Annotated in this window: 52 protein-coding genes (1 of these 52 running past the window's edge); 20 read left to right on the forward strand and 32 right to left on the reverse strand. The window is 65.8% G+C overall.

The window, feature by feature from the left end; genetic code table 11:
• The 5 genes in view from CRJ03_RS15405 to CRJ03_RS15425 are tightly spaced (at most 48 nt apart) and all read right to left on the reverse strand, a layout consistent with a single transcriptional unit that may run on beyond the window.
• Positions 1-620: the 5' portion of a C45 family autoproteolytic acyltransferase/hydrolase gene (locus CRJ03_RS15405; RefSeq protein WP_104019760.1), read on the reverse strand. Its footprint begins 355 nt before the window's first position; 620 of the gene's 975 nt are visible here — the first part of the coding sequence; it begins with the start codon at positions 618-620; the stop codon falls past the left edge of the window.
• 8 nt (positions 621-628) lie between these two features.
• Entirely contained in the window at positions 629-2,077 is a 1,449-nt protein-coding gene (locus tag CRJ03_RS15410) for a biotin carboxylase (RefSeq protein ID WP_104019761.1), read from the reverse strand.
• Positions 2,078-2,100: 23 nt separating this feature from the next.
• Complete coding sequence (locus CRJ03_RS15415) at positions 2,101-4,842, reverse strand: aminotransferase class I/II-fold pyridoxal phosphate-dependent enzyme (RefSeq protein ID WP_104019762.1); 2,742 nt, start codon at positions 4,840-4,842, stop codon at positions 2,101-2,103.
• Positions 4,843-4,890: 48 nt separating this feature from the next.
• A complete protein-coding gene (locus CRJ03_RS15420) occupies positions 4,891-5,859 on the reverse strand; it encodes a carbon-nitrogen hydrolase family protein (RefSeq protein ID WP_104019763.1) in 969 nt (322 codons plus the stop codon).
• A gap of 46 nt (positions 5,860-5,905) precedes the next feature.
• Positions 5,906-6,475 carry a cupin domain-containing protein gene (locus CRJ03_RS15425; RefSeq protein ID WP_104019925.1) on the reverse strand — a complete coding sequence of 190 codons (570 nt, stop codon included), beginning with the start codon at positions 6,473-6,475 and terminating at the stop codon, positions 5,906-5,908.
• 227 nt (positions 6,476-6,702) lie between these two features.
• Here CRJ03_RS15425 and gabT point away from each other — a divergent pair, with 227 nt between their 5' ends.
• Positions 6,703-8,157, forward strand: coding sequence for a 4-aminobutyrate--2-oxoglutarate transaminase (gabT, locus tag CRJ03_RS15430; protein WP_104019764.1), 1,455 nt, complete (start codon positions 6,703-6,705; stop codon positions 8,155-8,157).
• A gap of 71 nt (positions 8,158-8,228) precedes the next feature.
• Here gabT and CRJ03_RS15435 read toward each other — a convergent pair whose 3' ends face one another.
• Positions 8,229-8,408 (reverse strand): hypothetical protein, encoded by a 180-nt coding sequence (locus CRJ03_RS15435; protein WP_104019765.1) that lies wholly within the window; start codon positions 8,406-8,408, stop codon positions 8,229-8,231.
• Between the two features lie 152 nt (positions 8,409-8,560).
• Positions 8,561-9,823, reverse strand: coding sequence for a phosphoribosylamine--glycine ligase (gene purD / locus CRJ03_RS15440; protein WP_104019766.1), 1,263 nt, complete (start codon positions 9,821-9,823; stop codon positions 8,561-8,563).
• An 83-nt stretch (positions 9,824-9,906) separates the two neighbouring features.
• Between purD and xseA the strand changes: the two genes are divergently transcribed.
• On the forward strand, positions 9,907-11,394 hold the full coding sequence (xseA, locus tag CRJ03_RS15445; protein WP_104019767.1) for an exodeoxyribonuclease VII large subunit: 1,488 nt from the start codon (positions 9,907-9,909) through the stop codon (positions 11,392-11,394).
• A 117-nt stretch (positions 11,395-11,511) separates the two neighbouring features.
• Here the strand turns inward: xseA and CRJ03_RS15450 are convergent, their stop codons facing one another.
• From CRJ03_RS15450 to CRJ03_RS15460, 3 genes are read right to left on the reverse strand one after another with little or no spacing between them, the layout of a single operon-like run.
• Positions 11,512-12,828, reverse strand: a complete 1,317-nt coding sequence (locus tag CRJ03_RS15450; RefSeq protein ID WP_104019768.1) for an MATE family efflux transporter — start codon at positions 12,826-12,828, stop codon at positions 11,512-11,514.
• Entirely contained in the window at positions 12,821-13,330 is a 510-nt protein-coding gene (locus CRJ03_RS15455; RefSeq protein ID WP_104019769.1) for a PaaI family thioesterase, read from the reverse strand. The genes CRJ03_RS15450 and CRJ03_RS15455 overlap by 8 nt, the downstream gene beginning before the upstream one ends.
• Positions 13,330-13,746 (reverse strand): PaaI family thioesterase, encoded by a 417-nt coding sequence (locus tag CRJ03_RS15460; RefSeq protein WP_104019770.1) that lies wholly within the window; start codon positions 13,744-13,746, stop codon positions 13,330-13,332. Before CRJ03_RS15460 ends, CRJ03_RS15455 begins: the two co-directional genes overlap by 1 nt.
• Before the next feature lie 124 nt (positions 13,747-13,870).
• Here CRJ03_RS15460 and CRJ03_RS15465 point away from each other — a divergent pair, with 124 nt between their 5' ends.
• From CRJ03_RS15465 to CRJ03_RS15505, 9 genes are all read left to right on the forward strand, one after another.
• Positions 13,871-15,022, forward strand: coding sequence for a putative manganese transporter (locus CRJ03_RS15465; protein WP_240611696.1), 1,152 nt, complete (start codon positions 13,871-13,873; stop codon positions 15,020-15,022).
• Positions 15,023-15,085: 63 nt separating this feature from the next.
• Positions 15,086-15,454, forward strand: coding sequence for a MerR family transcriptional regulator (locus tag CRJ03_RS15470; RefSeq protein WP_104019771.1), 369 nt, complete (start codon positions 15,086-15,088; stop codon positions 15,452-15,454).
• Positions 15,455-15,615: 161 nt separating this feature from the next.
• On the forward strand, positions 15,616-16,017 hold the full coding sequence (locus CRJ03_RS15475; protein ID WP_104019772.1) for a MerR family transcriptional regulator: 402 nt from the start codon (positions 15,616-15,618) through the stop codon (positions 16,015-16,017).
• 38 nt (positions 16,018-16,055) lie between these two features.
• On the forward strand, positions 16,056-17,834 hold the full coding sequence (locus tag CRJ03_RS15480; RefSeq protein ID WP_104019773.1) for an acyl-CoA dehydrogenase C-terminal domain-containing protein: 1,779 nt from the start codon (positions 16,056-16,058) through the stop codon (positions 17,832-17,834).
• Positions 17,835-17,859: 25 nt separating this feature from the next.
• Positions 17,860-18,072 carry a hypothetical protein gene (locus CRJ03_RS15485; RefSeq protein ID WP_104019774.1) on the forward strand — a complete coding sequence of 71 codons (213 nt, stop codon included), beginning with the start codon at positions 17,860-17,862 and terminating at the stop codon, positions 18,070-18,072.
• A 23-nt stretch (positions 18,073-18,095) separates the two neighbouring features.
• A complete protein-coding gene (locus tag CRJ03_RS15490) occupies positions 18,096-19,229 on the forward strand; it encodes an acyl-CoA dehydrogenase family protein (RefSeq protein ID WP_104019775.1) in 1,134 nt (377 codons plus the stop codon).
• 268 nt (positions 19,230-19,497) lie between these two features.
• Positions 19,498-20,133: a glutathione S-transferase family protein gene (locus CRJ03_RS15495; protein ID WP_104019776.1), complete on the forward strand. Its 636-nt coding sequence runs from the start codon at positions 19,498-19,500 to the stop codon at positions 20,131-20,133.
• Positions 20,134-20,147: 14 nt separating this feature from the next.
• Positions 20,148-21,359, forward strand: coding sequence for an acetyl-CoA C-acetyltransferase (locus CRJ03_RS15500; protein WP_104019777.1), 1,212 nt, complete (start codon positions 20,148-20,150; stop codon positions 21,357-21,359).
• Positions 21,360-21,374: 15 nt separating this feature from the next.
• Positions 21,375-23,570 carry a 3-hydroxyacyl-CoA dehydrogenase NAD-binding domain-containing protein gene (locus CRJ03_RS15505; protein WP_104019778.1) on the forward strand — a complete coding sequence of 732 codons (2,196 nt, stop codon included), beginning with the start codon at positions 21,375-21,377 and terminating at the stop codon, positions 23,568-23,570.
• 42 nt (positions 23,571-23,612) lie between these two features.
• Here the strand turns inward: CRJ03_RS15505 and CRJ03_RS15510 are convergent, their stop codons facing one another.
• A complete protein-coding gene (locus tag CRJ03_RS15510) occupies positions 23,613-24,269 on the reverse strand; it encodes a Hint domain-containing protein (RefSeq protein ID WP_129590300.1) in 657 nt (218 codons plus the stop codon).
• Between the two features lie 160 nt (positions 24,270-24,429).
• Positions 24,430-25,080: a carbonic anhydrase gene (locus CRJ03_RS15515; RefSeq protein WP_104019780.1), complete on the reverse strand. Its 651-nt coding sequence runs from the start codon at positions 25,078-25,080 to the stop codon at positions 24,430-24,432.
• Positions 25,081-25,270: 190 nt separating this feature from the next.
• Here CRJ03_RS15515 and CRJ03_RS15520 point away from each other — a divergent pair, with 190 nt between their 5' ends.
• The 3 genes from CRJ03_RS15520 (at position 25,271) to CRJ03_RS15530 (ending at position 27,831) form a co-directional block, all read left to right on the forward strand.
• A complete protein-coding gene (locus CRJ03_RS15520) occupies positions 25,271-25,615 on the forward strand; it encodes a hypothetical protein (protein WP_240611697.1) in 345 nt (114 codons plus the stop codon).
• A gap of 87 nt (positions 25,616-25,702) precedes the next feature.
• A complete protein-coding gene (locus CRJ03_RS15525) occupies positions 25,703-27,082 on the forward strand; it encodes a leucyl aminopeptidase family protein (protein WP_104019782.1) in 1,380 nt (459 codons plus the stop codon).
• A complete protein-coding gene (locus CRJ03_RS15530) occupies positions 27,079-27,831 on the forward strand; it encodes a C40 family peptidase (protein WP_104019783.1) in 753 nt (250 codons plus the stop codon). Before CRJ03_RS15525 ends, CRJ03_RS15530 begins: the two co-directional genes overlap by 4 nt.
• Here the strand turns inward: CRJ03_RS15530 and CRJ03_RS15535 are convergent.
• From CRJ03_RS15535 to CRJ03_RS15545, 3 genes are all read right to left on the reverse strand, one after another.
• The gene (locus CRJ03_RS15535) at positions 27,815-28,729 is read right to left on the reverse strand and encodes a DMT family transporter (protein ID WP_104019784.1); all 915 of its coding nucleotides are present in this window, start codon (positions 28,727-28,729) and stop codon (positions 27,815-27,817) included. The genes CRJ03_RS15530 and CRJ03_RS15535 overlap by 17 nt on opposite strands.
• A 192-nt stretch (positions 28,730-28,921) precedes the next feature.
• Positions 28,922-30,553, reverse strand: coding sequence for an MFS transporter (locus tag CRJ03_RS15540; RefSeq protein ID WP_104019785.1), 1,632 nt, complete (start codon positions 30,551-30,553; stop codon positions 28,922-28,924).
• On the reverse strand, positions 30,550-31,224 hold the full coding sequence (locus CRJ03_RS15545; protein WP_104019786.1) for a thiamine diphosphokinase: 675 nt from the start codon (positions 31,222-31,224) through the stop codon (positions 30,550-30,552). The genes CRJ03_RS15540 and CRJ03_RS15545 overlap by 4 nt, the downstream gene beginning before the upstream one ends.
• Positions 31,225-31,372: 148 nt before the next feature.
• Here CRJ03_RS15545 and CRJ03_RS15550 point away from each other — a divergent pair, with 148 nt between their 5' ends.
• On the forward strand, positions 31,373-33,385 hold the full coding sequence (locus tag CRJ03_RS15550) for a hypothetical protein (protein ID WP_240611698.1): 2,013 nt from the start codon (positions 31,373-31,375) through the stop codon (positions 33,383-33,385).
• 176 nt (positions 33,386-33,561) lie between these two features.
• On the opposite strand, the gene CRJ03_RS15555 is transcribed toward CRJ03_RS15550, so the two are convergent.
• The 6 genes from CRJ03_RS15555 to CRJ03_RS15580 all read right to left on the reverse strand — a co-directional run bounded on the left by CRJ03_RS15555 (position 33,562) and on the right by CRJ03_RS15580 (position 38,868).
• A complete protein-coding gene (locus CRJ03_RS15555; RefSeq protein ID WP_104019928.1) occupies positions 33,562-33,846 on the reverse strand; it encodes a sll1863 family stress response protein in 285 nt (94 codons plus the stop codon).
• 119 nt (positions 33,847-33,965) lie between these two features.
• Complete coding sequence (locus CRJ03_RS15560) at positions 33,966-35,522, reverse strand: alanine/glycine:cation symporter family protein (RefSeq protein WP_104019787.1); 1,557 nt, start codon at positions 35,520-35,522, stop codon at positions 33,966-33,968.
• Positions 35,523-35,548: 26 nt separating this feature from the next.
• Positions 35,549-35,983, reverse strand: a complete 435-nt coding sequence (locus tag CRJ03_RS15565) for a universal stress protein (protein WP_104019788.1) — start codon at positions 35,981-35,983, stop codon at positions 35,549-35,551.
• A gap of 199 nt (positions 35,984-36,182) precedes the next feature.
• Complete coding sequence (locus CRJ03_RS15570) at positions 36,183-37,553, reverse strand: glutamate--cysteine ligase (protein WP_104019789.1); 1,371 nt, start codon at positions 37,551-37,553, stop codon at positions 36,183-36,185.
• Between the two features lie 65 nt (positions 37,554-37,618).
• On the reverse strand, positions 37,619-38,143 hold the full coding sequence (locus CRJ03_RS15575; RefSeq protein ID WP_104019790.1) for a hypothetical protein: 525 nt from the start codon (positions 38,141-38,143) through the stop codon (positions 37,619-37,621).
• Positions 38,140-38,868, reverse strand: a complete 729-nt coding sequence (locus tag CRJ03_RS15580; RefSeq protein WP_104019791.1) for a 16S rRNA (uracil(1498)-N(3))-methyltransferase — start codon at positions 38,866-38,868, stop codon at positions 38,140-38,142. Before CRJ03_RS15580 ends, CRJ03_RS15575 begins: the two co-directional genes overlap by 4 nt.
• Positions 38,869-38,879: 11 nt before the next feature.
• Between CRJ03_RS15580 and ubiA the strand changes: the two genes are divergently transcribed.
• Genes ubiA through CRJ03_RS15595 form a run of 3 tightly spaced genes read left to right on the forward strand, consistent with a single transcriptional unit; the run spans position 38,880 to position 42,150 of the window.
• Positions 38,880-39,845: a 4-hydroxybenzoate octaprenyltransferase gene (ubiA, locus tag CRJ03_RS15585; RefSeq protein WP_104019792.1), complete on the forward strand. Its 966-nt coding sequence runs from the start codon at positions 38,880-38,882 to the stop codon at positions 39,843-39,845.
• 57 nt (positions 39,846-39,902) lie between these two features.
• Positions 39,903-41,828, forward strand: a complete 1,926-nt coding sequence (locus CRJ03_RS15590) for an OmpA family protein (protein WP_104019793.1) — start codon at positions 39,903-39,905, stop codon at positions 41,826-41,828.
• Positions 41,815-42,150, forward strand: a complete 336-nt coding sequence (locus CRJ03_RS15595) for a hypothetical protein (RefSeq protein WP_104019794.1) — start codon at positions 41,815-41,817, stop codon at positions 42,148-42,150. The genes CRJ03_RS15590 and CRJ03_RS15595 overlap by 14 nt, the downstream gene beginning before the upstream one ends.
• Positions 42,151-42,210: 60 nt before the next feature.
• On the opposite strand, the gene CRJ03_RS15600 is transcribed toward CRJ03_RS15595, so the two are convergent.
• The 6 genes from CRJ03_RS15600 to CRJ03_RS15625 form a co-directional block, all read right to left on the reverse strand.
• Positions 42,211-42,636: a F0F1 ATP synthase subunit epsilon gene (locus CRJ03_RS15600; protein ID WP_104019795.1), complete on the reverse strand. Its 426-nt coding sequence runs from the start codon at positions 42,634-42,636 to the stop codon at positions 42,211-42,213.
• 51 nt (positions 42,637-42,687) lie between these two features.
• Complete coding sequence (gene atpD, locus CRJ03_RS15605) at positions 42,688-44,112, reverse strand: F0F1 ATP synthase subunit beta (RefSeq protein WP_104019796.1); 1,425 nt, start codon at positions 44,110-44,112, stop codon at positions 42,688-42,690.
• Between the two features lie 20 nt (positions 44,113-44,132).
• The gene (locus CRJ03_RS15610) at positions 44,133-45,008 is read right to left on the reverse strand and encodes a F0F1 ATP synthase subunit gamma (RefSeq protein ID WP_104019797.1); all 876 of its coding nucleotides are present in this window, start codon (positions 45,006-45,008) and stop codon (positions 44,133-44,135) included.
• 15 nt (positions 45,009-45,023) lie between these two features.
• The gene (gene atpA / locus CRJ03_RS15615; RefSeq protein WP_104019798.1) at positions 45,024-46,562 is read right to left on the reverse strand and encodes a F0F1 ATP synthase subunit alpha; all 1,539 of its coding nucleotides are present in this window, start codon (positions 46,560-46,562) and stop codon (positions 45,024-45,026) included.
• Positions 46,563-47,129, reverse strand: coding sequence for a F0F1 ATP synthase subunit delta (locus CRJ03_RS15620; protein ID WP_104019799.1), 567 nt, complete (start codon positions 47,127-47,129; stop codon positions 46,563-46,565). It abuts the gene before it with no gap.
• A 274-nt stretch (positions 47,130-47,403) separates the two neighbouring features.
• Entirely contained in the window at positions 47,404-48,432 is a 1,029-nt protein-coding gene (locus tag CRJ03_RS15625) for a ribose-phosphate pyrophosphokinase (protein ID WP_104019800.1), read from the reverse strand.
• Positions 48,433-48,536: 104 nt separating this feature from the next.
• On the opposite strand from CRJ03_RS15625, the gene CRJ03_RS15630 reads away from it, so the two are divergent.
• Positions 48,537-49,136, forward strand: coding sequence for a 2-hydroxychromene-2-carboxylate isomerase (locus tag CRJ03_RS15630; RefSeq protein WP_104019801.1), 600 nt, complete (start codon positions 48,537-48,539; stop codon positions 49,134-49,136).
• 3 nt (positions 49,137-49,139) lie between these two features.
• On the forward strand, positions 49,140-49,976 hold the full coding sequence (locus CRJ03_RS15635) for an alpha/beta fold hydrolase (RefSeq protein ID WP_104019802.1): 837 nt from the start codon (positions 49,140-49,142) through the stop codon (positions 49,974-49,976).
• Here CRJ03_RS15635 and CRJ03_RS15640 read toward each other — a convergent pair.
• The 5 genes from CRJ03_RS15640 to CRJ03_RS15660 form a co-directional block, all read right to left on the reverse strand.
• Positions 49,933-50,907 (reverse strand): glutathione S-transferase family protein, encoded by a 975-nt coding sequence (locus CRJ03_RS15640; protein WP_104019803.1) that lies wholly within the window; start codon positions 50,905-50,907, stop codon positions 49,933-49,935. The two genes, CRJ03_RS15635 and CRJ03_RS15640, sit on opposite strands and share 44 nt — an antisense overlap.
• A gap of 159 nt (positions 50,908-51,066) precedes the next feature.
• Complete coding sequence (gene ptsP / locus CRJ03_RS15645; protein ID WP_104019804.1) at positions 51,067-53,310, reverse strand: phosphoenolpyruvate--protein phosphotransferase; 2,244 nt, start codon at positions 53,308-53,310, stop codon at positions 51,067-51,069.
• A 67-nt stretch (positions 53,311-53,377) separates the two neighbouring features.
• A complete protein-coding gene (locus CRJ03_RS15650) occupies positions 53,378-54,616 on the reverse strand; it encodes an aspartate kinase (RefSeq protein WP_104019805.1) in 1,239 nt (412 codons plus the stop codon).
• A gap of 117 nt (positions 54,617-54,733) precedes the next feature.
• Positions 54,734-55,381, reverse strand: coding sequence for an SDR family NAD(P)-dependent oxidoreductase (locus tag CRJ03_RS15655; protein ID WP_104019806.1), 648 nt, complete (start codon positions 55,379-55,381; stop codon positions 54,734-54,736).
• An 8-nt stretch (positions 55,382-55,389) separates the two neighbouring features.
• Positions 55,390-55,806, reverse strand: a complete 417-nt coding sequence (locus tag CRJ03_RS15660; RefSeq protein WP_104019807.1) for a DUF1178 family protein — start codon at positions 55,804-55,806, stop codon at positions 55,390-55,392.
• Positions 55,807-55,863 lie beyond the last annotated feature (57 nt).

The following is a 55,863-nucleotide window of genomic DNA, read 5'->3' on the forward strand; positions in this document are numbered from 1 at the left end:
GTGGCGAACTCGCGCTCGCGGTCGAGCACCGTGACGTTGTAGCTCATGTGGCACGGCACGCGCGCAAGCGTGGCGCATGCCTCCGCCGCCGTCTCGCAGGTCTGGAGTACGTAGCGCAGGATCAGCGGCACGCCGAACCCCTCGCCCACCTCGCGCCGCCCGCCGAAGGTGAGCGACACCGCCAGCCCCGCGTCGTTGACCCCGTCGAGCAGCCCCCACAGGCCGTCTGCCATGCCCATTACCCGTCGCCCGTTCCAGCCGCTATGCAGCACCACCGCGTCGAAGGCCCGCGAACTGTAATCGTAATTGCGCACGATCAGCGGCTCGTCGCCCTGCCAGATCGCTTGGCTGCACCCCGACAGGTATTTCGGCGGGCAGTAGAAGCTGAGAAACCGCGCCGCGCTGTCGCCGCCGCCCGCGACCTCGGCCAGCGTGTCGAAAAGCGCCAGCATCTCGGGCATGTGCGTGGCGATGGCGCGGCGGCATTCCATGTAGGTGGGGCGCGCAACATACCCCTCGCTCGCCCACCACTTGTGATAGGCGGGCCAGAATTCGCGAAACAGCCCGGCCAGTTTCGGACCGGGCTGCTCCTCGCGCAAGGCACGGAAGACGAGGGCCATGCGCTACCCTACATGATCTTGAAGGCCGGGTCCTCCAGCGCTTGCGCCGAGGGCAGCGGGCGGGCCGAGAACGCGCTCTTGATCCCGTGTATCCACTTGTTGGAACTCTCGGTAAGGCGGAACCCGTTGGTCATCGACCGCCCGCGCGTCACAAGGATGCCGAGGTCGGCCCCCTCGTAGCGGTAATCGCCCGGCTTGAGGATGCGCAGGAAGAACGCCTCGTTCTCGCCCACCGCGCGGCGGTGATAGTCGAACCGGTCGAACACCACCCTTCCGTCCACGAGCATCTTGTAGATGCCCGATTGCGGCGCGTCGGTGACGATATCGACGCTGTCATCGGTGTGCTTGATGACCATCTGCGACCAGCTGTCGATCATGTCGGGATCGGCCCAGCGCGCGTTGAGTTCCTCGACGTCGAGGTCGAAGGGCTTCTTGGAAAACTCCAGCAGGTGGAACAGGAACAACGGCGCATCGGCATGGGCAAAGGCGGCGTGGTTGGTCATCGAGCTTGCGCCGGTGATGCGCGGGTTCAATTCGCCCAGCCACAGCTCGCCGGTCTTCTTGTCGATCAGGAAATCGAGTTCGAAATATCCGCGGTACCCCTCCTTGCGAAGCTGCTCGCCGAACTGGAATGTCAGTTCGCGCGCCTTCTGCCGGGCCTTGGGCGGGAACGCGGTCGAGAATATCTCGTTGCCGCACCAGCCGCCGCGATAGGGCGTCAGTTCCTTGAAGCCCACCAGCTCGGTCATCAGCGGGCCGACGATGGTGCCCTCCTTGGTGGCGCAGGCCTCGATCGCCGAGCCACGGCAGTCGATCCGCTTCATGATCTTGATCTCGCCCTCGCCGACGATCTCGTGCTCGTGCTTGCGGAAATCGGCCTCGGACTTGATGAAGAACGTGGTGTGCCCCGAATCCCCGAACGCCGATTGCAGCACCAGGTCGTGCCCCAGCCCCGCCTTGTCGCAGACCTCGCGCAGGTGCTTGTAGCTCTTGACCACGCTCAGCGTGTTGGGCACCGACGGCACGCCGGCCTTGTCGCCGATGCGCACCGTCTCGATCTTGTTGTCGCAGCGCGTGCGCAGCTTGGCCTTGGGAAACCAGAGCTCGCCGCCCAGTTCCTTGACCAGCCTCTCGGTGGTCTCGTCGAACATCAGGAACACGAATTTCGGCTTGCCGCCGCGCCGCTTGACGAGGTCCACCACATCCTTGTGCTGAAGCAAATAGTTGTTGATGTCCTCTATCGACTGAAATTCGTCATGCGGCATCTCGTCGGGCACGAATACGTTGGGGTGGCGTCCGTCGAAACAGTCCATGTAACAGATATACATGAAATTCTTTACCCATTCGTCGAGCCCGAGCAGGTTGAAATTGGTGGCCGAGACGAAATAGATCGGGTCCTTGTTGGTATGGAAATACCGGCGGATTTCTGAAATGTTCTTGAGGACCTTCTTTGGCATGTCGTGTCATCTCCCTTGGTGGATCATGTCTTGCGAACGCCCTTGAGGGCCTTCGGGGTAAAGATGCGCAGGCCCAGGTCGGGCCGGAAGCCGTGGATTTCGCTGACATCGAGCGCGCGCATGAATTTCATGATCTCGGCGCTGATGACCTGCCCGGGCACGAGGATCGGAAAGCCGGGCGGGTAGGGGATGATGAACGAGGCTGAAACCAGTTCCTCGCCCGCCTCCAGCCGCGCCATCAGCGCGTCGTCGGGATCGACATAATCGCAATTGTCCTCGTCATAGGCGAGAAAGAAGGCGCTGCGCACATTGCCCTCGGGTGTCGCCCCGTCGCGGCGGAACGCCTCGTGAAAGCGGCTGAAATCCGGCAGCGGCGGCACGTTCTCCACGAGGTTCGCCACCCGCTTGTCAAAGCTGATGCGCTCCATCTTCGAGGCGTCGTCTAGCAGGTCGTCAAGCTCCTTGGCGATTTCCACCAGCACCTCGATGAGGTAGGCCACCGAGGACCGGGTCGTGCCGATATTGGTCATGAACAGCACGGTGTTGCGCGAGGTCTTGTTGATCTGGATGCCGTACTTGTCCATCAGGATCTTGGTCTTGAACGTGTCGCCGTCCCATCCCGTGTTTCCCACCAGAAGCGTCACCCGCGTCGGGTCGAGCACGAATTCGTCGCTCGCCCAACATTCCCAGATATCGGTCCACCCCTGCTGGCTGTCGTAATAGCTCGTCACGCCGCTCTCACGGTATTTCTCGGGGATCATGTCGCCCGCCGCCAGCACCCGGAAATATTTCGACAAGAGCGGGTGATCAGCCACCGCCCGGCGGATCGCCATCGCGCTTTCCACCTGCCGCTGCACGAAGTCGAACCCTTCAAGCTCGACTTGCCTGCGGCCGACGTCGAGCGAGGCGATGATCTGGTAATTGGGGCTGGTCGAGGTATGGGTCATGTAGGCCTCGTGAAAGGCCTCCTCGACCTCGCCCTTGAAGCCCTGATCGTTGACATGGATCATCGAACCCTGCCGCAGCGCGGTCAGCGTCTTGTGCGTGGATTGCGTGGCATAGACCCGCACCCGCGCATCCGGCGGCGCAACGAGCCGCGTCTCCAGCCAGGTCTCGTCGGGCGCGTCCTTCAGCGTCTTTTGCTGCGCGGCATAGGCCTGCGCATGGTCCTCCGTGCGCAACGACTGCCTTAGAATCCCGGCCGCGTGCATTGCCGTGCGCTGCCGATAGGTCGGCTCGAACCGGGCAAAGGCGAACCACGCCTCGTCCCACAGGAACACGAGGTCGCGCTTGATGGCGAGGCATTCCTCCATCACCTGCTGTACGTTGTAGACGATCCCGTCGAAGGTGCAGTTGGTGAGCAAGACCATCCGCACCTTGTCGAGCTTGCCCGCCGCGCGCAATTCCAGCAGCTTGCGCTTGATCTCGGACATCGGCACCGCGCCATACATCGAGTATTGGTGCAGCGGATAGCTCTCCATGTAGACGACATGCGCCCCCGCGAGCACCATGCCGTAATGGTGCGATTTGTGGCAATCGCGGTCCACCAGCACGATGTCGCCGGGCCGCACCAGCGCCTGAACCACGATCTTGTTGCAGGTCGAGGTGCCGTTGGTGGCAAAGAAGGTCTGTTTCGAGCCAAACGCGCGCGCGGCGGCCTCCTGCGCCTCCTTGATCGGGCCGCGTGGCTCCAGCAGGCTGTCGAGCCCGCCCGAGGTGGCCGACGTCTCGGCCAGGAAAATGTTGGGCCCGTAGAACGCTCCCATGTCCTGGATCCAGTGCGACCGCGAGATCGACTTGCCGCGGCTGATCGGCATGGCGTGAAACACGCCGGTGGGCTGCTTGGAATATTCCTTGAGCGCGGTAAAGAACGGCGTCTTGTAGCGCCGGTTGACGCCGCGCAGGATGTTTAGGTGCAGTTCCAGGAAATCTTCCTGATTGTAGAACACCCGTCGGCACAGGCCGAGGTCAAGGCCCGCGATATCCTCGGCGGACCGGTCGGTGACGAGATAGGCGTCAAGCTCGGGCCGCAGCTTGGCGATGAGGCGGCACGTCTCGGGGCCGTAATCCGACGGGCGTAGCGCGTCCACGTCCTCGTCGCCCACGCGGTTGAGATAGCGCTTGAGGATGTCGAGCGCGTTCACCGATTTGAGCGCAAGCCCCGGCCGCACGATCACTGCCTGGATATTCGGATTCAAGAGGATCGCGATCAGCGCGTCCTCGATCGACGGCACGATCACCGTCTCGTAGATGAAGGAATCCTCGTCGCGGCGCATCCGTTGCAGATTCTGCCGCAGGAACCGGCCCTGATGCTCGTTCACCTGATCGACGATCAACACCTCGAAATAGGGCCGCCCCAGCGCCCGCGCCTCGGGGGCGAGCGTGGTCTCGTCCTCGAACTCGTCATCGCCGTCCTCGGCGATCAGCGGGATGTGGCGGCGGCGGTAGGCACCGGAGGTGAGCGCGCGTGCCACCCGCCGAATCGCCTGGCTCAAATCCTCGAGGCTGCGCTGTTCGAGCAGCTTGCGCAGATGCTCGAAGGATGCCGCGCCGGGAAAGGCGAAATAGCTCTCGATGGGGCCCAGCGCATCAAGCAGGTTGCGCACCAGCGCCAGCGCCTCCTTGCCCCGCGCGCCCTCTGCCCCCTGCCGCCAGAGCGCCTCGCTCGCCTCGCGCAGCGCGCTCCAGCGGTCGGCGCGCAACTGCGCCGCGCTATAGTAATCCGCCACCGATGGAAGCGCGGATACCCTGGTCTGCGTGTTCATCGCGCTGCCCTCCCGTGCTGCGCCGCGGCTTTGTGCCGTCGTCATTGATCAGTCGGTGCCGGTCATCCCCTTGAACGCATAGAAATTCTCGGCATTCTCTGCGGAGGGCTCGGCATGCCCCAGCGCCTGCCGCGGGTCGCGCGACGTCAGCCCCGCGGTATCCCCTCGCGTTGGGATTTTCAGCGGCCCCAGCGTGTGCAGATAGGCATCCGCGCCGCTCGCGCGGTCATAGACCGGGAAATCCACCTCGCGGTCGCGAAAGCTCTTGAGCACCTGGCCCAGCCCGCGCAGCCCGGTCTCGCGCTGGCGGCGCACGAGATCGAGATCGATCTCAACCGGGAACAGGTCCTCCTGCCCCTGGCTCTGGTGCAGCACCATCGCCGACGGATCGACCACGATCGACCGCCCGACACCGCCAGCCGCGAGCCCGTTGATGGCAAAGACATAGCACTGGAACTGCGCCGCCGTGGCCCGCGCGATGGCCAGCTCCGCGTCGCGGTCGGTGGTGCCGGTCAGCACCGGGTTGAGCAGCACCTCCACCCCCTGGCTGGTAAGCTGCCGGGTGGTCTCGGGAAACCAGATGTCATAGCAGATCGACACGCCGAAGCGGCCCACCTCGGGCACGTCGAACACGCAGAACTCGGTGCCTGCCGCGATCCCCGCCTCGTAGGGCCGGAACGGAAACATCTTGGAATAGCGCGCCACGATCTCGCCCTCGGGGTCGATCACCACCGCCGTGTTGAAGATGCGCCCGTCCTCGCGCTTTTCGAACATCGAGCCCGGCAACAGCCACACGCCGTGGCGCCGCGCTGCCTCCTGGAATGTCGCCAGCGTGTCGTTGGGAAAGGGCTGTGCAAAGCGGTCGAGCGGGCCGAACGGTGCCAGCTCGCTGAAAACGACCATCTGCGTCCAGGGAAACCTTGCCATCAGGACGTCGAGCCGGTGGAGCATCGCGTCCACGTTCGAGTGCAAGGCTGCGACATGCATCTGCACGCCAGCGATCGCGAAAGGTGTCATATCCGGTAGCCTGCTTTGTTTCGTTTCTTTTGTCGAGGGATTTCAGCTAGAAAGTCGGCGGCGTGCAGGCGCTGACGATCACGCAATCGCCCGCGCCGATATTGCGGAACCGGTGGGGCAGATTGCTGTCGAAGAGATAGCCGTCGCCGGGGTTGAGCACCCGCACCTGGTCGGCCACCGTGACCTCGACGATGCCCGCGATCACCACGCCCGCCTCCTCGCCCGCGTGGCGCAGCATTTCCGGCCCGGTATCGGCACCCGGCGGATAGACCTCGTGCAGCATCTGGATCGTGTGGCTGCTGGCATTGCCGAGTTGGCGCAGCGACACTCGCGCCGCGCCGTCGCCGAATCCTGCATCCTGCGGTGACAGTTCGGTGAACTCGTCGGGCGCGTAGAAATATTTCGGCGCCGACTGCTCCTCGACATCGGCAAAGAAGTCCGACAGCGGCATCGGCAGCGCATCCAGAAGGCTCTTGAGCGACGCGACCGAGGGGCTGGTCTTGTTCTGCTCGATCATCGAGATGGTGCCGTTGGTCAGCCCCGCGCGGCTGGCAAGCTCGCGCTGCGACAGCCCCCGCGCCTCGCGCACGGCCCTGAGCCGGGTTCCGATGTCCAATGTCATGGCCTGCCTGCCCGTGTGTTGCGTCCGATGTGTTCAATTTACTGAACGTAGTTTCGATGAAATACACAATATGTCAATCGCATTACAGCCACAAAGGGTAACGGGTGTGCCTCGTCTCTAGGCAATATTGACAATATTTTAAAATAGTGAATAGAATATCAATCGCATTCGCCCGCATGATAACCCCATCATGCCCCAGCCCCAAGGAAACGGATCAGATCATGGTGACCACGACCGCCAAGCCGAAGCCCAAGCGCAAACCGGCCAATCGCAAGCCCGCCGCTGCACCCGCTGCCGCGAAGCAGGCATCCGCCGCTGCACCGGCATCCGCCGCACCCAAGGTGCCCGAAGCATCCGCTACCGCGCCCGCCACGCCCAGCAACGCCGCGCTGCTCGCCCGCCGCGAGGCCGCCGTCGCCCGCGGCGTCGCCTCTGCCGCGCCGATCTTTGCCGATCGTGCCGAGAATGCCGAGCTGTGGGATGTCGAGGGCCGTCGTTACATCGACTTCGCCGGCGGCATCGCCGTGCTCAACACCGGCCACCGTCACCCCGCCGTCATCGCCGCCGCCAAGGCGCAAGAGGACCGCTTTACCCATACCTCCTTCCAGGTTGTTCCCTACGAGCCCTATGTCGCGCTTGCCGAACGGCTCAATGCGCTTGCCCCCGGCGACGCGCCCAAGAAGACGCTGCTCGTCACCACCGGCGCAGAGGCGGTGGAGAACGCGGTCAAGATCGCCCGCACCGCCACCGGCCGCCCCGGCGTCATCGCCTTCAACGGCAGCTATCACGGCCGCACCCTGCTCACCCTCGGCCTGACCGGTAAGGTCACCCCCTACAAGAAGGACGCAGGCCCCTTCCCGGCGGACATCTTCCGCGCGCCGATGCCCGACGTGCGCGCCGGTGTCACCGTGGACGATGCGCTCCGCGCGCTCGAAACGCTGTTCCTCACCGACGCCCAGCCCGACCGCGTGGCCGCCATCATCATCGAGCCGGTGCTGGGCGAGGGTGGCTACATCCCCGTGCCCTTCGAGATGCTGCGCGCCCTGCGTGCGATCTGCGACCGACACGGCATCCTGCTCATCGCCGACGAGATCCAGGCCGGGTTTGGCCGCACCGGGGCATGGTTCGCCATCGAGCATTCCGGCGTTGTGCCGGACCTCATCACCGTCGCCAAGTCGATGGCGGGGGGGTATCCGCTCGCCGGGGTGATCGGCCGCGCCGAGGTGATGGATTCGGTCGCGCCCGGCGGGCTCGGCGGCACCTATGGCGGCAACCCGGTTGCCTGCGCCGCGGCACTCGCCGCCATCGACGCGCTCGAGGGCGAGGGCCTGCTTGCCCGCGCCACCGCGATGGGCGAGACCTTCCGCACCCGCCTGTCGGAAATCGGCGCACGCACGGCACCTTACCGGATGTGGGACATCCGCGGCCTCGGCGCGATGCTGGCGGTGGAGTTCGTGACCGATTTCGACACGGCACAGCCCGACGCGGCGCTGGCGAAATCGGTGATCTCCCACGCGCTCGGGCGGGGGCTGATCCTGCTCGGCTGTGGCATGCACGGCAACGCGGTTCGCATCATGGTGCCGCTCACCGCATCGGACGCGCTGATCGAGGAAGGGCTCGACCTCTTCGAAGCCGCGCTCGCCGACGCCATCGCCGCCGAGGGCCACGTGGCCTGAGGCCTCTTTCTGGCCGAAATACTTCGGGGGTCCGGGGGCAGCGCCCCCGGTCTCGCCACCCCGCGCGGACCTCAGTTCAGCCGGCAGAGCGCGCCGCCGCGCAGGATAGAGGTGACATAGGCCCCCTCGGCATCGTCGCGGATGGCATAGCCATAGCCGCGCAGCCGGTGGCGCCATTCGCGCTCGGACACGGCCTTGGCGCGTTCGTCCATGACAAAGGCGTGGATGTCGTTGGTGCTCTCAAGTCTCATCGTTTCCGTCCCTGATACGGTTTCTCGATGATCCAGCGATACCCCTCCGACATGGCAACAATCGCGCGCGATTGTGGCGCGGGCGCGGAATTCTCGGGGCCAGTCAAACCCGCCGCCCCATCACGCGGGGGCACGGGGGGCGCGCCTTGGGGCTAAAGTGCCCGCCAGCCGATATCGCGGCGGCAGAAACCCTCGGGCCAGTCGATCCTGTCCACCAGCGCGTAGGTGCGCTCTGCCGCCTCGCGCAGGCTTGCCCCGCGCGCCGTCGCCGCGAGCACGCGACCCCCGCTCGCCACGAATTGCCCGCCCGCGCGCGCCGTCCCGGCGTGAAACACCTGGTGAAAGCTGTCTTCGGGGCAGTCCTCCAGCCCCCCGATGACGCTGCCCTTGTCGTAGTCCCCAGGGTATCCGCGCGCGGCCATCACCACCGTCATGGCATGGTCCTCGGCCCAGTTGACCGTGCAATCCGCCAGCCGCCCCTCCGCTGTGGCTTGCATCAGGTCGAGCGCCTGCCCCCCGAGCCGCATCATCAGCGCCTGGCATTCCGGGTCGCCGAAACGCACGTTGAATTCCACCAGCCGGGGCGCGCCCGCCTCGATCATCAGCCCCACGAACAACACGCCGCTATAGGGCGTGCGTCGCCGTGCCATCTCGGCCAGCACCGGGCGCACGATCTCGTCCAATGCGCGCTGCGTGACCGCGTCAGTCATGACCGGCGCGGGGGAATAGGCCCCCATGCCGCCGGTGTTGGGGCCGGTGTCGCCCTCGCCGACGCGCTTGTGGTCCTGCGCGGTACCGATGGGCAGTGCCGTCTCGCCGTCGCAGAGCACGAAGAAACTCGCCTCCTCGCCGGTCATGAATTCCTCGATCACCACCTCGGCCCCCGCGTCACCAAAGGCGCCGCCAAACATCTCGTCCACCGCCGCGAGCGCCTCTGCCTGCGTTTCGGCCACGATCACGCCCTTGCCGGCGGCAAGGCCATCCGCCTTGACCACGATCGGCGCGCCCTGTGCGCGCACGTAGGCGCGGGCGGGTTCGGCCTCGGTGAAATGGGCGTAGGCGGCGGTGGGCGCGCCCGCCGCGTCGCATATCGCCTTGGTAAAGCTCTTGGACGCCTCGAGGCGGGCGGCCTCTTGCGAGGGGCCGAAGACGGCGATCCCCGCCTCGCGCAGCCTGTCGGCCACGCCCGCCGCAAGCGGTGCCTCGGGGCCGACGATGACGAAATCCACCGCCTCTGACTCGCAGAACCCCGCGACTGCGCCACCGTCGAGGATGTCGAGCGCCGCGCATTCGGCGATCTGCGCGATCCCGGCATTGCCCGGTGCGACGATCAGCCGGTCGCATTTGGGATTCTGCAGCGCCGCCCATGCCAGCGCATGTTCGCGCCCGCCCCCGCCCAGAATGAGGATGTTCATCGCCCGCACCTCCTTGGCCTCGCGTGGTCCGCGTTCTAGGGTGGGGCGCAGGCGGACACAAGGCAGTGAAAGAGGCGCGGCGCATGAACGACCTGATCGAGGAGGACAGCCCCCGCGGCAACCTGCCCGAGATGTCGGTGTCGGAGATTTCCGGCGCGGTCAAGCGGGTGATCGAGGGCGAGTTCGGCCGCGTGCGGGTGCGCGGCGAATTGGGCCGCATCTCGCGGCCGCGCTCGGGGCATGTCTATCTCGACCTCAAGGATGACCGCTCGGTGCTCGCAGGGGTGATCTGGAAGGGCGTGGCCGCGCGCCTCGCGGTCGAGCCCGAGGAGGGGATGGAGGTGGTGGCGACCGGGCGGCTGACCACCTTCGGCGGGCAGTCGCGCTACCAGATGGTGATCGAGGAGATGGTGCCCGCCGGTGCCGGTGCGCTGATGGCGATGCTGGAGAAGCGCAAGAAAGCGCTCGCCGCCGAGGGGCTGTTCGACGCGGGGCGCAAGCGGTCGCTGCCCTACCTGCCGGACGTCATCGGCGTGGTCACCTCGCCCTCGGGCGCGGTGATCCGCGACATCCTGCACCGCCTGCGCGAACGGTTCCCGCGCAAGGTGCTGATCTGGCCCGTCGCCGTGCAGGGAGAACGCTGCGCGCCCGAGGTGGCGCGCGCCATCCGCGGCTTCAACGCGCTCGGGCCCGGCGGGGCGCTGCCCCGGCCCGACCTCATCATCGTGGCGCGCGGCGGCGGATCGGTCGAGGACCTGTGGGGCTTCAACGACGAGGATGTGGTGCGCGCGGCAGCCGAGAGCGCGATCCCGCTGATTTCCGCCGTCGGGCACGAAACGGATACCACGCTCATCGACTACGCCTCCGACAAGCGCGCGCCGACGCCCACGGCAGCGGCGGAACTCGCCGTGCCGGTGCGGCGCGACCTGCTGGCCTGGCTCGAGGGGCAGGGCGCGCGGCTTGTGCACGCGCAGGGACAGGCGGTCGGGCTGCGCGAGCAGCGCCTGCGCGACCTCGCGCGCGCGCTGCCCCGGCCCGAAACGCTGATCGAGGGGGCGCGGCAGCGGCTCGATACATGGGGCGAGCGGCTGCCCGCGGCGCTCATCGCGTCGGTGCAGATGCGCCGGGTGCGCCTGTCCGAAGGGGCGGGCGCGCTGCGCCCGTCGCTGTTGCGCCGCGCGGTGGCGGGCGAGCGGCGGCGGCTGGCGAACACCGCGGCGCGGCTCAACACCGGCGCGTTGGAGCGCGAGACCGGGCAGAAACGGCGCGATCTCGATCGGCTGTCGCAGCGCCTCGCCGAAGCGGGCAGGCGCGAGATGGCCGCGCGCCGCGACCGGCTTGGCGCGCTCGACCGGCTGCGCGAGACGTTGGGCTATCGCGCGACCCTGGCGCGCGGCTACGCGGTGGTGCGCGGCGACGGCGCGCTGGTAACGACGCGGGTCGCGGCGGCCGAGACGCGGGCGCTGGAGATCGAGTTCGCCGATGGCAAGCTTGACGTGGGCGACGCGCCCGCGCCCCGCAAGCCGTCCAAGCCCAAGGCGCCGCCGAAAGGGCAGGGGAGCCTGTTCTGACCGCCCGCATCGGGCATGCCGGAGGCATGTCTTCAGCCTGACCCGCCCATCTGTCTATGGATCTGGTGGTCTTATGAAGGTGGCGGCGAGCCATTCGCCGTCCGACCCGGTCCAGCTCTACCCCATACCCCGCTCCAGCGCCGGGTAGCGCCGCCAAAGCGTGACCCCGCGTGCCACGAAGCTGAAAAGCAGCGCCGCCCACAGCCCGTGATTGCCGAAGGCGGGCACCAGAACGGCCACGGCCAGCACATAGAGTGCGAGGCTCAGCGCCATCATGTTGCGCATGTCCCCGGTGCGTGTTGCGCCGATGAACACCCCGTCCAGCATGAAGGGCGCGAGCCCCAGCAACGGCGCGGCCACCGCGTAGGGCAAGAACACCCGTGCCTCGACGCGCACCTCGGGCGCGGTGGTCATCAGGTCGATTGCCGCGCCGCCGAACAGCGCATATACCGACGCAATACCGACACAAAACAGCAGGGCCCAAAGGCTCGCCAGCACCGCGCCCCGCCGCAGCCCCCCGAGATTGCGCGCCCCAAAGGCCTGCCCGACGATGGCCTCGGCGGCGAAGGCAAAGCCGTCGAGCGCATGCGCGGTTACGTTGAGAAACTGCATCAACACCTGGTTGGCCGCCAGCGTCACGTCGCCGAACCCCGCGCCGAGAAACAGGAACGACACGAAGATCGCCTGCAACATCAGCGAGCGCAGCAGGATATCGCCGTTGACCGCAGCCATCACCCGCAGCCGCGCGGGATCGAACACGCGCGGCCAATCGCGCCAGGCAGGCACGCCAAAGGCATCGCGGCAGAACCACAGGCCCAGCGCCAGCCCGCCCCATTCGGCAATCACCGTGGCGCGCGCCACGCCCTCGACCCCCCAGTCGAGCCCTAGTACGAACCAGACGTCTAGGCCCACGTTGACGCCGTTCATCAGCACCTGAATGGCCAGCACCGCGCGGGTGCGTTCCTGCGCGATGAGCCAGCCGGTCATGCCGAAGATCGCGATCATCGCAGGCGCCGACCAGACGCGGATTGCCATGTAGGAGTGCGCCAGCCCCTCTACCTCGTCACTCCCAGGCGCGACGAGAAACGCGGCCGCAAAGAGCGGCCCCTGCAACGCGATCACCGCTGCGCCCCCTGCCAGCCCGATCATCAGAGCGCGCGTCAAGAGCGCCGCCACCTCGCCCGCCTGTCCCGCGCCGCGCGCCTGGCTGGTCAGGCCCGTGGTGCCCATCCTGAGAAACCCGAACACCCAGTAGATCGCGGTCAGGATCACGGCGCCGAGGCCAACTGCCCCAATCGGTGCCGCCTCGCCCAATTGCCCCACCACGCCGGTATCCACCGCGCCGAGGATCGGCACCGTGGCGTTGGAGATCACGATGGGAATGGCGATTTTCAGGACGCGGGCATGGGTGACCGCGCGGGCGGTCTCAGTCATCGCGGCGCGGCATCAGGAAATGGCCCGTCGCCTGCGCGATGGGGCGAGAACGATTGTCCTGCCACGCCTCTACCCGGACACTGGCATAGCGCCGCCCCGAGCGGTTGACCTGCGCGCGCGCATAGGCATCGCGCGGCAGCCCCGAACGCAGGTAATCGACGGTGAAATCTATGGTCTTGGGCAGGCGTGGCAGGCTGCCCCCGGCCAGCGTCTCGGGATCGACCGCGCCGCTCTCTATCTCTTCCCACAGCATCGACCAGCTCAGCCCGATGATCGCCGTAATCTCGAGAAATGCCGCCGTCGCCCCGCCATGCAGGGCGGGCAGGAGCGGGTTGCCGATGAGCTTTTCGTCGAACGGCATTACTGCGGTCAGTTCGTCCCCGCGCCGTTCGAATTCGACGCCGAGGAAGCGGATATAAGGCACGCCGTCCACCAGCGCCTTGAGCGCGGCGTCGCGGCGTTGCTTGACCACCTGCACCGGTTCGGGTTGGGGCCGCGCCATCACGCGCCCTCCACGGTAAAGGTGCCGGTGGCGGTGGCCACGGGGCGGTCCGCGTCGTCATCCATCGCGCGGGCGCGCACGAAGGCCACCGAGCGGGTGACGTGATAGCATTCCGCCTCGGCGCGGATCGCCTGCCCCGGCACGGCAGGGCGCATGTAGTCGATGCGCAGATCAATGGTGGCAGTGCCGCCGGGCGAGGCGGGATGGCTCATCGCCGCCGCCCCACAGCAGGTGTCCATCAGCGCCGAGACCGCGCCGCCATGAATCACCCCCGTCTCCGGGTCGCCGACGAGGCGCGCGTCGTAATCCATCTCGATCCGCGCCGTGCCCTGGCCCATCGTGATCAGGCGCATGCCCAGCGCGCGCGCGTGCGGCAGGGCCTCCATGAAGTCGCGGACCGGATCGGTATCGCTCATCTCGACTCTCCGCGGTGGTGCAGGCCGCATTCGGACCGTGGGCCACGTTATTCGATCTTGACGGGGCCGCTTCAACCCCCTATTTCCGCAATTGATAATTATTCGCAACAAAATGGGTCCCGGGATGAGCATGGACAGCACCGCCTGCGACGCCACCACCACCACCACGCCCCGGTTCGGACAGCCGCTGCGTCCGGGGCGGCTGCTCGTGGCGCTGATGCTTCTGGCGTTCGCGCTGATGCCGGGCGCGTTCGGCACGGTCACGCGCGAGATGATGGTAGACGCCTATGTGCAGGTCTCGGCCTTCGTCGCCGCGACCCTGCTGCTGTTCTACGGGTCCGAGCGGGTCTTTCGGTTCAACATCGGTACGGTGCTGAGCACGGCGCGCGGGGCGCAGGTGCCGCTGGCCGCGCTGATGGGGGCGACGCCGGGCTGCGGTGGGGCGGTCGTCGTGGTTGCCGCCTACAGTTCCGGGCATGTGACTTTCGGCGCGGTGGTCGCGACCCTGACCGCGACGATGGGCGATGCGGCCTTCCTGCTGATCGCGACGCGGCCCGAGGTCGCCGCGGTGGTCCTGCCGCTATCCTTTGTCGTGGGGATCGTGTCTGGCTGGCTCATCGATGGGCTGCGGCTCGCCCCGATCACCGCGCGCCGCGCGGGGACCGGTGATCTCGTCCCCCTCATCGGACGGCTTCGGCGCCGCGATCTGGCGTTCCTGGCGGTCGCGGTGCCAGGGCTGGTCATGGGCGTCACGCAACTCACCGGGGCCGAGATCGGTGCCGTCTTCGGCGACCGCACTGTCGCGGCCGTGGGGCTTACCGGCACCGCCATCGGCCTTGCCATCTGGGCCACCTCGTCGCTGACGGCCATGACCAACAGCGGCGACGCGCCGGTCACGCGCATGGCAGAGGAAACCTCGTTCATCTCGGTCTGGGTGATCGGTGCCTACCTGGCCTATGAATACCTCGCCGCCTTTGGCGGGCTCGACCTCGAGACCATGTTTGCCACGGTCGCGCCGCTCTTGCCGCTGATCGGTGTGCTCATCGGATTCGTGCCCGGTTGCGGGCCGCAGGTGTTGGTGACGACGCTCTACATCAACGGGCTGATCCCGTTCTCTGCGCTCATGGGCAACGCCATCTCCAACGACGGAGACGCGCTGTTCCCGGCCATCGCGATCGACCCGCGCGCGGCGGTGCTGGCGACGGCCTATTCCGCGGTGCCGGCGCTTATCGTGGCCTATGGCTTTTTCTTCCTCGCGCCGGGCTTTCTCAACTGACGACGGCATTGACGCCGCGCGTGACAGGCATAAGCTCGGGGCCTGGAACGGGGGAGCGACCACATGGCGGAGACGCGGCTGTCCTTCAAGGAAATGTGCGCGAAGTTCGACGTGACGCCACGCACCCTGCGCTATTACGAGTATATCGAGCTGTTGCAGCCCGAGCGCGAGGGGCGCGCGCGCTGGTATGGGCCGCGCGAATGCGCGCGCATGACGCTGATCCTGCGCGGCCGGAAATTCGGCTTTGTGCTCGAGGAAATCCGGCAATGGCTGCTCATCTACGAAAAGGAAGGCACCGAGCCTCAGATGCGCCAGTGGATCGAGCTGGCCGACCGCCAGCTTGCCGAGCTGGCGGAACAGCGCCGCCAGATCGATGAGGCGATGGACGAACTCATGGCGCTGCGCGACGAGACCGCGGCCAGCCTCGGGTGATGCGTGGCTAAGAAAATTGCCGTGCTGCGCAATTGACCTTGCTTGATCTTACGTCAACACAAAAGTGACGTGACGTATCAGTTACGTAAAGCGGCACGCCTGTTGTAACGGTGGGACCGGAGGCGCAGATTGTCGGTAGACGATGCGCAAGAGGCCCCGCCATGACCGATGACGTAATGACAATCCGGCAGATGTGCGATGCGTTCGACGTAACGCCACGCACCCTGCGATTCTACGAATCCAAGGAGCTGCTGTCGCCTGTCCGGCAGGGCCAGCGGCGGCTCTTTACCCGGCGCGACCGTGCCCGGCTCAAGCTCATCCTGCGGGGCAAGCGCTTTGGCTTCAGCCTCGAGGATCTGCGCCAGTTGCTCGATCTCTACGACCGGGGCGATCAGCAATACACGCAGATCGCCGCCGCCTACGAGGTCGCGCGCGAGCGGCTTGCCGACATGGAACGCCAGCGCGCCGAGCTCGACACCGCAATCGCCGAGCTGCGCGAACAGATGACATGGGGCGAGCGGATGCTTGCCTCGCTAAAGGACAACCGCGACGCCGCCGAGTGACACCGGCCCGGCCATTACTTTTTGGGAGAGACAACCAGATGCCAAGCTACACCGCACCCACCCGCGACATGCAGTTCATCCTGCATGACGTGCTGAACGTGTCGCAGCAGGACATTCCGGGTTATGCCGAGCTTGAGCCCGACTTCACCGGCGCGGTGCTGGAAGAGGCGGGCAAGATTTCCTCCGAGGTGCTCGCGCCGCTAAACCCGGTCGGTGATACCGAGGGCTGTGTGCTGGAAAACGGCGTGGTGCGGACGCCCAAGGGCTTCAAGGAGGCCTTCGACCAGGTGCGCGAGGGCGGCTGGCCCGCGCTCGACCTGCCTGAGGAATATGGCGGGCAGAACATGCCCTATATCCTCGGAACGGCGGTGGGCGAGATGTTTTCGGCCGCCAACCAGGCCTTCACCATGTATCACGGACTAACCCACGGCGCGGCCTCGGCGATCCTCGCGCATGGCTCGGACCAGCAAAAGACCACCTACCTGCCGAAAATGGCCAGTTGCGACTGGACCGGCACGATGAACCTGACCGAGCCGCATTGCGGCACCGATCTGGGCCTGATGCGCACCAAGGCCGAACCGCAGGAAGATGGCAGCTACAAGGTGACGGGGCAGAAGATCTTCATCTCGTCGGGTGAGCATGACATGACCGACAACATCATCCACCTGGTGCTGGCCAAGATCCCCGGCGGGCCCGAGGGGATCAAGGGCGTGTCGCTCTTCATCGTGCCCAAGTTCCTCGTGAACGAGGATGGCAGCCTCGGCGACCGCAACGGCGTTTCCTGCGGCAAGATCGAGGAAAAGATGGGGATTCACGGCAATTCCACCTGCGTGATGAACTATGACGGCGCGACGGGCTATTTGCTGGGCGAGAAACACAAGGGCATGCGCGCCATGTTCACCATGATGAACGAGGCCCGCATCGGTGTCGGCATGCAGGGGCTCGCGCAGGCAGAGGTCGCCTACCAGAACGCGCTCGCCTATGCCAAGGACCGGCTCCAGGGCCGCGCGGTGACCGGCGCGGAAAATCCCGATGGGCCCGCCGACCCGCTGATCGTGCATCCCGATATCCGCCGCTCGCTGATGGACCAGAAGAGCTTTATCGAGGGCGCGCGCGCCTTCATGCTCTGGGGCGCGGAACTCATCGACCGCTCGCATCGCGGCGAGGACGAGGCTGCCGAGGGGCTGATTTCGCTGATGACGCCCGTCATCAAGGGGTTCCTGACCGACGAGGGCTACGACATGACCGTGCTGGCACAGCAGGTCTATGGCGGGCACGGCTATATCGAGGAATGGGGCATGTCGCAATTCACCCGCGACGCTCGCATCGCGATGATCTACGAGGGGGCCAATGGCGTGCAGGCGCTCGACTTGGTCGGGCGCAAGCTGACCTCCGATAGCGGCAAGCACGTCATGGCCTTCTTTGACATGGTCAAGGGTTTCCTCAAGGAGAACGAGGGCGACGAGGCTCTGAAAAAGGAGTTCCTCGACCCGCTCAAGGCCGCGTCCAAGGACCTTCAGGCTTCGGCGATGTTCTTCATGCAGAACGGCGTGAAGAACCCCAACGCGGCGCTGTCCGGATCATATGATTTCATGCACCTTTTTGGCCATGTCTGCCTTGGGCTGATGTGGGCGCGAATGGCCAAGGCGGCGCATGCGGCACTGGATGCTGGTACGTCCGATGAGACGTTCTACCGCGCCAAGCTTGCCACGGGCCGCTTCTACATGCAGCGTCGCCTGCCCGCGACCGCGCTGCACCTCGCCCGCATCGAAAGTGGCGCGGAGCCGGTGATGGCTCTGGAAGCGGAGGCTTTCTGAGGAAACGACCGGGAGGGAGGACACCATGCCCAAGCGCTTTCGCCTCACCCGCCGCTTCAACGCGGCGATGACCGAGGACGGCTATCGTCGGTTACGAAAATTCGCGGCCGAGGCGGGGCTGGACGAGGGCGAAGCGCTGTCTTTCCTCTTCGAGAATTTCGACAGCGTGATCGACGAGGACACGTTCGCGCACCGGCTGCGCATATTCAATTCGGAGCTTGAGGCGCGCAAACGCTGAGCGAGGGAAAGGGAGGCCCGGCCATGACATGGATGACGGACGAGCACCGGATGCTCGGCGAGATGACGGCGAAATTCATCAACGATGAATGGCGCCCGCATTACGAGCGCTGGCGCAAGGCAGGCATCATGGACCGCGAGACCTGGCAGCAGGCGGGTGAGCTGGGCCTGCTCTGCCCCTCTATCCCCGAGGAATACGGCGGTGCGGGCGGCGATTTCGGGCACGAGGCGGTGATCTGCATCGAACAGAGCCGCGCCAACCTCGCAAGTTGGGGCAATCCGATCCATTCCGGCATCGTCGCGCATTACATCCTCGCCTACGGCTCCGAGGAGCAGAAGAAGACATGGCTGCCGAAAATGGTCTCGGGCGAGATGGTCGGTGCCCTCGCCATGACCGAGCCCGCCGCCGGATCGGATGTGCAGGGGATCAAGACCCGCGCCGTGCGCGACGGCAACGCTTACCGCCTTTCGGGACAAAAGACCTTCATCACCAATGGCCAGCACGCCGACCTGATCATCGTTGCGGCCAAGACCGACCCGAAGGAGGGCGCAAAGGGCATCTCGCTTGTCGTGGTCGAAACCGAGGGCGCGACAGGTTTCGCGCGGGGGTGCAACCTCGAAAAGGTGTGGCTGCACGCGGGCGACACGTCCGAGTTGTTCTTCGACAATGTCGAAATACCGCCCGAGAACATCCTCGGGCAGGAAGAGGGGCGCGGCTTCTACCAGATGATGGAGCAACTGCCGCAGGAACGTCTGATCATCGCCTGCGGCGCGCAAGGTGCGATGGAAGGCGCAGTGGAGCGCACGATTTCATATTGCAAGGAGCGCCAGGCCTTCGGCGGCCCGATCCTGCAATTCCAGAACACCCGCTTCAAACTGGCCGAATGTCAGACGAAAACCGCCGTGTGCCGCGCCTTCATGGACGAATGCATTGCCGAGCACATGCGCGGCGAGCTGAGCGTGGAAAAGGCCGCGATGGCGAAATACTGGCTGACGGATGCGCAGGGCGAGGTGCTGGATGAGTGCCTGCAACTGCATGGCGGCTATGGCTACATGCAGGAATACGACATCGCCGAGATGTGGGCCGATGCCCGGGTGCAGCGCATCTATGGCGGCACCAACGAGATCATGAAAGAGCTGATCGCGAGGGCGCTGTGATGGTCTGGGCCGTGGTGCATATGGCCGGGGGCGGATGCCTCCGGCGGGGATATTTGGGGCAAGATGAAAGGGCAGAGGTCCACCCTGCCGCGCGCGCGGGCCAATTGGCATCAGGCGCTGCGACAGGGCTTCACCTTGCACGTCCATCGGCTTCCCAGCCTGTAACGCGAGACCATCAAACCGCATCAACCCTAATTAATGATGAACAACTCCAAACTTCATCTTGCCAAAAATATCCAAATCCAACACCCCCACAGGGAGCCACGCCATGACCATCAAACTCCACTGCTTCGGCGAGAGCGGCAACGCTTACAAGGCGGCGCTGGCGCTGGAGCTTTCCGGCCTCAACTGGGAACCGGTCTTCGTCGATTTCTTTGGCGGCGAGACGCGCGGCGAGGATTTCCGTGAAATCAACGTGATGGGCGAGGTGCCGGTGCTGGTGGACGGGGACACCACCTTGACGCAATCGGGCGTCATACAGATGTACATAACGGAAAAGACTGGAAAATTCGGCGGCACGACGCCGCAGGAGGCGCGCGAGGTGATGCGCTGGATGTTCTGGGACAATCACAAGCTCAGCTCGCAGGCGGGGACGACGCGGTTCCTCATGAACTTCCTGCCCGAGGAGAAGCGCCCCCAAGAGGTGATCGGTTTCATGCAGGGCCGGCTCAAGGCGGCCTACACCGCCCTCGACGCGCATCTGAGAGGCCGCGACTGGATCGTGGGCGCGGCACCCACCAATGCCGATCTGAGCTGCTGCGGCTACCTCTTCTACCCGGAACCTTTCGGCTTTGATCGCGAGGACTGGACCGAAATCGACCGGTGGCTCTCGAATATAGAGGGCCTGCCGGGTTGGAAACACCCCTATGACCTGATGCCCGGCAGCCCCGCTGACCGCGCCTGACAAAGGAGACGGAGATGACAGACGCCTATATCTACGACGCCGTGCGCTCACCCCGCGGCAAGGGCCGCAAGGATGGCGCCCTGCACGAGGTGACGAGCGCCCGCCTCTCGGCGCATGTGCTCAACGCGCTGAGAGAGCGCAACGGCCTTGACGGCCATGCCGTCGAGGACGTGATCTGGGGCAATGCCACGCAGGTTATGGAGCAGGGCGGCTGTCTTGCGCGCACCGCCGTGCTGGCCTCTGATTTGGATGAGCGCATCCCCGGCCTGTCGATCAACCGCTTCTGTGCGAGCGGCATGGAGGCCGTGAACCTCGCCGCCAACCAGGTGCGCGCAGGCGCCGGTGACGGCTACATAGCGGGCGGGGTCGAGATGATGGGCCGGGTCGCCATGGGCAGCGATGGGGCGGCTATCGCCGTCGATCCGAGCATCGCCATGAAGACCTATTTCGTGCCGCAGGGCATCTCGGCCGACATCATCGCCACCGAATACGGCTTCTCGCGCGACGACGCCGACGCGCTCGCCGTGGAATCGCAACGCCGTGCTGCTGAGGCCTGGGGCGACCGGCGCTTCGACCGGTCGATCATCGAGATCAGGGACCAGAACGGCCTGTCGATTCTCGACCATGACGAGCACATGCGCCCCGGCACCGACATGCAATCGCTTGGCGCGCTCAAGCCCAGCTTCAAGGAGATGGGCGAGGTGATGCCGGGCTTCGATGCCGTGGCCAAGCTGAAATACCCCCATCTCGAGGCGATCAACCACATCCACCACGCCGGGAACTCGTCCGGCATCGTCGACGGGGCGGCGGGCGTGCTCGTGGGCAGTAAGGCGTTCGGCGAGAAATGGGGCCTGACACCCCGCGCCCGCGTCCGCCAGACCACCAAGATCGGCACCGATCCGACGATCATGCTGACCGGGCCAGTGCCTGCCACCGAAAAGGCGCTGAAAGACAGCGGCATGGCGATTTCGGATATCGATCTTTTCGAGGTCAACGAGGCGTTCTCCGCCGTCGTCCTGCGCTTCATGCAGGCGTTCGACGTGGATCATTCACGTGTGAACGTCAATGGCGGGGCCATCGCCATGGGCCACCCGCTGGGGGCCTCGGGGGCGATCATCATCGGCACGCTTCTGGATGAGCTGGAGCGCACTGGCAAGGGTGTGGGGCTCGCCACGCTCTGCGTCGCGTCGGGCATGGGTGCCGCCACCATCATCGAACGCGTGTAAGGGGAGACTGCGACAATGACCGATTTCACCATGGAAAAAGGCGCCGACGGCGTCGCGATCATCACTTGGGACACGGCTGGCAAGTCTATGAACGTGATGAATTCCCAGGGCTTTCTCGACCTCGAGGCGCTGATCGACGACGCGCTCGCGGATGATGCCGTCAAGGGCGTGATCCTGACCTCCGGCAAGGAAGGGTCTTTCGCCGGGGGCATGGATCTCAACATCATCGCCAAGATGCGGGACGATGCGGGCGATGAGCCTGCCAAGGGTCTCTTCGAGGGCGTGATGGGCATGCATGCCATCCTGCGCAAGATCGAGCGCGCGGGCATGGACGACAAGAACAAGGGCGGCAAGCCGATTGCCGCCGCCCTGCCGGGCACGGCGCTCGGCATCGGGCTCGAGATTCCGCTCGCCTGCCACCGCATCTTTGCCGCCGACAACGCATCGGCCAAGATCGGCCTGCCCGAGATCATGGTCGGCATCTTTCCCGGCGCGGGCGGCACCACGCGGCTGGTGCGCAAGCTGGGGGCCATGGGGGCCTCGCCGCTCTTGCTCGAAGGCAAGCTGAACGACCCGAAGAAGGCCAAGTCCGCCGGAGTGGTGGACGAGGTCGTGCCCGCCGACGAGCTGCTCGACAAGGCCCGCGAATGGGTGCTGTCGAACCCGTCCATCGTCAAGCCGTGGGACGAGAAGGGCTACAAGATGCCCGGCGGCGCGCCCTATCACCCGGCGGGATTCATGACCTTCGTGGGCGCCTCCGCCATGGTCAATGGCAAGACCCAAGGCGCGTTCCCGGCGGCCAAGGCGCTCCTGTCTGCTGTCTACGAAGGCGCGCTCGTGCCGTTTGATACCGCGCTGAAGATCGAGGCGCGCTGGTTCACCCATGTGTTGATGGACCCGAGTTCCAGCGCCATGATCCGCTCGCTCTTCATCAACAAGGAGGCACTGGAGAAGGGCGCAAACCGCCCCGATGCCCCCGACCAGAAGGTGCGCAAGCTCGGTGTGCTGGGTGCGGGCATGATGGGCGCGGGCATCACGCTCGTCTCGGCGCAGGCCGGGATGGAGGTTGTGCTCATCGACCAGAGCCAGGAGGCGGCCGAGCGCGGCAAATCCTACACTGCCGATTACATGGACAAGGGCATCAAGCGCGGCAAGGCCACCGAGGACAAGAAGGCCGAGATGCTGGACCGCATCACCGCCACCACCGATTACGGTGCGCTCAAGGGCTGTGACCTGATCATCGAGGCGGTGTTCGAGGACCCGGGCATCAAGGCCGAGGCCACGAAGAAGGCGCTCGCGGAGGTGGACGAAAACTGCATCTTCGCCACCAATACCTCGACCCTGCCAATCACCGATCTGGCGCAGGCCAGCGACCGGCCAGAGGATTTCATCGGCATCCACTTCTTCTCGCCGGTGGAAAAGATGTATCTCGTCGAGATCATCAAGGGGCAGGCGACCGGCCCGCGCGCCGTGGCAAAGGCACTTGATTACGTGCGCCAGATCCGGAAGACGCCCATCGTCGTCAATGACGCGCGGTTCTTCTACTGCAACCGCTGTATCATCCCCTACATCAACGAAGGCATCCGCATGGTGGCCGAGGGCGTGGCCCCTGCGCTGATCGACAATGCCGCGCGGCAATTGGGCTTCCCGGTCGGGCCGCTGCAACTGGTCGACGAGACCTCGATCGACCTCGGCGCAAAGATCGCACGGGCGACCAGGGCGGCGATGGGAGACGACTATCCCGACGAGGCCGTGGACGAGGTGATCTTCTGGATGGAGGGCGAGGGACGGCTCGGCCGCAAGGCGGGTGCCGGGTTCTTCGACTACGATGAAAAGGGCAAGCGGCAGGGCTATTGGCCGGGCCTCGTCGAGAAATACCCCCGCGCCGAGGAACAGCCCGATCTCATCGAGGTGCAGCACCGCCTGATGTTCGCGCAGGTGCTCGAGGCGGTGCGCGCGTTCGAGGATGGCGTACTCGAGGATATCCGCGAGGGTGACGTGGGCGCGATCCTTGCCTGGGGCTTCGCCCCGTGGTCGGGCGGACCCTTCTCTTGGCTCGACATCATTGGCACGCCCTATGCGGCCGAGCGCTGCGACCAACTGACCGCCAGATTCGGCCCCCGCTTCACCACGCCGGCGCTGTTGCGCGAGATGGCCGACAAGGGGCAGGGCTTCTACGCTCGCTTCGGGCAAGAGGCACAGGCGGCCTGAGCCACATGGCCCGGCGCCGAGCCTATCGGGTGCGGCGCCGGGTCAACGCCGCTCCGGAACGCGCGCCGCCTCCAGGTCGCGGCTTTCCTGCGCGGCGAGGAACGCGTCGGCCTCTCCGGCGTCGAGATGGCGGATCATGCGCCCCCCGATCACTGACCGCAGGCCGTCATCCCCGGCCAGCAGGCTCGCTGTCTGCGTCAGCGGCGGACAAAGGAGCCACGTCCCACCGGCGGCCAGTACGAACTGCTCGGAGCGAAAGACCAGCCGGAACAGGTGCGCGCCGCGGGGCGGGTCCGCCAGGACAATACCTCGAAACCCCGCCAGATCGCCGGCCCGAATCGTGACATGGCCTGTCCCCAGGTGCTGGCGCAGCTCGGTGTCGTGCATCAGCACCCGCATGTCCTGTTGCAGCAGGAACGCTTCGCGATTGCCGAGCGTGTGCGGCGGCACCTCGAGGGGGCGTACCACCGAGGGGCAATCGACGGGGTCGAGCCAGATACGCTCGCGGGTCAGCTCGTCGGGCTTCATCCGGCCTTTGGGGAACACGTGCAGGTGATCGTGGCGATCGATCTTCTCAGCCCTTCGCCAGCCGCCGCGCACGCGTAGCGCCGTGCCCTCGATAAGGCCGGGGGCCCCGCAACGCGCGCATCCGGTCTCGGTCAGTCGTCGAGTGCAAACATGACGGGAAAACGGGAACACGATGCGATCCTCTCGATCGTTTACACTCCCCCATGACGCGAATTATACGCATATAGCTTTCGGAAAACAAGAAAATCCCGCCCTGCACACGCACGCCGACGCAATCTTGGGTTTGCGCCCTGCGCAATCCCGGTCTCCGGCGCCACCAACGAAGCGACCGTCACAGCTGCACGAAGCTGTCCCGGACCGCGTCATACTGCTCGAGTGTGCCGGAGCCAATATCGTGCCACAACCCGTGCAGCGACAGCGCGCCCGTCGCCACCCGCTCGGACACGAAGGGAAAGCTCATCAGGTTCTCGAGCGACACCACCACCGTCTGTCGCTCCAGCGCGTCGAGCTGTGCCGCCTCGTCGTCCACGTTCTTCACGCGCTCATAACCCGGTCGCAGGATTTCCAGCCAACGCCCTACAAAGCTGGTCTTCTGCTCGAGCTCGGGTGCCTGGCCAGAGCACATCTTCTGGCACCCCTTGGCACCGCCGCAGGCGGAATGGCCGATCACGAGGATATGCGCCACCTTCAGCGCGGTGACCGCGAATTCCACCGCCGCCGAGGTGCCGTGCTGTCCGCCATCTGTCTCGTAGGGCGGAACGAGATTGGCGATGTTGCGATGGATGAAGAACTCGCCCTGATCGGCACCGAAGATCGAGGTTACGTGGACGCGGCTGTCGCAGCACGAGATAACCATCGCGCGCGGGTGCTGCCCTTGCTCGGCAAGGTGACGGTACCAGGCCTGGTTCTCGGCATAGCCCGTGGCGCGCCAACCGTGATAGCGCTGCACCAGGTAGGACGGCAGGGGGCGCACATGATCCATGATCGTCTCCAGAGCGGCGGGGCCTGCCCCGATTAAACGGTATTTTCACGGAATTCGAGAGAGAATTGTTGCGCCTGGAAACCATTTGAGAACCGTTGCGCCGCATCCTGCATCCGTCCGTGGGGGCGCGGTAAGTCGATGATCGGGTGAGACAGTGGAACAGGTGACGGCCTTGCAACCGGCAGAACGGGTGCGTCTCGACGCTGACCGTCTCGAGGCGCTTTACATGCAACTTGGCACGCGCGGGGCAGAGGACGTGGTTTGCCGCGCGCTAGAAGAGATCGCTGCGCGGCTTGCGCGTGCCGAGCGAGACTTTCGCGCCGCGCGCTTCGCCGAGATGCGCAAGGGTTGCCGCGGCCTCGTCGGCATGGCCGAGGAGGTAGGCATGCCGCTGATGGCGCGGGTGGCCCGCGACGTGACCGGCTGTATCGATGCGGGCGACGGCACTGCGCTTGGCGCAACATTCGCCCGCCTGTTGCGCATCGCCGAACAGTCGCTTTGCGAGATATGGGACATGCAGGACGGGGCGTTCTGAGGTTGCGCACGCGACCGTCGCGGCGGGGCTTGCAGGCGGCGCAATCCCCGCTAGGCTGCGGCTGAACCCCTGTCCCGGAGACCGCCGATGCCCCTTACCTTTGCCGATCCCGGCACCCAAGCCATCCCGCTGCATGTCATCACCGAGGACGCGCTAGAGACATGGCTCGCGGCACAGCCCGAGGCAACTGCACACTGGCTGCGCGCCACCGGGTTCACTGCCGCGCTTGGCCAAGCCGCACCGGTTCCCGACGGCGCGGGCGGCATCGCTCTCGCGGTGGCGGGCTACGGCACAGAGGCCGCCCGCGCGCGAGGGCGTTTTCACCTCGCCGCCGCCGCGACTGCGCTGCCCGAGGGCACTTACCGCATCGAGGGGCTACCGCCCGAGGCGACCGAGGTAGAGGCGCTCGGCTGGCTGTTGTCGCATTACGCCTTCGACCGCTACCGCGAGCAGGGTTCCGCGAAAGCGCGCCTCGTCGCCCCCGAGGGCGTGGATGCCGCCCGGCTCGAGGTGATCGCCGCCGGCGAGGCGCTGACCCGCGACCTCGTCAACACCCCCGCCGCCGACATGGGCCCCGATGCGCTCGAGACCGCCTGCACCGATCTTGCGGCCCGCTTTGGTGCCCGCGTCGAGGTGGTCTGCGGCGGCGACCTGATCGCGCAAAACTTCCCGATGATCCACGCGGTCGGGCGCGCCGCGGCGCAGGCACCGCGCCTCATCGACATGCGCTGGGGCGACGCGGGGCCTGCGCTTACCCTCGTCGGCAAGGGCGTGTGCTTCGATACCGGCGGGCTCAACCTCAAGCCCGGCAACAGCATGGGGCTGATGAAAAAGGACATGGGCGGCGCGGCTACGGTGCTGGGCGTCGCGCAAATGATCATGACGCTCGGCCTGCCCCTGCGGCTGCGCGTTCTGATCCCTGCGGTGGAAAATGCCGTCAGCGCCACGGCCTTTCGCCCCGGCGACATCCTGACCGCGCGCAATGGCCTGACCGTGGAGGTGAACAACACAGATGCCGAGGGACGGCTTGTGCTCGCCGATGCACTGGCGCTTGGGGCCGAGGACGCCCCCGACCTGATGGTCTCGATGGCCACCCTCACCGGCGCGGCGCGGGTGGCGCTCGGCCCCGACCTCACGCCCTATTACACCGACGACTCGCGGCTCGCTGCCGCGCTCGATAGGGCGGCGGAAAAGGTTGCCGACCCGGTCTGGCGCATGCCTTTTCATGCGCCCTACGAGGCCATGATCGAGCCGGGGATTGCCGATCTCGACAACGCGCCTTCGGGCGGCATGGCGGGCTCGATCACCGCCGCGCTGTTCCTGCGCCGCTTCGCGGGTTGCCTGCGCTATACCCATTTCGACATCTATGCATGGCAGCCCAAGCCCGCGCCCGCCCGGCCCAAGGGCGGCGTCGGCATGGGCGCGCGCGCGCTGCTCGAGGCGCTGCCCGAGGTGCTGGGGCTGTGAGCGAGACGCGCCTCATCGGCTGGCCGCTGGTCGATCTGTGCCGCGCGCCGAACGGTCCGCGCGACCGGCAGCTTCTGATGGGCGAGGCGGTCACTGTCAGGGGGCACCGCGATGGCTGGGCCGAGGTCACGGCGCAGCGCGACGGCTATCCCGGCTTCGTCCCCGAGGCCGCACTCACCCCCGACGCGCCGGTGACGCACCGCGTGCACGCGCGCGCCACCCACCTCTACCCCGCCCCGGATTTCAAAAGCCGCGAGCGTGCGATGCTTAGCCTGGGCGCGCGGCTGGAAGTGCGCGCCGAGACGGACCGCTTTGCCAAGACGCCACATGGGTATGCCCCGAGCGCGCATCTCGCCCCGCTCGATGTACCCGAGACCGATCCCGTCGCGGTGGCCGAGCGGCTCTTGGGCACGCCCTATCTCTGGGGCGGTAATTCCGCCCTTGGCATCGATTGCTCGGGGCTGGTGCAGGTGGCTTGCCTCGCCTGCGCCCTGCCTTGCCCCGGTGACAGCGCCGAGCAGGAGGCCGCGCTCGGACACCCGCTGTCCGAGGACGCCCCCCTGCAACGCGGCGACCTGCTGTTCTGGCGCGGCCATGTCGCCTGGGTCGTGGACCCTGACACGTTGATCCACGCCAACGTCCATCACATGGCCGTGGCATACGAGCCGCTGCAAGACGCCATCGCCCGCATCGAGGCACAAGGCGACGGTCCGGTGACTGCACGCAAACGTCTCAGGGCTGCGGGGTAGGCCGCCGCTCCAGGTGACGCTCGCGCAGGAACACGAACAGTCCCGAGGCCACGATAAGCACGATCCCCGCCACGCTTAGCCCGTCAGGCAGATCGCCGAAGATGTAGAAACCCAACACCGTGGCGCTGACGATTTCCAGGTATTGCAACGGTGCCAGCAGCGAGGCGGGTGCCAGCGACAGCGCGAAGCTCAGGCAGACGTGGCTCAGCGTTGCCACCACACCCAGCGCCACCAGCAGGCGCAGCATGTCGGGCGCCGGCCAGCTTGCATCGAGCGGGGCAAAGCCGCTGCCCTTGAAGACCCAAAGAAGCGGTGCGGCCAGCGCGAGCGCCGCGAGCCCGGTATAGACCTGAAGTGTGATCGGGTGCATCCGCGTGGCCATCTGCCGCGTCAGGATCATGTAGAAGGCGAAACAAAGCGCCGTCACCAGCGGCAGGAACGCCACCGCCCCCACCTCCTGAAAAGACGGCTGGATGATGAGCAGCGCGCCCGCGAACCCCACGCCGCAGGCGATGTAGCGGCGCGGGCCGATGGGCTCGCCCAGAAGCAGGCCGCCCAGCAGCGTCAGGATGAACGGCTCGACGAAGAAGATGGCGATCGCATCGGCAATCGGCATGAAGCGCAGCGCGGTGAAGAAAAAGGCAGTGGCCACCAGCAAGAGTGCGCCGCGCAGAAGGTGGAGCCCGATCTCGCCTCGCCCCGGTCGATGCAGCCAGCCGAAGGCCATTGCCACAGGCAAGAGCAGACCCGCCTGGAACAGGAACCGCGTGGCCGCCACCAGCCCCACGGCGACCGCCCCGCCGATGAGCTTGGCGAAACTGTCCTGGAGCGGAGCCAGAACGCAGAACCCGATCATCAGAAGGATGCCCAGCGACATCCGGCCCGCGTTGTCCATCATGCACCCTCCCCCGGAGTGCCCACCTTCACGAAAATCGCCTGGTTGTCAAAGCCAAGGGCGCACGGGCGGTTGGGGACAGGTTCGACCTCTGGACGGACGCATCGGCCCGGCATCATTGCGTGGCTACCCACAGGGTGCTCAAGAGGCCGCTTCAGGCCGATTGTCGGCCCCACAACACTGTACGTTTCCCGCTCAATCGACGCTTCTGAGCCGCGAGCGCTGTACCAGAGCCACGGCCAGCAACGGGGCCGCCACGGTGATCGCGGTCACGACGATGAGCAGCAGCCCAAGCTGGCTGTAATCGGCGGGGGTGGTGACGGCGCCGGTCTCCGGGTGGGTCACCTCGCGGGTGACGACGAAGACCTGGTTGAGATACTTGGTCAGCAGCGACCCGGCCGAGAGAGCGAGATTGGTGAAGGACGCCATCACCGCGAAGAACGTGGCCTTGAGATCGTCAGGTGCGTTGCGCGCGATCCAGGCCAGCATGGGGATCATCGCGATCTGGCCCAGCGGAGATTCAAGCGCGGTATCCAGGATGGCGATGAAGCGCGCATCCACCACGCCCCCGGTAAGCGCCGATGTTACGTCCTGCACGCCGTAATAGAGCCCGATATTCGGCAGCGACAGCAGCCCGCCCGCGATGGTCAGCACCACCACGATCCAGACAATTGAATTGTTGGCCATGAGCGGGCGCAGGATCACCATACCCACCAGCGTCAGCATCGAGGTAATGAGCGACAGGATAGAGAGGAATTGCTGATCGAACCCCAGTTCGTCGATGGAGAACCAGGTGTAGCCGTCACCGGGCCGCGGGGTGGCCCGGAAGATGAAGACGATGAGCGCCGTGCCGATCAGCGTGCGCGCCTGCGCGACTGGTAGCACGGCGACAAGCTGGCGCATCAGCAGAAGCACGATCGTCAGCGATCCGGCGAAGATGATCTCCTGCCCGTAGGCGATCTCGCTTAGCCCGACGGTGAGCGAGACCGCGACGAACCCCGCGCCGCCGATGAAGTACCACGGGTTGGGTTTTGTGTCCTCTCCCGGTCGCTCGAACAGCGTATCGGCCTCTGCCGGGCTCAGCCCGCCCCGGAGCAACCCCCGGCGCGCGCGCCATTTCTGCATCCCCGCCAGCGCCACGCCCGAGACCGACACCAGCGGAATCGCCAGCGCACTGAGATAGATCGTGGCGTAGACCTGACGCTTGCCCTCGGCGTCCATCGCCTCGATCCCCGAGAACATGGTGATATTGAGCGCCGCCACCGCCACCGTCCCGAGGATCAGGGCAAAGCGGCCCAGCGTCTGCATCGTGGTGTGCAGGGCGCGCGACTCCTCCATCGCGATCTCACGGCCGTCGGCGTCGATGCGCGGCACCGCCTCGACCGACATGGCGTCGGCCACAACGTCCTGGATCACGAGGCCCGAGGGCGCAAGCATGTAGGAGGCGATATACCACGCTGCCATCGGCATGATTGCGGTCATCATCTCGGTCTGCGTAAGCAGGAGGTACATAATGAACACCGACAGTCCGATCAGCCCCGCGCCGACATAGACCAGCAGCCATTTCCACCGCCAGATGATGTCCACGAGGTGTCCCAGCGGCATCTTGAGCGCCCAGGGAAGCCCGGCCCAGAAGGCGAGCCCTGCAAGGTAGGCGGCCGACAGGTCGAGATATTCCTTGACGAAGAAGGTGCCGACGATTGCCGTCAGCCCCGAGAACCCGGCGGCGAAATACACCATGAGCGGCGGCAGGAAGGTCCATCGCATCTGCCGCGCCAGGTCGATTACCACCGCGTTGAACCAGCCTTTGCGCAGTGTCGTGCTCATGTCGGTTCCCAGGTCGCGGTGGCGGACATCAGGGCACGTGCCACGGTCTCCAGCATATTGCCCGGCAACATGACCAGCATCTTGGGTGCGGTAACCGACAGGTTCAACGGCCCAACCGTGCGGTTCGAGGTGCCTACGCGTCCGTCGGGCGCGAAGTTGATCCCGCCGATCGGCCATTCCAGCCCGTCGGACGCTCCTTCCACCGCGCCCATCGGGAATAGTGACACCCGGCAGCCCGGCTCTAACGGCAGATCCAGCACCGGCGGGCAGAGAAACATGAGGTCATGCGCGCCCAGCAGCACGCAGCGCCGCCCGGCGTGGCGCACCAGCGCGTTGCACGCGGCCATCTGGTGGTCGAGCCGGTCGCCGGTGAAACCCAACCCGAGGATCAGCGGCGCGTCGATGTGCGCGAGACACTTGTCAAAATCGGTGCTGTCCTGGTCGTGCAGCGGATGCAGGATGTCATCGGGCAGGCGGGCGCGGGTGGCGGCGCTGATGCTGTCGAAATCGCCGATCACCGCGCGTGGCATAAGCCCGGCCTCAAGCGCTTTATCCGCACCACCATCGGCGGCCACCACCACGGGCGCGAGACTCAGGGCGGCATCAAGATCGGAGCGCGCCACATGCGCACCGCCGATCAGTGTGATTGCCTCCTTTTCGCGAACAATCATTTCCCGTCGCCATTATCGTTGCGTTAATATCTGCGATGACACAATCGGGCCACGAAATGATACAGTAAAGATCGAAGAATCGGGCCGCTTTGGTCGCGGAGGGTATGGTAAACACTGTCTTTGCAGGCAAGCAAAGTGAGCATTTGACATGGTTGGTTCCAGTAAGATCCTGACTGTTTCCTACGGCACGTTTTCGTGCACGCTGGAAGGGTTTGACGAGTCGTTCGAGACGATGAAGGCGATTGCCGAGTATTTCCGGGATCTTGCCGCCGATGACCGCTATTTCGGGGCCGAGCCCCCAACACCCGATGCCGACATGCTGGCGCGTATTGCCGAGCGCGAGATTGCGCGCCGGGTCGAGGCGCATGAACACGAGGGCCGGATCGTCCTGCGTGCGCAGGACAACGCGACCGTGGGCAAGGCGCTCGCCGACGCGCTGAGCGCCGCACCCGGAGCGGAGACCGCTCCCGAGCCGGGGGCTGTGTCCGGGGAGGATTCCTCTCCTGATGAGAATAGCGCTGCCGAGGAAGAAATTGCACCTGAGATGGAGGCCGCGGCAGAGGAGCAGCCCACACCCGAGGAGGACCTTGCAGCCGACACGGCGGATACACTCGAATCCGAGGCCGAAACCGAGACGGAGGGCCCGGAAAAGGACGCCGCGACGCTTGACGCGCTGCAGCCCGAAGGTCTCGAGCGCGAAGACGAGTTTCCGGCACCCGAGACAAACCGGGAAGAAACCGCGAAGCCGCCGGTGCAGCAGGCGGATGATGCGGGTGTAGCCCCGCCTGCCACCGGGACCGATGATCTAAGCGCGCGGCTCGACCTCATCCGCTCGGTGGTTGGCGCGTCGGACACCTATGACGAGGACGAACATGCCCAGGACTTCGCGGACACCGCCGCGTCAGGGCCGATTGCATGGGACGAGGTGGATGAGAACGACGACGCCACGGCCCCCACCGGACAGGAGACCGTGGCCGCACCGCCTGAGGCGAACGAGGGTGCAGATCCCCGGGATGAACGCGACGCATCCGCAGCAGAAACTCCGGCGCCCGAGACGGCGGTGGCGCGGGATAAGGACAGCCTGTTCGAGGACACGCTTGCCGCGCTCCTCGCAGATGCCACGCCGGTGGATGCGCAGGCCGGGGCTGCGACAGAACCAGAGACGGGCACCGACGAGACCGATGATGCGGCCCCGCCCGACGCCGATGACCGGCGCGGTGCGCGGGTGCTCAAGGTAAGCCGCGCCGATGTCGAGACCGCACGCGAGGGCGGGCTTCTAGACTCGCCGGACGAGGCAGGCGAGGACACGGTCAACATCTTCGGCGACGAGGCTGACGCGCTCAGCCCCGAGGACGAGGCAGAGCTGCAACGCGAACTCGCGAGCCTAGATGCAGAGCTTGGCGAGGAGATCGAGGCGGAGGATGAGGCGGAGACCTGGGACGAACCGGAGGTCGCCAGGGACGAGCCCACGCCCGATACCGAGCCTGCGCAGGCGAAGGGCGGGAAACGGACCGAGGTGTCGCGGATCTTCGACGAGACCGACAGCCATATGGCTGATCCCGGCTCGGTGCGGCGACGCAACACGATCCAGCACCTGCGCGCCGCGCTCGCCGCCACCCGCGCCGAGAAGGCCGCGGGTGCGGACCTGGAAAAAAAGGTAGACGCCTCGCCCTATCGCGGCGATCTCGACGCTGCCGTTCGACCGCGTCGGGCGATGCCTGCCCCCGATGCCCCGCGCGGCACCCGCCCCGAAGAGCCGCGCCCGGCGCCGCTCAAGCTGGTGGCCGAGCAGCGCGTGGACACGGCGCGCACCCCGGTGCGTCCGCGTCGGGTGGCCGCCGCGGCGCGGTCCGAGGTGGTCGAGGCGCAGGACAAGGGCTTTTCCACCTTTGCCGAGGAATTGGGCGCAACCGATCTGCCCGACCTGCTCGAGGCTGCGGCCGCCTATCTCGCCGATGTCGAAGGCCGCAGCCAGTTCTCGCGGCCGATGTTGATGGGCAAGCTGCGCGAGATCGACGAAGAGGGTTTTTCGCGCGAAGACGGGCTGCGCTCATTCGGGCAGCTCTTGCGCGAAGGCAAACTGCAAAAGCTCTCGGGCGGGCGGTTTGCCGTGACCGAGGAGACCGAGTTCCGCGCGGCGGCGCGGCTGCGAGCCGGCTGAGTACAGGGGAGCGGCGACGCCGGAACCCCCGCCGTCCTGGCGGGTGGGCCACGCGTGTGCTTGGTTTGACATCGCAGAGCGCGTGTGCCTTGACCATCCGTGTTCCTGCGCCCGGCCCCCCCCTTTGTTTCGCGCGTTCAGCCGGATGAGAGCCTGGCCCGCGCGGGCAGGATACCCTAGCCGAACCGGCTCCATGCCGATTTCATGGCTGTCGCCATGTCGTCCCAGGCCTTGTCGGCACTGGTCTTGAAGTCCTGCCAAGCATCGGTGCCGGCGGCGTGGATATTCCGGTACTGCGCCTCCATCTCGTCTCGCTTCTCGCGCAACTCGCGGATCTGCTCCTGATACTTGCCCTGCATGTCGGCTGTTGCCTCTCGGGCCTGCGCCTGCAACTTCTCGATCTCGGCCTGCCACTGGTCGAGCTGTGCCTGCAGTTTCTTCTCGTATGTGTCTTTGTCCATCATTCACCTTCCTTTCGTCTGGCTACCTTATCATGTTCTTTACCTATGCAGTCTCGCCAAAGATGAAAGGGCCGCCGGTTTCCCGGCGGCCCCCACGGCACGTCTCAAGGGGTGCGCTGTCAGATGAACTTCTTGATTTCGCCTGAGCGCAGCCGCGACATGTAGCTGTCGAGCTCGCGCTTGACGATCGGCATCAGGAAGTAGAGGCCGATGATGTTGACCACCGCCATCGCAAAGATCGCCGCGTCGGAGAAGTCGATCACCGGGCCAAGCTGTGCCGCTGCCCCGATCACCACGAAGACGCAGAAGATCACCTTGAACACCAGTTCCTTGGTGTCGCCCTCGCCGAACAGGTAGGTCCAGGCCTTGAGGCCGTAATAGGACCAGGTGATCATCGTCGAGAAGGCAAAGAGCACCACCGCCAGTGCCAGCACGTAGGGGAACCAGCCGATGGCGCTGCCAAAGGCCGCCGAGGTCAGGCCGACGCCCGAGGTGCCACCCACGGTCTTAACGCCGTTGCCCGCCTCGTTGAGCAGGTAGAGGCCGGTCTGCGGGTCGGTGACAAGCTGCTGGGTGATGATGATGACCAGCGCCGTCATGGTACAGATCACGACGGTGTCGATGAACGGCTCGAGGAGTGAGACCAGCCCTTCGGTGATCGGCTCCTTGGTCTTGACAGCCGAGTGGGCGATGGCCGCCGAGCCGACGCCCGCCTCGTTCGAGAACGCCGCCCGCTTGAAGCCCTGGATCAGTGCACCGACCATGCCGCCCGCGACACCGAGCCCGGTGAAGGCGCCGGCGAATATCTGGCCGAAGGCCCAGCCGATCAGGTGATAGTTCATCGCGATGATGACGAGCGCGGTGCCGACATAGAGGATGCCCATGAACGGCACCACCTTTTCGGTCACGCGGGCGATGGATTTGATCCCGCCGACGATTACCGCGAATACGAGCCCGGCAAAGACCAGCCCGGTGATCCAGCCGGGATACTGCCCGACCACGCCGGTGATCTGCTGGTGCGCCTGGTTGGCCTGGAACATGTTGCCGCCGCCCAGCGCGCCGAGGATGCAGAAGATCGAGAACAGCACCGCGAGGATCTTGCCCCCCGGCAGGCCGCGTTCTGCAAACCCCTTGGAGAGGTAGTACATCGGGCCGCCCGAGACGCGCCCGTCGGGATATTCGTTGCGGTATTTCACCCCGAGCGTACATTCGGTGAATTTCGACGCCATGCCCATCAGGCCCGCGAGGATCATCCAGAAGGTGGCCCCCGGTCCGCCGATGCTGACCGCCACCGCAACACCGGCGATGTTGCCGAGGCCCACGGTCCCCGAGAGCGCCGTGGCGAGCGCCTGGAAGTGGCTCACCTCACCCGCGTCGTCGGGATCGGAATAGTCGCCCTTTACCAACGAGATAGCATGGCCGACGGCGCGGAATTGAACAAAGCCGAAATAGAGCGTGAAAACGGTGGCCCCCACCACCAGCCACATCACGATCCACGGAAACGAGGTGCCGGGGAAATTCGAGAAGATGAGGCCGACGAACCAGCCGGTCGAGTCGGCAAAAATCTGGTTCACCTTGTCGTCGAGCGATATCGCCTGTTGCTGTGCAAAGGCCGGTGCGCCCACGAGCGCCAGCCCCGCCGCGGCCAGCGCCGCGGAGAATATGTTCTTGTTCATAATTTTGATCCCTGTTGTTGATCCGATCACGGCACGATGGTGCAGGGCACCGGTGCGGTCTGCACCAGCGTTCCCGCGACCGAGCCGAAGATGCGTGCCTCGAGCGCCGAGGAACCCTCGCGCCCAACGATGATCTGCACCGCCCCCGTCTCGGTGGCGATCTTGCCGAGCATCTCGGCGATGTTGCCGTAGCGGATCACCGTTTCCACCGAAACACTGCTGTCGGTCAATTCCGCGACGACCGGCCCGAGCACCGCCTCTTCGGCGCGCTCCATTTCCTCGCGGCGGCGCATGTGCCGCTCCTCGAGCTCGGAAGGTGTGAGAAACGAATATGGCGACCATTCGAGCACATGCGCCAGGACGATCGCACCGCCCTGCGCCTTTGCCCGCGCGACCGCGAACTCCAATGCGCGTCGCGCCGCGACACTGCCGTCGTAGCCGACGACGAATTTATCGGACATCTGTAGATTCCCTCGTAGTTGCGTCATCCGGACTCGTATGCGACCCGGTAGTTGAAATTAGCAGAACCCCGCGTCACGATTGTCCCGAAATCGACCGGTTATCAGTCCGAACGCGCTTGAATCCGGCCTGCTCGCGCGCCAGATGAAAGGAAATTCGATTTTTTGGGACTGATGCCTGCGGCGTGCTGTCGCGCGACGTTCAGTAGCTGTAATCGGCGTAGATGCGGCTCAGATCGCCTTGCCAGTCACCATGGTAGCGCTCGAGCAACTCGTCGGCGGGGGTCTTGCCAGTCTCCACGCTCTCGCGCAGCGTGCCGAGGAAATGCGTCTCGTCGGGGATCATCCCACCGCCGCCGGCGCGCCCGCGCGCGCTCAGCCCCGCCTCGGCGATGTCGAGCACTTCGCGCGCGAGATCGTGCATCGCGATGTCGCCGGCCCGCGCCTGAAGCCCATCGACGCTCGCGGCCACGCGCAACGCCTCACGGGTCTCTGCGGTCCAGGATTTGCACAGGTCCCAGGCTGCGTCGAGCGCACCCTGGTCATACATCAGACCCACCCAGAAGGCCGGGAGCGCGCAGAGCCTGCGCCACGGGCCGCCATCGGCGCCGCGCATCTCCATGAATTTCTTGATCCGCGCCTCGGGGAAAATTGTGGTGAGGTGATCGGCCCAATCGGACAGCGTGGGTTTCTCGCCGGGCAGGGCGGGCAGTTCCCCGCGCAGGAAATCGCGGAAGGATTGGCCCAACGCGTCGTGATAGACGCCGTCGCGATAGACAAAATACATCGGCACATCGAGCGCGTAGTCGGCATAGGCCTCAAACCCGAACCCCTCGTCGAAGACAAATGGCAGCATGCCCGTCCGGTCCGGGTCGAGATCGCGCCAGACGCGGGCCCGCCACGACTTGTGGCCGTTGGGCTTGCCCTCGAAAAACGGCGAATTGGCAAAGAGCGCGGTGGCGACCGGTTGCAGGGCGAGGGCCACGCGGAACTTTTGCACCATGTCCGCCTCGGAGCCGAAGTCGAGGTTCACCTGGACGGTGCAGGTGCGATACATCATGGTTTTACCCATCGTGCCGACGCGGTCCATGTAATCGGTCATCAGCCGGTAGCGCCCCTTGGGCATGACCGGCATCTCCTCGTGCCGCCAGATCGGCGCGGCCCCCAGCCCGATAAAGCCAACGCCCACCTTGTCGGCGATGTCTTTTACATCCGCCAAGTGCTCGTTCACCTCGTCGCAGGTCTGGTGGATGTTTTCGAGCGGCGCGCCGGACAGTTCCAGTTGTCCGCCCGGTTCCAGGCTCACGTTGGCGCCATCCTTTTCCAGCCCGATGAGCTTGCCGGCCTCCTCGACCGGGGTCCAGCCGTGCCCGTCGCGCAGCCCTTCCAGCACGGCGAGGATCGAGCGGCGGCCCTCGTAGGGCAGGGGGCGCAGGGTGTCGCGGCAATAGCCAAACTTCTCGTGCTCGGTGCCGATACGCCAATCGTCGTGTGGCTTGCAGCCGCTTTCGAGATATTCTGCCAGTTGCGCGTGGTGCTCGATCGGCCCGCCGCCGGATTGGGGAATGGACATGCGCGGGCCTCCTGCGCGGTGTGCTTCGGTTAGGGGGTCAGAGTTGGCGGCATTCGGCGCGGGTGTCAATGCAGCCTTGGTCGCTTAGCCCCCCAGTCTGCTCGTTCCCACAGAAGGTGCTGGCCGGGCGCGGGACGGCGCATCGCCGCCACGACCTGTCCGCTACGCAGCCCCGGCAGTGTGGCAAAAGCATCGAATAGTGCATCCGCCCCCTCGGCATCAAGCGGGATCGCGAGATCGGGCTGGCCGGGTTGCGACAGCAACCAGCGGCGCCTCCCGTTTGCATCCAGCACGAGCGCGGTCATTTCCGACAGCGCGACCGCGCCGCCGGTCTGCGGCCCGAGATAGGCGATGAGCCCCTCGTCGATCACCACCACGCCGGGCCCGCCCGCCCCGGTGCGAAAGCGCGCGCGCTGCACCCCGGCCAGCCCCAGCGCCACCGCCACCGCGATAAGCACCCAGCCCAGCGCCTGCACGATCCCGGTGCCGCCCAGCACCCACCAAAGCCCCAGAACGCCGGCCCCCGTCCCCGCCAGCACCTCGCGCCAGCGCCAGAGCGCGGCGCGCGCCTGCGGGCGGATGAGGCTCATGTCCAATCCCCGCAGGTCGTCTGCCATAGCGTGAGCGCCGCGACGGCGGCGGTATCCGCGCGCAGGATGCGCGGCCCCAGGGCCACCGGATGGGCAAAGGGCAGGGCTGAGAGGCGGGCGCGCTCGGCGTCGGAAAAGCCGCCTTCGGGGCCGATCAGCACGGCCCATGGCTGCCCTCGCCCGTCAGGGGGCAGGGCGCAGGCACCGCCCGCAAGCGCCTCGTCGCAGAACATCAGGCGGCGGTTCGCGGGCCAATCCGCGAGCAGTGAATCGAGCCTGTGCAGGCCAGTCACCTCGGGAACATAGGTGCCGCCGCATTGCTCGGCGGCCTCGACGGCGTGGGCTTGTAGCCGGTCCTGCCGGACACGCTCGGAATTGGTGAAATCGGTCTGCACCGGCAGGATGCGCGCGGCCCCCATCTCGGCGGCCTTTTCCACGATGAAATCGGTTCGTGCCTTCTTGATCGGCGCGAACAGCAGCCACAGGTCCGGCGGGTCGCGCTGCGGCGCGGTCTGCGTCTCGCAGGCGAGCGTGCCGCCGCGCTTGCCGGCCTCGGTGACGGTGGCCCGCCATTCGCCATCGCGCCCGTTGAACACGGCAACACCGTCGCCCGGGCCGAGCCGCATCACCGAAAAGAGGTAATGCGCCTGCGCGCGATCGAGAGACAGGGTTTGCCCTTCCCCCAGCGGGTGCTCTACATACAGCCTGATCCGCGATCCACTCATGGGGTTAGCATATGAGCGCAGCAAACCGGACACCAGAGGCCGAAGGCACCGTGGCCGATGCCTATCGGGGCAATTGGGTGGATCGCTACGCCCCTGCCGCCGCGCGCCCCTACCTGCGGCTCAGCCGCGCAGATCGACCGATCGGTACCTGGCTGTTGCTGCTGCCGTGCTGGTGGGGGCTGGTGCTGGCGATGCTGGCCGACGGGCGCACGGGCTGGTTTGACGCGTGGATTTTCGCGGGCTGCGCCATTGGAGCGTTTCTGATGCGCGGGGCGGGCTGCACCTGGAACGACATCACCGACCGAGACATCGACGGGTCGGTAGCGCGCACTGCCTCGCGGCCCATCCCCTCGGGGCAGGTGGGGGTGCGCGGCGCGCTGGCGTGGATGTGCGCGCAGTCCCTCGTGGCGTTCGCCATCCTGCTCACGTTCAACGCGGCGGCCATCGCGCTCGGGGTTCTCGCCCTCCTGCCGGTGGCGGTCTATCCCTTTGCCAAGCGGTTCACCTGGTGGCCGCAAATCTTCCTCGGGCTCGCCTTCAACTGGGGTGCGCTTCTTGCGTGGACGGCGCATTCCGGGCGGCTCGAGGCACCAGCGGTGGTGCTCTACCTCGCGGGGATCGCGTGGACGCTCTTCTACGACACGATCTATGCCCATCAGGACGCCGAGGATGACGCGCTGATAGGGGTGAAATCCACTGCGCGGCTATTTGGCGACGACTCGCCGCGCTGGCTGCGGCGGTTTCTCGTGGCCTGCGTGCTCCTGATGATGGTGGCGGTGATTCTTGCCGCGCCTGCGGGGCGGCCCGTGGCGCTGGTCGTGGCCTTGTGCGGGGTCTGGGCGATGGGCTGGCACCTCTTCGGGCAGTTGCGGCGGCTGCGGCTCGATGACAACGCGCGGCTGTTGGCGCTTTTCCGCTCGAATCGCAACGCGGGGCTGCTGCCTTTGCCGTTTTTCGCCGTCGCGCTGCTGGCGTGATTGCGCTCCGGGCTTGCGGTGCCTAGAACACAGGCGAGTGCAACGACACGAGGTCGCATGTCCTGGCGCCTGTCCACCATCTTTTCCATCGGCGGGGCCTTTGCGGGGGCCGCCGCGCTGTCCATGCTGGCCGCCGGCTTTGCGGTGAGCGCCATCGAGGACGGCTCGCGCCGCGCAGTGCGCGATGCGCTCGACACGCAAGGCATGGTCTGGGCCGAGGTGGGCACTGACGGGTTGCAGGTGTTCCTCGCCGGGACCGCGCCGGACGAAGCCGCGCGCTTTGCCGCGCTGTCTGTCGCAGGCCAGGTGGTCGATGCTACAAGGGTGATCGACCAGACCGTGGTGGAAGAGGCCGAGCCGCTCGCGCCGCCGCAATTCGCCATCGAGATACTGCGCAACGAGCGGGGCATTTCGCTCATCGGGCTGGTGCCCGCCGGGCTTGACCGACAAGAACTTCTCGAGGATATCGCGCAGGCGACGGACGGGGCGCCGGTCGCCGACCTGCTCGATGCTGCCGATTACCCGGCGCCCGAGAGCTGGCAGCCCGCGTTGCGCCACGCGTTGCACGCGCTCGGCAGCCTGCCGCGCAGCAAGATATCGGTGAGCGCCGACCGCGTTTCAGTCACGGCCATGGTCGACAGCGCCGAGGAAAAGCGACGCATTGAGACCGATCTGGCGCGGCGCAGCCCCGAGGATGTGCGCCTCGCTCTGGATATTTCCGCGCCGCGCCCGGTGATCACGCCGTTCACGCTGCGTTTTGTCATCGACGAACGTGGTGCGCGCTTTGACGCCTGTTCAGCCGATACCGAGGAGGCGCGAGAGCACATCCTGCGCGCCGCCGCGCGTGCGGGGCAGGAGGGGCGCGCGGAATGCGTTGTCGGCATGGGCGTGCCGTCGCCGCACTGGGCGCGCGCCGTCGAACAGGCGATCGACGCGCTGGCGCGTCTCGGCGCGGGCAGCGTCACGCTCACCGATGCAGATATCTCCCTGCTGGCAAAGCCGGGCACCGATCAGGCACTGTTCGACGACGTGGTTGGCACGCTCGAAGGGGCGTTGCCGGAGGTTTTCGCACTCGATGCCACGCTGCCGCCCCCACCTGACGAGAAGAGCGCGCCGGTGGTGCAGGAGTTCATCGCGACGCTGTCGCCCGAGGGGCAGGTGCTGTTGCGTGGGCGCATCGGCAGCGCGCGGATGCGCGACACCGCGACGAGCCTGGCTCAGGCGCGTTTTGCCGCGGATGCGGTGCATGTGACCGCGCGTGTGGCCGAGGGGCTTCCGGAGGACTGGCCGATGCGCGTGCTACTCGCCATCGAGGCACTCTCGCATCTCAACAGCGGTGCGGTGACGGTGACGCCTGATTCCGCCGTGGTGCGCGGCAAGTCGGGGCGCAAGGAAGCAGGCACCGCCATAGCGCAGCTCCTGGTCGACAGGCTGGGCAGCAGCGAGCCGTTCGATCTTGACGTGACTTATGTCGAGCAGCTCGACGCCGTGGCCGCGCTGCCCACGCCCGAGGAGTGCGAGGCGCGCATCGCTGCGGTGCAGGACGACCGCAAGATAGGGTTCGAGCCGGGATCGGCGCGGATCGACGGAACGGGGGCCATGATTCTCGACGAGATCGCCGAGATCCTCAAGGAATGCGGCGAGATCCGCATGGAGGTGGCGGGCCATACCGACAGCCAAGGTCGCGAGGAGATGAACGCCCGGCTGAGCCTTGAGCGGGCGCGCGCGGTGCTCGACGAGTTGCGCCTCCGCAGGGTGCTTACCTCCGGGCTCGAGGCGAAGGGTTATGGCGAGAGCCGGCCAATCGCCGACAACGACACCGAGGAGGGCCGCGAAACCAACCGGCGCATCGAATTTCGCCTGATCCGGCCCGATCCCGCCCCCGAGGAGCAAACGGGCCTTGAAAGCGCCGAGGATACGGGGGACAAGGAGGAACGGAAAGAAGAGGCCGGTCAGGATAGCACCGCCGATGAACAGAACTGAATTCATCATCGCGACCGCGATCGTGCTCTTCGTGGCATTCTGCGTGGGCTGGTTCGCCAACTGGCTGATACACCGTTTCGTGCGGGTGCAGCCCTCTGAGGTGGGCGAACTTGAGCGTCTCGCGCAGGAATTGCACGAGGCCGAGGAGACGCGCGACCAGGCGATCACCTACCTGCAACAGCGCGAAGCGGAACTGACCAATCAGCTCAGCCAGGCCGAGGCCGAACTCTCGGCGACGATGGAGGGGCTGCGCGAGGCCCGCTACGAGGCCGAGCAGTTGCGCGTCCATCTGGCAAAGATCACCGGTCAGGCCGCCGAGTAAGGCCGGAAAAGAAAAAGGGCCGCACGCGGCAGCCCTTTTTCGCTGTGATCATGTTTGATCTCAGTTGGGGGACATGCCGATGTGATCGCCTACGGCCACCATGTCGTGCAGAAGCTTGGTGGCATCATCGATGAGACCATGCTCGTCGGCGTTCTGTTCCTTCACGCGATTGAGGCGCTCGGTCGCCTCGTCCACCATCGCCTGAAAGTCTTCCTTCGTTACGTCCGCGCGCGGCAGGGCACGCTCGGCCAGGACCGAGATGCTCTGGCCGTTGATTTCTGCGAAGCCGCCGGTGACGACGTATTCCTTGTCGCCATCGACCCCCGAGACACGGATGATGCCGGGGCGCAGCGTGGTGATGAGCGGTGCGTGATCGGGCAGGGCCGTCATGTCGCCCTCGGCACCCGGAATCAGCACTTCGCGCGCCTCCACCGAGGCGAGAAGACGCTCGGGGCTCACGAGATCGAATTGCACTGTCTCAGCCATATCGGCCTCCTCTTGTGGGTGGCGGCGGGCCGGTGGCCCGCCGCGCGGCGCTTAGGCAGCGGCAGCGGCCATCTTCTCAGCCTTGGCAACCACGTCGTCGATGCCGCCCACCATGTAGAAGGCCCCCTCCGGCAGGTGGTCGTATTCGCCCGCGACCACGGCCTTGAACGATTTGATCGTCTCTTCAAGCGGCACCTGGATGCCGTCGGAGCCGGTGAACACCTTGGCCACGTCGAAGGGCTGCGACAGGAAGCGCTGGAGCTTGCGGGCGCGGGCCACGGTCAGCTTGTCCTCTTCGCTGAGCTCGTCCATCCCGAGGATGGCGATGATGTCCTGAAGCGCCTTGTAGCGCTGCAGGATGCCCTGCACGTCGCGCGCGACCTGGTAGTGCTCCTCGCCCACGATCTGCGGGTCCATCAGGCGCGAGTTGGAGTCGAGCGGGTCCACGGCGGGGTAGATGCCGAGCTCGGAAATCGCACGCGACAGCACCGTGGTGGCGTCGAGGTGGGCGAAGGTCGTCGCCGGGGCCGGGTCGGTGAGGTCGTCCGCAGGCACGTAGACGGCCTGGATGGACGTGATCGAGCCCTGCTTGGTCGAGGTGATGCGTTCCTGCATCTGGCCCATGTCGGTGGCCAGCGTCGGCTGGTAGCCCACGGCCGAGGGGATGCGGCCCAGAAGCGCCGACACCTCGGAACCCGCCTGCGTGAAGCGGAAGATGTTGTCGACGAAGAACAGAACGTCGGTGCCCGACTGATCGCGGAACTGCTCGGCCAGCGTCAGGCCGGTCAGCGCGACACGGGCACGGGCCCCCGGCGGCTCGTTCATCTGGCCGTAGACGAGGGCCACCTGGCTCTCCTCGAGGTTGTCGGGCTTGATGACGTTGGATTCGATCATCTCGTGGTAGAGGTCGTTGCCCTCACGGGTCCGCTCGCCGACACCGGCGAACACCGAATAGCCCGAGTGCACCTTGGCGATGTTGTTGATCAGTTCCATGATGAGAACCGTCTTGCCCACGCCGGCGCCGCCGAACAGGCCGATCTTGCCGCCCTTGGCGTAGGGAGCGAGAAGGTCCACCACCTTGATGCCGGTCTCGAGGATTTCGCTCTCGGTCGACTGTTCGTCGAATTCCGGTGCGGGCTGGTGGATGGCGCGGGTCTCGTCGGCGTTGACCGGGCCCTGTTCGTCCACCGGCTCGCCAACCACGTTGATGATGCGGCCCAGCGTGGCATTGCCCACCGGCACCGAGATCGGCGAACCGCTGTCCGTCACCTCCTGCCCGCGCACAAGACCCTCGGTTGCGTCCATCGCGATGGTGCGCACGGTATTCTCGCCGAGGTGCTGCGCAACCTCCAGGATCAGCTTCTTGCCGTGGTTGTCGGTTTCCAGCGCGTTCAGGATCGCGGGCAGGTCGTCGCCGAACTGAACGTCCACCACGGCGCCGATGACCTGGGTCACTTTGCCTTTTGCGTTTGCCATGTTTCGTCTCCGGTTTGTCTTTACAGCGCTTCCGCGCCGGAAATGATTTCAATCAGCTCGTTGGTGATCACGGCCTGGCGCGAGCGGTTGTACTCGATGGTCAACTTGTCGATCATCTCGCCCGCGTTGCGGGTCGCGTTGTCCATCGCCGACATCCGTGCCCCCTGTTCCGAGGCCCCGTTTTCAAGCAGTGCGCTGAAGATCTGCGTGGCGACGGCGCGCGGCAGAAGCTCTGTGAGGATCGCGTTCTCGTCGGGCTCGAAGTCGTAGAAGGTGCCGGTATCGACATCCTCCGCGTCTCCGGTATCGACGGGAACGATCTGCTGTTTGGTCGGGATCTGGGTGACCACATTCTGGAACTGCGAGTAGAAGATCTTGGCCACATCGAACTCGCCCGCGTCGAAACGGTTGAGCACGTTGGCCGCGACCGTCTGCGCATCGGCATAGCCCACGCGCTTGACCTCGGTCATGTCGACATGATCGACGAAGTACTGACCGTAGTCGCGCTTCATCGCGTCGCGGCCCTTCTTGCCAACGGTGATGATCTTTACCGTCTTGCCCTGCGCCAGCAGGTCGGCGGCATCGGCCTTGGCGAGCTTGGCGATGTTGGCGTTGAAGCCGCCGCACAGCCCACGTTCGGCGGTCATCACCACCAGCAGGTGCACCTTGTCGTCGCCGGTGCCCCTGAGCAGGGGGGGCGCATTCTCGGCGTCACCCACGGATGCGGCCAGCTTGGCCATCACCGCGTTGAAACGCTCGGTGTAGGGCCGCGACATTTCCGCGGCCTCCTGCGCGCGGCGAAGCTTCGCCGCGGCAACCATCTGCATGGCCTTGGTGATCTTGCGGGTCGATTTGACCGACGCGATCCTGTTTTTCAGGTCCTTGAGATTCGGCATTGCCTTATCTCCCCCTTACGCGAAGTCGGCGGCGTATTCGTCCAGCGCAGCCTTGATCTTGTCCTCGGCCTCACCCTTGATCTTGGGATCCTCCTTGGTGATGTAGTCCAGGAGGTCCTGATGCTTGCCGCGCAGGTGCTTGAGCAGCCCCTGCTCGAACCGGCCCACATCGCCCACGGGCATCTTGTCGAGATAGCCTTTGGTGCCGGCGTAGATGACGCACACGATCTCGGCGTTGGAGAGCGGTGAATACTGCGCCTGCTTCATCAGTTCGGTCAGGCGCGCACCGCGGTTGAGCAACTGTTGCGTGGCGGCGTCGAGGTCCGATCCGAACTGCGCGAAGGCCGCCATCTCGCGATACTGCGCAAGCTCGAGCTTGACCGGCCCCGCGACCGATTTCATCGCGTTGGTCTGTGCCGAGCCGCCAACGCGGCTGACCGAAAGGCCGGTGTTCACGGCCGGGCGGATACCCTGGTAAAACAGGTCCGTCTCGAGGAAAATCTGGCCGTCGGTGATCGAGATCACGTTGGTCGGGATAAAGGCCGAGATGTCGCCGGCCTGCGTCTCGATGATCGGCAGAGCGGTGAGCGAGCCCGAACCGTTTTCCTCGTTGAGCTTGGCCGAACGTTCCAGCAGGCGAGAGTGGAGGTAGAACACGTCGCCCGGATAGGCCTCGCGCCCCGGCGGGCGGCGCAGAAGCAGCGACATCTGGCGATAGGCCACCGCCTGTTTCGACAGGTCATCGTAGATGATGAGCGCGTGACGCCCGTTGTCGCGGAAATGCTCGGCCATCGCGGTGGCGGAGTAGGGCGCGAGGAACTGCATCGGTGCGGGGTCGGACGCGGTGGCGGCTACGACGATCGAATACTCGATCGCGCCGCTTTCCTCGAGCTTCTTCACGAGCTGCGCCACGGTCGAGCGCTTCTGGCCGACGGCGACATAGACGCAGTAGAGCTTCTTGCCCTCGTCGTCGCCCGCGGCCTCGTTGTAGGATTTCTGGTTCAGGATCGTGTCGAGCGCCACTGCGGTCTTGCCGGTCTGGCGGTCGCCGATGATGAGCTCGCGCTGGCCGCGACCGATCGGGATCATCGCGTCCACCGACTTGAGGCCCGTGGCCATCGGCTCGTGCACGGATTTACGCGGGATGATGCCGGGGGCCTTCACATCGGCCAGACCGCGGTTTTTCGTCTTGATCGGGCCTTTGCCGTCGAGTGGGTTGCCCAGGCCGTCCACGACGCGGCCAAGCAGCTCGTCGCCAATCGGCACGTCCACGATGGACTTGGTGCGCTTGACGGTGTCGCCTTCCTTGATGTCACGGTCGGAGCCAAAGATCACAACACCAACATTGTCGCTCTCGAGGTTGAGCGCCATGCCCATGATCGAGCCCGGAAACTCGACAAGCTCACCCGCTTGGACATTATCCAGACCGTAAACCCGCGCGATCCCGTCACCCACGGACAGCACCTGACCGATCTCGGCGACCTCGGCCTCCTCGCCGAAATTCTTGATCTGGTCCTTCAGGATCGCAGAAATCTCTGATGCTTGGATACCCATTTATCCGACCTCTTTCATTGCATTCTGGAGGGAATCGAGCCGCGAGCGGATCGAGGTGTCGATCATCTTCGAGCCCACTTTGACGACAAGACCGCCGATGAGGCTTTCATCGACGGTCGTTTTCAGTTTCACATCGCGCCCGATGCGCGCCTTGAGCGTTTTCGCGAGATTGTCGGACTGAGCCTTGCTCAGCGCCTTCGCGCTGGTCACTTCGGCCTTCACCTCGCCCTTGTCTTCGGCGATCATCTCGCCAAGCTGGGCTATGAGCTGCGGCAACACGAAGAGCCTGCGCTTGGCCGCCATCAGGCCGAGCCCGTTCTTCAGTTCCGGGACGAGCCCCATCTTGTCCGCGACCGCGACGATGCCGGCACCCTGCTCGGCGCGGCTCAACACCGGCGAGCCGACGAGCGCGCGCAAATCCGCGCTGGCATCGAGTGCTGCGGAGAGATCATCGAGATTGGTCTCAAGCGCGGCGAGCGACTTGGCCTCCTTCGCGAGCTCGAAGATGGCGGTGGCATAGCGCGCGGCGATGCCGGATGAAATCGAAGCTGGTTCGGACACGTCCACCCTTCCGATAATCTGGCCCCGGTTGAACCCGCTTGACGCAAGGTCGCGGCCGGGGGCGTTGTCATACGATGAGACTTGCGAAACACCGAAATTCGGCTGGGGTGTAGCAGAGGCTTTGCTGTCGGGCAAGCGGCTTCGAAACGATTGTATACTGTAGAATACCGCGCCCTTTCAAGGACTTGAACCCGCTGCGACCGAATGCACACCCCACCCTATGCAAAAAAGACCGCTTTCCGCACTGTTTCACCCAGCCAAACAGCCCGGGATTCCCCGTCTATCGCCCCGGATCCCGGACCAGCAGCCCCTCGTAGATCGGCTCCAGCGACGATGCCTCAAACAGCGATGACACGCTCGTGCCGTTCCAGATGTTCAGGATCGCCTGTGCGAAGATGGGCGCAGTGGGTACGATACGGATATTGGGAGTGGCGGCCACCGCCTCGGTGGGCTGGATCGTGTCGGTGATAACCATCGACTTGAGCTTGGAATTGGTGATCCGCTCCACCGCGGGTCCGGACATGACACCGTGGGTGGTATAGGCATGGACCTCGCGCGCGCCGTTCTCCAGCAGTATCTCGGCGGCCTTGCACATGGTGCCGGCGGTGTCGCACATGTCATCGATGATGATGCAGATCTTGTCGGTGACGTCGCCGATGACCGTCATCTCCGCCACCTCACCTGCCTTTTCCCGGCGCTTGTCCACGATGGAGAGGGGCGCGTTGATCCGCTTGGCCAGCTCACGCGCCCGCGCCACCCCGCCCACGTCGGGCGAGACGATCATCACATCGTCCAGCGCGTCAGTGAATTGTGCCTTGATATCGAGCGCGAAGACCGGTGAGGCGTAGAGATTGTCCACCGGGATGTCGAAGAAGCCCTGTATCTGCGCGGCGTGCAGATCCATCGTCAGCACCCGCTCGATGCCTGCACCAACAATCATGTTGGCCACCAGCTTCGCCGAGATGGGTGTGCGCGCCTTGGTGCGGCGGTCCTGTCTCGCATAGCCGAAATAGGGAATGACCGCCGTGATCCGCCGTGCCGAGGACCGGCGCAGCGTGTCTGCCATGATGAGCAACTCCATCAGGTTGTCGTTGGCGGGCTTCGACGTGGGCTGGATGATGAACATGTCTTCGCCGCGCACGTTCTCGAAGACCTCGACGAACACCTCCTGGTCGTTGAACCGCTCTACCCGCGCATCCACCAGCCCGACGGTCTTGCCGCGATGCATGGACATGCGGCGTGCGATGGCCTTGGACAAGGGCATGTTGGCATTGCCCGAAATCAGCTTCGGTTCGGTATTGGCAGGCATGGCGATGTTCCCGGGATTGTCTCTATGACAGATTCGTGATGTTGCGCCTCGCTTAGCATGGCCCTACCGTCGCGCAAACCTGTGCTGCAACGGAGAGTGCCGAAATGACCCATATCGACTATTATTTCTCCACCCTGTCGCCTTTTGCCTATCTCGCGGGGGATGGGCTTGAACGGATCGCCGCGCGCCACGGGGCGGACGTGACCTACAAGCCGCTCGACATCATGGCACTGTTCGCGCGTACCGGAGGCACGCCGCCGGCCGAGCGCCACCCCTCGCGCAATGTCTACCGCGCGCAGGAACTGGCCCGACAGGCCGCAAAGCGCGGCATGGCCCTGAACCTCAAGCCTGCGCATTGGCCGACCAACCCAGCACCCTCATCCTACGCGATCATCGCCGCGCAGAACGCGGGCGGCGGCGATACCGGAGCGCTGGTGCAAAGCGTTTTGCGCGCGTGCTGGGCCGAGGAGCGCGACATCGCCGAGGACGCGGTGGTGCGCGACTGCCTGGAGCGGGCAGGCTTTGACCCGGCGCTCGCCGATAGCGGGCTTCTGAGCGGCGCCGAGACCTATGCCGCCAATCTCGAGGAGGCGGTCGAGGCGGGGGTGTTCGGCTCGCCCTTCTACGTGGTGGACAGCGGCCAGATGTTCTGGGGACAGGACCGGCTGGAGGATCTCGACATGCATCTCGACGGTCGACTCTGACCCATGCCCCGCGACGTGCGCGCGGGGCGCGCGACGCATTGGCAGATGATGGGACAGGGTGCGCGCCCGGGCCTCGCCATCCACTGCTCGCTCGCCCATGCCGGTAGCTGGGCCGCTCTTGGGCGAGACCTGTCCGACCTGCTGACGATCACCGCCTTCGACCTGCCCGGCCACGGGCTGAGCGCGCCGTGGGACGGGGCGGGCGAGATACAGGCTGCGAGCACCGCCATCGCCGCCGCTTTCCTCGATGATCCCGCCGATATCATCGGCCATTCCTTTGGCGCGACAGTGGCGTTGCGGCTGGCGGTCGAGTACCCGCATCTTGTGCGCTCGCTGAGCCTTTATGAGCCGGTGTTCTTTGCCGTTGCGCTGGCCGACCGGCCCGATTTGCGCGCGGGTCACGAGGCGGAGATGGCCGCATTCCGGACGGGGATGGAGGCGGGTGACATGGCGGCGGCGGCCCGCGGGTTCCTCTCGGTCTGGGGTGACGGCGAGGGCCTTGACGCGCAGCCCTCGGCGATCCGCGACCGCATAGCCGCGCAGATGCCGCTCATAGCAGCAGCCGACGCGGCGCTCTACGAAGATACCGGCAAGATGCTGGCATCGGGCGCGCTGACGCGAATCGAGGCCCCGGTGCTGCTGATGGAGGGCACGCACTCTCCGGCGATCATCGCCGCGATCAATGACGGCCTCGCCGCGCGCCTGCCAGAGGCGAGGCGTGCGCGCATCGGTGGGGCCGGGCACATGGGGCCGATCACCCATCCGCGCGCGGTGGCCGACGAGATCCGAGTCTTTCTCAGCCCCTTCCGTGCGGCGCGTCGTAATCCAGAACCGGGTTGATCGGGATGATCCGGTGCGGGTTCACCGTCTCGTGGCTGTAGTGGTAGTGGCGCACGATATGGTCGAAATTCACCGTCTCGCGCACGCCGGGCCATTGGTAGAGTTCGCGCACGTAGCCCCAGAGGTTGGGGTAATCGATGATGCGCTTTCGGTTGCATTTGAAATGCAGGTGATAGACCGGGTCGAACCGGATCAGCGTGGTAAAGAGCCGCCAGTCGGCCTCGGTCAGCCGGTCACCCATCAGGTAGCGGTTTTCCGACAGGCGCTCCTCCAGCCAATCGAGACTGTCGAAGAGCGGATAAACGGCCGCCTCGTAGGCCTCTTGCGTGGTGGCAAAGCCGGATTTGTAGACACCGTTGTTGACGGTGTCGTAGATGCGCGCGTTGATCGGCTCGATGGCATCGCGGAGGTCTTCGGGCCAGTAGTCGTCGGTATTGCCGGTTATCCCGTCAAATGCCGAGTTGAACACGCGGATGATCTCGGAGCTTTCGTTCGACACGATAGTCTCTCGCTCTCGATCCCAAAGGATTGGCACTGTCACGCGGCCCGAGATGCCGGGATCGGCCTTGAGATAGATGTCGCGGGCGTATGGCAGCCCATAGAGCCGGTCGCCGGTGGCCCCGGGATAGTCGGTGCGGAATTCCCAGCCATCCGAGAGCATGTCGGGATGCACGACAGAGACGCCGATATGATCCCCGAGCCCCTTTAGCGCACGAAAGATCAGGGTGCGGTGCGCCCAGGGGCAGGCATAGGCGACGTAGAGGTGATAGCGACCGCTCTCGGCCTTGAACCCGCCTTCGCCCGAAGGCCCCGGCGCGCCGTCCGGGGTGATCCAGTTGCGGAATTTCGCCGTGGAGCGCACGAATTTGCCGCCATGCGCGGCGGTGTCATACCAAGTGTCTTCCCACACGCCGTTGACCAGTTGTCCCATGCTCGATCCTCCTTTGGACACAAGGTAGGGCCGCGGCCCGGGGCGCAGTAGCCCCGGGGCCGCGCAAGGGACGTGCGGGGGCGCACAGGCAGAGCTGCCGGAGCAAGAGATCATCGGGTCAAGCCCGATGATGACCGGTATTGGGGCCGTCAGAGGGGGTCAGAGCTTCGAGCGGAGGTAATTCATCGCTGCGGGGCGCAGATTCTCCGAGCCGCGGCTGCGTTCCTCGTGCAGGATGTCGCGCAGCTCGTTCAGGTTTGTACGTCGCAGCAGGCTCTTGACCGGGCCGATGGATGCGGGCCGCATCGACAGCGTCCGGAACCCCAGCGCCGTCAGACAGGCCGCCTCGATCGGGCGCCCGGCATCCTCGCCGCAGAAGCTCAGCCGCGTACCCAGCGTGGCACAGCGATAGACGATGCCCTCGAGGAAGTTGAGAAAGCTCATGTCGAGCGTGTCGTATCGGCGCCGCACCCGCTCGTTCTCGCGGTCGGCGGCAAAGAAGAACTGCTTGAGATCGTTGCCGCCGACCGAGAGAAAATCCACCTCGTTGTAGAAAGCGTCCGGCGCGAAGGCGATCGAGGGGGTCTCGAGCATGGCCCCCACCTCGATCTCGCTCGGCAGCGGATGGCCGAGGATGCGCTCGCGCTCCAGCGCCTTGTCCATCTCGGCGCGGGCGGCGCGGAACTCGTCGTGCTGCGCCACGAATGGAAACATCACCGACAACGGCCGCCCCTGCGCGCCGCGAATGAGCGCCTGAAGCTGCATCCGCATCACGCCCGGTTTTTCCAGCGCGACGCGAACTGCGCGCCAGCCCATCGCCGGGTTGGGCTCGTCCGTGGCCTTCATGTAGGGCAGCACCTTGTCCGAGCCGATGTCGAGTGTGCGAAACACCACGCGGCGGCCTTTGGCGGCGTCCATAACGCGGCCATAGAGCGCACTCAGCTCGGCGCGCTTGGGCATGTGGCTGCGGATGAGGAACTGCAATTCCGTGCGGAACAGACCGACGCCCTCGGCGCCCGAGCTTTCGAGGCTGGGCAGGTCGGCCATGAGCCCCGCGTTCATCTTGAGCGTGATATGCGTACCGCACAGCGTGTCGGCCGGTTTTTCGCGGATCGAGGCATAGCGCTCCTGCGCCTTGGCCTGCATCGCCATCTTGTCGCGAAACGCGGCCGTTACCGCATCGTCGGGTCGCAGGTGCACGATGCCCTGATCGCCGTCCACGAGGATCGAATCGCCGTTGAGCGCCTCGGTGGTGACCCGTCCGGCATGGATGACCAGCGGGATCGCGAGCGCGCGCGCCACGATCGCGGCATGCGAGCCGACCGCGCCTTCCTCCAGCACGATGCCGCGCAGGCTGCGCCCGTAATCGAGCAACTCCGCGGGGCCGATATTGCGCGCAACGAGGATCGGGTCGGCGGGGATTTCGGCCCCGGTCTCGTGGCCCTGCCCGGTGAGGATGCGCAGCAGGCGGTTGCTGAGGTCGTCGAGGTCGTGCAACCGCTCGCGCAGGTAGGCGTCGTTGACCTGCGTCATGCGCGCGCGCGCGGCGGATTGCTCCTTTTCCACCGCCGCCTCCGCAGACAGGCCGCTGTCGATATTGGCCTCCATCCGGCGCATCCAGCCCTTGGAGTTGGCGAACATCCGATAGGCTTCGAGCACATCGAGCTGTTCCTTGTCGCCGCCTTGCGCCGAATCGAGCATCCGGTCGACGCCCACACGCAGCGTCTCTACGGCCTCGTGCAGGCGCTCCATCTCGCGGGCGGGGTCCTCAGCGATCGGGTTGGTCACCACCACGCGCGGCTCGTGCAGCCAGACATGGCCCCGTGCCGCGCCCTCCTGAGCGCTCGCGCCTCGGAACATCACCGGCCGGCTGTGCAGCGCGGTCATCGCCGCTCCCTCGCCAACGAAGGCGCCGAGTTCGGCCATCTCGGCGAGCACCATCGCGACTACTTCGAGCGCGTAGATCTCGTCTTCGGAGAATCGCCTCGCCTGCTTCGACTGTGTCACCAGCACGCCGAGCTTCTCGCCCAGCCGCTGGATAGGCACGCCGACGAAGGAGGAATACGCCTCCTCGCCGGTCTCGGGCATGTAGCGAAAGCCGGGGGCCGAGGGCGCGTCATCGGTGTTGATGACGTTGCCCGACCGCGCCACTCGCCCGACAAGGCCCTCGCCCAGTCGCAGCCGGGTCTGGTGGACGGATTCGGCCTTGAGCCCCTCGGTGGCGCACAATTCGAGCGTGTCCACGTCGCGGAACAGGTAGATCGAGCAGACCTCGGCGCGCATCTCCTCGGCGATAAGCCGGGTGATGCGATCAAGCCGCGTTTGCCCGCCGCCCTCCTCGGCCATGATCGAGCGCAGGCGTCCGAGCATCTGGCGGCTGTCGGTCTTCAACGTCACGCTCATCGCGCCTTGCCCCCCGGGGCCGGTTCAGAGGCGACCGTCCTGCCGCGCTTTGGCGTCGGGTCCGGCGTCAGGCCGCCTTGTCGAGATCAAACGCATCATGCAGGGCCTGAACCGCGAGTTCCATATATTTCCGGTCGATCAGAACGGAAATCTTGATCTCTGAGGTTGCAATGACCTTGATGTTGATTCCTTCGTCACAAAGCGTCTGGAACATCTTGGCCGCCACGCCGGACTGGCTGCGCATCCCGATGCCCACGGCAGAAACCTTGGCCACGTCGGTATCCGCGATCAGGTCGTGATAGTTGATCTCGCCCGCTTCCTTGGCCGCGTTGAGCGCCTTTTCCGCGCGCCGCACCTGATCGGTGGGGCAGGAAAAAGTCATGTCGGTGCGGCCTTCTTCGGCGATGTTCTGGATGATCATGTCGACGTTCACGCCGGCCTCGGCCAGCGGGCCGAAGATCGCCGCTGCGATGCCGGGGCGGTCGGCGACCGATACGAGGGTCATCTTCGCTTCCTCGCGGGAATAGGCGATGCCGCTGACGATATTGGATTCCATGATTTCCTCCTCGGCACAGACAAGCGTGCCTGCCTCGTCGCTTTGTTCTTCGAAACTCGACAGCACCCGCAGCTTGACATTGTAGCGCATCGCGAGCTCGACGGAACGGGTTTGAAGCACCTTGGCCCCGAGCGAGGCCAATTCCAGCATCTCCTCAAATGCGATCCGGTCGAGCTTGCGCGCCTTGGCGCTGATGCGCGGATCGGTGGTGTAGACCCCGTCCACGTCGGTGTAGATATCGCAGCGCTCTGCACCGAAGGCAGCGGCGAAGGCAACGGCCGTGGTGTCCGAGCCGCCGCGACCCAGCGTGGTGATGCGGCCCTCGGGGCTGATCCCCTGGAAGCCCGCGACCACGGCCACGCGCATGCCCTCGGCGAACTTGGCGGTGATGTTGTCGGGCGGGATGTCCTCGATCCGCGCGGCGGAATGCGCGGCGTTCGTCTTCAGCGGCACCTGCCAGCCCTGCCAGCTTCGCGCCGGGATATCCATCTCCTGCAAGGTGAGCGCCATCAGCCCGGCGGTCACGTTCTCGCCCGAACTGACCACGGCATCATATTCGCGCGCGTCGTAGAGCGGCGAGATCTCGCCCACCCAGCCCACAAGCTCGTTGGTCTTGCCCGACATGGCCGAGACGATGACGATCACGTCATAGCCCTTGGCCACCTCGACGCCCACGCGCTTGGCGGCCCGGCGGATGCGGTCGATATTGGCGACGGACGTGCCGCCGAATTTCATCACGAGAATGGGCATGGCGCGAGACCTGAAGCGAAAACTCGCGCGCGGTTTACGCGCGGGCAGATTTGGGCGCAAGGGGGCAGGTGTCGTGGGCGAGGGGCATGCCTGGGTAGGATTCCGGCCCCATCCCCGTCAATAAGGGTAATCGCGCCCGTCCCACGTCTGGAAACAGCCGGTAGAGGTCTTGTCGAGCGCATCGAACCGCGCAATCAGCCCCTCGGCGGCCTCGTCCACCGAGATATCCGCCGCGTCGCCGCCCATGTCGGTGCGTACCCAGCCCGGGTGATAGATGCCTACGGCGATACCCTCCGGGGCGAGGTCGGTGGCGAGGTTGCGCCCGAGATTAAGCGCCGCCGCCTTGGAGGCGCGGTAGATGTAGCTGCCGCCCGGCGCACGCGTGTGGCTCGCCATCTGGCTGGAGATGATGGCGATGCGCGCGCCTTGCGCCGCGCGCAGGTTGGGCAGCAGCGCCTGCACGCTCAGGAACACACCGGTGACGTTGGTGGCAAAGGTTTCCGCCCACATCGAGGCGGGATAGCCCGTGTCGAGTGCTTGCCCCTTGTCGGGATAGATGCCCGCGTTGCACACCAGCAGATCGACCGCGCGCCCGCCGAGATGCGCGGCGAGGTCTTCAAAGCCCTCTGCCCGGGTCACGTCGAGCGCGACGAGGCCGCCGCCACCCCGGCGCGACGTGCCGGTGACCGTGTGCCCGTCCGCCCGGTAGCGTTTCGCGAGTTCCGCGCCGATGCCGCGTGACGCGCCCGTGATGACGACATGCATGGGCACCCTCAGTTCGTTTTGCGGCGCGGGGAAAACGGCAGGGGGGCGACCGGGATACCATCCTCGATCAGGCGCCTTGCCTCCTCGGGCCGTGCCTCGCCATAGATGGCGCGCTCGGGCAGGTGCCCGTCATGCATGTCGCGCGCCTCTTGTGCGAATTGCGGCCCCACATAATCCGCATTGGCCTCGACCTTGCGGCGCAGGGCGGCGATCACCTGTTCGGCGCTGCCCGGCTGAGCCGCGAGCGACCGATCGTCGCGCGCGCCCTGAACCTGCGGTGACATCAGCGCCTTCTCGACCCGTGCCGATCCGCAGATCGCGCACGCCACCATGCCGGTCTCGCACAGCCGGTCAAAGGCCGACGCGGATTGGAACCAACTGTCGAAGCGGTGCCCCTGCTCACATTTCAGAGTGAATTTTATCATTCCCCGCACGCCCGTGTTGCTGAGTCATAGTTATCCCGGTGGGCGAGAAGATCAAGC

Origin of the sequence: Roseovarius nitratireducens (assembly GCF_002925845.1) — a bacterium.
Taxonomy (GTDB): domain Bacteria; phylum Pseudomonadota; class Alphaproteobacteria; order Rhodobacterales; family Rhodobacteraceae; genus Roseovarius; species Roseovarius nitratireducens.

Coding starts and splice junctions, on each gene's coding strand:
- CRJ03_RS15435 (WP_104019765.1), bottom strand. CDS start 8,408: ATGAGACTTGAGAGCACCAACGACATCCACGCCTTTGTCATGGACGAA.
- CRJ03_RS15570 (WP_104019789.1), bottom strand. CDS start 37,553: ATGTCCATTCCCCAATCCGGCGGCGGGCCGATCGAGCACCACGCGCAA.
- CRJ03_RS15625 (WP_104019800.1), bottom strand. CDS start 48,432: ATGCCTGCCAATACCGAACCGAAGCTGATTTCGGGCAATGCCAACATG.
- atpA (WP_104019798.1), bottom strand. CDS start 46,562: ATGGGTATCCAAGCATCAGAGATTTCTGCGATCCTGAAGGACCAGATC.
- atpD (WP_104019796.1), bottom strand. CDS start 44,112: ATGGCAAACGCAAAAGGCAAAGTGACCCAGGTCATCGGCGCCGTGGTG.
- CRJ03_RS15465 (WP_240611696.1), top strand. CDS start 13,871: ATGAGCATGGACAGCACCGCCTGCGACGCCACCACCACCACCACGCCC.
- CRJ03_RS15560 (WP_104019787.1), bottom strand. CDS start 35,522: ATGAACAAGAACATATTCTCCGCGGCGCTGGCCGCGGCGGGGCTGGCG.
- CRJ03_RS15640 (WP_104019803.1), bottom strand. CDS start 50,907: ATGGGACAACTGGTCAACGGCGTGTGGGAAGACACTTGGTATGACACC.
- CRJ03_RS15635 (WP_104019802.1), top strand. CDS start 49,140: ATGCCCCGCGACGTGCGCGCGGGGCGCGCGACGCATTGGCAGATGATG.
- xseA (WP_104019767.1), top strand. CDS start 9,907: ATGAACGACCTGATCGAGGAGGACAGCCCCCGCGGCAACCTGCCCGAG.
- CRJ03_RS15600 (WP_104019795.1), bottom strand. CDS start 42,636: ATGGCTGAGACAGTGCAATTCGATCTCGTGAGCCCCGAGCGTCTTCTC.
- ptsP (WP_104019804.1), bottom strand. CDS start 53,310: ATGAGCGTGACGTTGAAGACCGACAGCCGCCAGATGCTCGGACGCCTG.
- CRJ03_RS15455 (WP_104019769.1), bottom strand. CDS start 13,330: ATGGCGCGGCCCCAACCCGAACCGGTGCAGGTGGTCAAGCAACGCCGC.
- CRJ03_RS15655 (WP_104019806.1), bottom strand. CDS start 55,381: ATGCATGTCGTCATCACGGGCGCGTCACGCGGCATCGGCGCGGAACTC.
- CRJ03_RS15485 (WP_104019774.1), top strand. CDS start 17,860: ATGCCCAAGCGCTTTCGCCTCACCCGCCGCTTCAACGCGGCGATGACC.
- purD (WP_104019766.1), bottom strand. CDS start 9,823: ATGAACATCCTCATTCTGGGCGGGGGCGGGCGCGAACATGCGCTGGCA.
- CRJ03_RS15650 (WP_104019805.1), bottom strand. CDS start 54,616: ATGCCCATTCTCGTGATGAAATTCGGCGGCACGTCCGTCGCCAATATC.
- CRJ03_RS15630 (WP_104019801.1), top strand. CDS start 48,537: ATGACCCATATCGACTATTATTTCTCCACCCTGTCGCCTTTTGCCTAT.
- CRJ03_RS15420 (WP_104019763.1), bottom strand. CDS start 5,859: ATGACACCTTTCGCGATCGCTGGCGTGCAGATGCATGTCGCAGCCTTG.
- CRJ03_RS15660 (WP_104019807.1), bottom strand. CDS start 55,806: ATGATAAAATTCACTCTGAAATGTGAGCAGGGGCACCGCTTCGACAGT.
- CRJ03_RS15535 (WP_104019784.1), bottom strand. CDS start 28,729: ATGATGGACAACGCGGGCCGGATGTCGCTGGGCATCCTTCTGATGATC.
- CRJ03_RS15450 (WP_104019768.1), bottom strand. CDS start 12,828: ATGACTGAGACCGCCCGCGCGGTCACCCATGCCCGCGTCCTGAAAATC.
- CRJ03_RS15495 (WP_104019776.1), top strand. CDS start 19,498: ATGACCATCAAACTCCACTGCTTCGGCGAGAGCGGCAACGCTTACAAG.
- CRJ03_RS15610 (WP_104019797.1), bottom strand. CDS start 45,008: ATGCCGAATCTCAAGGACCTGAAAAACAGGATCGCGTCGGTCAAATCG.
- CRJ03_RS15540 (WP_104019785.1), bottom strand. CDS start 30,553: ATGAGCACGACACTGCGCAAAGGCTGGTTCAACGCGGTGGTAATCGAC.
- CRJ03_RS15460 (WP_104019770.1), bottom strand. CDS start 13,746: ATGAGCGATACCGATCCGGTCCGCGACTTCATGGAGGCCCTGCCGCAC.
- CRJ03_RS15410 (WP_104019761.1), bottom strand. CDS start 2,077: ATGCCAAAGAAGGTCCTCAAGAACATTTCAGAAATCCGCCGGTATTTC.
- CRJ03_RS15550 (WP_240611698.1), top strand. CDS start 31,373: ATGGTTGGTTCCAGTAAGATCCTGACTGTTTCCTACGGCACGTTTTCG.
- CRJ03_RS15580 (WP_104019791.1), bottom strand. CDS start 38,868: ATGAGTGGATCGCGGATCAGGCTGTATGTAGAGCACCCGCTGGGGGAA.
- CRJ03_RS15475 (WP_104019772.1), top strand. CDS start 15,616: ATGACCGATGACGTAATGACAATCCGGCAGATGTGCGATGCGTTCGAC.
- CRJ03_RS15595 (WP_104019794.1), top strand. CDS start 41,815: ATGAACAGAACTGAATTCATCATCGCGACCGCGATCGTGCTCTTCGTG.
- CRJ03_RS15490 (WP_104019775.1), top strand. CDS start 18,096: ATGACATGGATGACGGACGAGCACCGGATGCTCGGCGAGATGACGGCG.
- CRJ03_RS15505 (WP_104019778.1), top strand. CDS start 21,375: ATGACCGATTTCACCATGGAAAAAGGCGCCGACGGCGTCGCGATCATC.
- CRJ03_RS15480 (WP_104019773.1), top strand. CDS start 16,056: ATGCCAAGCTACACCGCACCCACCCGCGACATGCAGTTCATCCTGCAT.
- CRJ03_RS15515 (WP_104019780.1), bottom strand. CDS start 25,080: ATGGATCATGTGCGCCCCCTGCCGTCCTACCTGGTGCAGCGCTATCAC.
- CRJ03_RS15565 (WP_104019788.1), bottom strand. CDS start 35,983: ATGTCCGATAAATTCGTCGTCGGCTACGACGGCAGTGTCGCGGCGCGA.
- gabT (WP_104019764.1), top strand. CDS start 6,703: ATGGTGACCACGACCGCCAAGCCGAAGCCCAAGCGCAAACCGGCCAAT.
- CRJ03_RS15470 (WP_104019771.1), top strand. CDS start 15,086: ATGGCGGAGACGCGGCTGTCCTTCAAGGAAATGTGCGCGAAGTTCGAC.
- CRJ03_RS15525 (WP_104019782.1), top strand. CDS start 25,703: ATGCCCCTTACCTTTGCCGATCCCGGCACCCAAGCCATCCCGCTGCAT.
- CRJ03_RS15415 (WP_104019762.1), bottom strand. CDS start 4,842: ATGAACACGCAGACCAGGGTATCCGCGCTTCCATCGGTGGCGGATTAC.
- CRJ03_RS15545 (WP_104019786.1), bottom strand. CDS start 31,224: ATGATTGTTCGCGAAAAGGAGGCAATCACACTGATCGGCGGTGCGCAT.
- CRJ03_RS15575 (WP_104019790.1), bottom strand. CDS start 38,143: ATGAGCCTCATCCGCCCGCAGGCGCGCGCCGCGCTCTGGCGCTGGCGC.
- CRJ03_RS15555 (WP_104019928.1), bottom strand. CDS start 33,846: ATGGACAAAGACACATACGAGAAGAAACTGCAGGCACAGCTCGACCAG.
- CRJ03_RS15590 (WP_104019793.1), top strand. CDS start 39,903: ATGTCCTGGCGCCTGTCCACCATCTTTTCCATCGGCGGGGCCTTTGCG.
- ubiA (WP_104019792.1), top strand. CDS start 38,880: ATGAGCGCAGCAAACCGGACACCAGAGGCCGAAGGCACCGTGGCCGAT.
- CRJ03_RS15500 (WP_104019777.1), top strand. CDS start 20,148: ATGACAGACGCCTATATCTACGACGCCGTGCGCTCACCCCGCGGCAAG.